Source organism: Allokutzneria oryzae (genome assembly GCF_042429765.1).
Taxonomy (GTDB): Bacteria; Actinomycetota; Actinomycetes; order Mycobacteriales; family Pseudonocardiaceae; genus Allokutzneria; species Allokutzneria oryzae.
This window is the reverse complement of record NZ_JBHLZU010000026.1, coordinates 170729-225868: the sequence shown is the minus strand read 5'-3', so window position 1 is coordinate 225868 and position 55140 is coordinate 170729. Positions and strand designations below refer to the sequence as shown.

Sequence of the window (55140 nt, the reverse complement as noted above, 5' to 3'; positions counted from 1 at the left end):
TGCGCCGTCTCGGGGGCCGGGTGCACTACGGACCGCTGGACATCCAGGATCACGGTTCGCTGCTGATGCTCGACGACCCGAGCGGCGCGCGGGTGGGCTTCTGGCAACCGACGCGGCCGTGGCGGTTCGTCACGCGCAGGCCGGGAACGTTCGGCTGGGCCGACCTCAACACCCACCTCGCGCACCGGGCGGACTCGTTCTTCGCGACGCTGTTCGCGTTCACGCCCCGCCAGGTCGGTGACGGCAAGCGGTTCGACTACACGACGTGGTGGCTGCGCGGAAAACCGTACCTCGGCAGGCTCGCGATGGGACGTGACTACCCGCCGGAGGTCCCACCACATTGGATGATCTACTTCAACGTCAGCCCGCGGGTCGGCACGGACGTGACCGCCGACCGCGCGCTGATGCTGGACGGCGCCATCGAGGTGGACCCGTTCGACTCGCCCTACGGCAGGACCGCGGTGCTCCGCGATCCCGGCGGCGCCACGTTCTCGGTGATCGACCCGTCGCGGCGGGCGATCGTCCGGTACTACGACGAACGCTTCGACGACGACTGAGCCCCTGCTAAGGGATCGGCAGGAACAGGCTCAGCAGCAGCCAGGAGACCACGGCGGACGGCAGGAGCGAGTCCATCCGGTCCATCAGTCCGCCGTGCCCGGGCAGCAGCGTGCCCATGTCCTTGATGCCGAGGTCCCGCTTGATCAACGACTCCGCGAGGTCGCCCGCGGTCGCCGTGACGACCAGCGCGATGCCGAAGAGCACGCCCTGCCACCACTGACCGTCGAGCAGGAGGGTGAGGGTCAGCACGCCCGCGACCATGCCGGCGAGCAGCGACCCGCAGAAGCCCTCCCAGGACTTCTTCGGGCTGATCCTCGGCGCCATCGGGTGCTTGCCGAAGAACACCCCTGCCGCGTAACCACCGGTGTCCGAGGCGACGACGCCGACGATGAACGCGATCACCCTGCCGACGCCGTCCTCCGGGAGCACGAGCATCGACGCGAAAGCGGCGAACAGCGGCACGTAGGCGGCGGTGAACACCGAGGCGGTGACGTCGCGGACATAGCCATCGATGCCGCCGCGGAAGCGCCAGACCAGACAGGCCAGGATCGTCACCACGAACGAGGCGAGCACGCCGTCCCTGCCGAAGGGCCAGGACAGCCACACCATCGCCTGGCCGCCGACGAGCACGGGCAGCAGCGCGACGGTGATGCCGCTGCCGCTGCGCCGCAGTGCGCCCGCGAGCTCCCAGGTGGAGACCGCGACGGCGGCGGCGATCACCGCGATGAAGGAGTGCCGGAAGGTCAGCAGGGTCAGCAGGATGACGGCGCCGAGGCCGACCCCGACCCCGATCGCGGCACTCAGGTTGCGGCCCGCTCGCGACGCGGGCTTGGCGGAGCTGCCGTCCGGCACGTCATCCGACGCGCCGGACGTGCTCTCACGATCGCCGGCCAACACGGTGGGAGGGAGAGTTGGTCATACCTCGAGCAGCTCGGCTTCCTTGTGCTTGACGAGCACCTCGACCTGGCTGACGTACTTGTCGGTGAGGTCCTGGAGCTCCTTCTCCGCGCGGGAGCCCTCGTCCTCGCCCGCCTCACCGTCCTTGACGATGCGGTCGAGCTCCTCCTTGGCCTTGCGGCGGATGTTGCGGATGGAGACCTTGGCGTCCTCGCCCTTGCCCTTGGCGACCTTCACCATCTCCTTGCGGCGCTCCTCCGACAGCTGGGGGATGACCACCCGGATCACGGTGCCGTCGTTGCTCGGGTTCACGCCGAGGTCGGAGTCCCGGATCGCCTTCTCGATGGCGCTGAGCTGGCTGGCGTCGTAGGGCTTGATGACCGCCATCCTGGCCTCGGGGACGTTGACGCTGGCCATCTGGTTCAGCGGCGTCGGCGCCCCGTAGTACTCGATGTTGATCCGCGAGAACATGGCGGGCGTTGCCCGGCCGGTGCGCACCGACTGGAGCTGCTCCTTGGCGACGGACACCGCCTTGTCCATCTTCTCCTCGGCGTCGAAGAGAGTCTCGTCGATCACGGCTTCTCCTTAGTGTGCGTGCCGATGGAGCGAGGCTGGCGTGGTTCCCGGCACGGTTACGCGCGAACCGGCTCTGCGGGGGTGCTCACCAGCGTGCCGATCTTCTCACCACGCACCGCGCGCGCGATGTTGCCCTCCACCAAGAGGTTGAAGACGAGGATCGGCATGGCGTTGTCCTTGCAGAGGCTGAACGCCGTGGCGTCGGCGACCTCCAGGCCTCTGACCAGGACCTCCTGGTGGGAGATCTGGTCGAAGCGCCGCGCGTCCGCGTCCTTCTTGGGGTCGGCGGTGTAGACGCCGTCGACGCCCTTGGCCATCAGCACGACCTCGCAGCCGATCTCCAGCGCGCGCTGGGCGGCGGCGGTGTCGGTGGAGAAGTACGGCATGCCCACCCCGGCGCCGAAGATCACCACGCGGCCCTTCTCCAGGTGCCGCTCGGCCTTGCGCGGGATGTAGGGCTCGGCGACCTGGCCCATCGTGATGGCGGTCTGCACGCGGGTGTCGATGCCGAGCTTCTCCAGGAAGTCCTGCAGCGCCAGGCAGTTCATCACCGTGCCGAGCATGGCCATGTAGTCGGCCCGGTCACGCTCCATGCCGCGCTGCTGGAGCTCCGCGCCGCGGAAGAAGTTGCCGCCGCCGATCACGACGGCCACCTGCACGCCGGTGCGGACCACGTCGGCGATCTGCGTGGCGACGGTTTCCACGACGTCGGGGTCGACACCGACGGAGCCACCGCCGAACATCTCGCCGCCGAGCTTGAGCAGCACCCTCTTGTAGGGCGGGTGCAGCATCACGTCGTCGGAGCTCACGTCAATCCTCCTCGGGGCCCGCGGCAAGGGCGGGATGCTGGTTTTCGGTGGCGCGTCGCGCACGTGCCAAGGGCGGGGCCGCCGCGGCGTGACGCGCGCAGCAACCCCGCCCCTGCTGACTCAGTTCTGGCCGACCTCGAAGCGCGCGAACCGGGTGACGGTCACGCCCGCGTCGGACAGCAGCGCCTTCACGGTCTTCTTGGAGTCCTGCACGGAGGCCTGCTCCAGCAGCACGACGTCCTTGAAGAAACCGTTGAGGCGACCCTCGACGATCTTGGGAAGGGCCTGCTCCGGCTTGCCCTCCTCGCGAGCGGTCTTCTCCGCGATCTCGCGCTCGTGGGCGACGAGGTCGGCGGGCACCTCCTCGCGGGTGACGTAGCGCGGCTTCATCGCGGCGATCTGCAGCGCGGCGTTGCGCGCGACCTCGTCGCCCTCGCCGGTGAACTCGACCAGCACGCCAACGGCGGGCGGCAGGTCGGAGGAGCGGCGGTGCAGGTAGGTGCTGACGGCGCCCTCGAAGACGACGACCCGGTGCAGCTCCAGCTTCTCGCCGATCTTGGCGGAGAGCTCCTGGACGGCGGCGTCGACCGTCTTGCCGTCGAGGTCGAGGACCTTCAGCGCCTCGACGTCGGCGGGCTTGTTGGCCTTGGCGACGGCGACGATCTTGTTCGCCAGCTCCTGGAAGGAGTCGTTCTTGGCGACGAAGTCGGTCTCGCAGCGCAGCTCGACCATGACCCCGCCGTCAGCGGCGACCAGACCGTTGGCGGTGGCGCGCTCGGCGCGCTTGCCCACGTCCTTGGCGCCCTTGATGCGCAGCAGCTCTACGGCCTTGTCGAAGTCGCCGGCCGACTCCTCAAGCGCCTTCTTGCAGTCCATCATTCCGGACCCGGTCAGCTCGCGGAGCCGCTTGACGTCGGCCGCGGTGTAGTTCCCCATGGTGCTGTGTTCCGTCCTTGATCAGTACGAGGAGGGGCGTGCTCTGGTGCTCGGAGAGGTCCGACCGCGCGCCCCGCCCGCCGGGGTGCGGCGGGCGGGGCGGCGCGAGGTCAGGACTGGGCGGACTCGGCGCCGGCCGAGGCGCCCGCGTCGGCGGTGGCCGGGGTGAGCAGCTCCTGCTCCCACTCGGCGAGCGGCTCCTCGCTGGCGACACCGGCCTCGGGCTTGTCAGCGCCCTCGGCGGCGTTGGTGTTGCGGCCGGAGCGGGACATCAGGCCCTCGGCGACACCGTCGGCGACCACGCGGGTCAGCAGCGCGGCGGAGCGGATCGCGTCGTCGTTGCCCGGGATCGGGAAGTCGACCTCGTCCGGGTCGCAGTTGGTGTCGAGGATCGCCACGACCGGGATGTTCAGCTTGCGCGCCTCGCCGACGGCGATGTGCTCCTTCTTGGTGTCCACGATCCAGACGGCGCTGGGCACCTTCTGCATGTCGCGGATACCGCCGAGGGTCTTCTCCAGCTTGTCCTTCTCACGCGTGAGCATGAGGATTTCCTTCTTGGTGCGACCCTGGAAGCCACCGGTCTGCTCCATGGACTCCAGCTCCTTGAGGCGCTGGAGGCGCTTGTGCACGGTGGTGAAGTTGGTGAGCATGCCGCCCAGCCAGCGCTGGTTGACGAACGGCATACCGACGCGCAGCGCCTGCTCGGAGATAGCCTCCTGAGCCTGCTTCTTGGTGCCGACGAACAGGATGGTGCCGCCGTGCGCGACCGTCTCCTTGATGAACTCGAAGGCGCGGTCGATGTAGGTCAGCGTCTGCTGCAGGTCGATGATGTAGATGCCGTTGCGCTCGGTGAGGATGTAGCGCTTCATCTTCGGGTTCCAGCGACGGGTCTGGTGTCCGAAGTGCACGCCGCTGTCGAGCAGCTGCTTCATGGTGACGACGGCCATGGCCGGTTCACACCTCATGTGATCAGCGCGTCGGGCCTTGCCCCACGCGCGGGTGGGTTGTCGCGGGGACCGGGCTGGTCACCGCCCTGGTGCACTGCCGTCACCCGGACCGAGTGGCCGGAGAACCGACCTCCTCAGACCCCCGGGCGCCGCGCCCCGGTGAATCGGGACCCGCAGTAGCACGCGAAGTCGATCTGCGCAGTACAGACCGCGATCCGAGTGTACTCGCCACCCACCGGGGAGCTACAACTCGGTCCCACCGGACGGCCCAGTTGTCCACAACCGTCGCTTCTGTCCACAGCCGGATCCATTGCGCACGCACAACCCAAGTCCCCGAGCGACAGTGGAGCCATGCCCGCGCTCCTCCTGCCGCTGCTGCTGGCGGCACTCCTGCTCCTGCCGGGGAGCACGAGTGCCGACCCGGCCGCGCCGGCGCACCGCTTCGGCTGGCCGCTGGCGGGAACGCCGCTGGTGGTCCGCCCTTTCGAACGCCCGGCGCACCGCTACGCGCCTGGACATCGCGGCGTGGACCTGGCAGGCGCACCCGACCAGCCGGTGCTCGCCGCCGGTGACGGGACGGTCGCCTTCGCCGGGCAGGTGGCCGGGCACGGGGTGGTCTCCGTGGACCATCCCAACGGGCTGCGCACGACCTATGAACCACTGACGCCGACGGTCACAGCGGACGCACCCGTCCGGCGCGGAGCGGTGATCGGCACCCTTCTGCCAGGTCATGCCAGCTGCCAGGGTCCGGCGGCGTGCCTGCATTGGGGAGTGCGACGCGGCGAGGAGTACCTGGACCCGCTACGGCTGCTGCGCCGACCGGTGATCCGCTTGCTGCCGTGGGACGGCAGTCGCGCCACCGGCGGCGTCAGACGTCGGACTGCTCGGAGAGCTTGGTGCGCAGGCGCAGGACGGCACGGGTGTGCAGCTGGCAGACCCGGGACTCGGTCACGCCCAGCACCTTGCCGATCTCCGCCAGCGTCAGGTTCTCGAAGTAGTACAGCGTGACGACGACGCGGTCGCGTTCGGAGAGCTGTGCGATGGCGTCGGCGAGCTGGCGCTTGCCGTCCTGATCGACCAGCGAGGCGACCGGGTCCTCGGCGCGGTCGTCGGGCAGCGTCTCGGCGAGCGAGGCACTGCCGCGGCCGGCCGCGATCAGCTCGTCCAGCGCGACGACGGAGGTGAGCTGGAGCTGCGCGTAGAGGTCGCGCAGGTCGCTGACGGTGATGCCGAGCTCGTCGGAGAGCTCGGCATCGGTCGCGGTGCGCTGGAGCCTGGCCTCAAGGCGTTCGATGGCGCGCTCGACGTCCCTGGCCCGGCTGCGCACCGACCTCGGCACCCAGTCTTGGGCGCGCAGGTCGTCCAGGATCGCGCCACGGATGCGCTGCATCGCGTAGGTCTCGAACTTGAGACCGCGCTCGGGCTCGAACTTCTCGATCGCGTCGACGAGGCCGAAAATGCCGGACTGCACCAGGTCCGCCACGTCGACGTAGGACGGCAGACCGGTGCCGACGCGACCGGCGACGTACTTGACCAGCGGCGCGTAGTGCAGCACGAGGCGATCACGCAGCGGCTGCGCGCGGCTTCCGCCGTACGCGCGCCAGAGCGCCACGATGCCCGCCTCGACCTCGTCCGCGCTCCGCAGCTCAGCGGGGGCCGGAGTCCTGGCGACGCCCGCTGGGACCTGCTCGACCTGTCCGGCCGGCTCGGCGCTCGCCTGGGGCTCGGGCTGCGCGGGCACACCGGAAGCCGTTACCACCGAAGGGGTCCGGCCGGCTTCGCCGTCCCTGTCGGGGCCGTGGTGATAGGTCCGCGCAGAGCGCCGCTGGCCCTGCTGCGACGTGGACGTCGTGGGCACAGTCGCCGTGCGGGACCCTCCCCCGGCAGCGTTAGGAACGGGGGTGGGTTCGGTCATGGATCGCCTTCAGCCGTTCGACGGTAACGTGGGTATAAAGCTGCGTTGTTGCGAGCGTAGCGTGACCGAGCAGTTCCTGGACGCTGCGGAGGTCAGCTCCGCCTTCCAGCAAATGCGTCGCCGCGGTGTGGCGCAGGCCGTGCGGCCCCAAGTCCGCCGCACCGGGAACGGCACCGACCACGTCGTGCACAACCCGCCGCGCGGTGCGCGGGTCCAGCCGCCCTCCGCGCGCTCCGAGAAACAAAGCCGCTGGTGAGTCCCCCTTCGCCAGAAGGTGCCTTCCCTTTGTGAGCCAGGCGTTCAGCGCCTTCTCCGCGGGGATCCCGTAGGGCACGGCGCGTTCCTTGCCGCCTTTTCCGAGCACGAGAACCACCCGCCGTGAGTGATCCACGTCGCTGGTGTCCAGGCCACACAGTTCGGAAACTCGGATGCCCGTCGCGTACAGCAGCTCGACCACCGCGTGGTCACGGAGAGCCAGCGGATCGTCCTGCGCGGCCCCCGAGGCGGACGCCCGCATCATCTGCTCGGCCTGCTCCGCCCGGAGCACGGTGGGCAATGCCTTGTGCGGGCGAGGCGAGGCCAACCGCGGTCCGGGATCACTGACCATGCGCCCGGTGCGCACGGCCCACGCCGTGAAGGCCCGCGCCGAGGCCGACCGCCTGGCCAGCGTGGTCCGTCCGGCCCCGGCGGTGCGCTGGTCGGCCAGCCACGACCGCAACCTCGCCAGGTCGAGCGCGGCGAGCCCGTCTCCGCCACCGGTGAGCAGGTGGCCGAGCAGTGAGACCACGTCGCCGACGTAGGCGCGCACCGTGTTCTCCGACAGTCCGCGTTCGAGGAGCAGGTGGCGTTCGAAATCGGTGACCGCCCCGCCCAACGCGTCGGGCAGGTCGGCGCGGAGCCGGATCAGGTCGACGCGGGCGGGTCGACGGTGGGCGAGGGCGTCCATGACGTCCTACCGCCGTGTGCCGGGATCGGACGAGCGACGCACCGATCCATGTGGATCAGTGCCCTCGCGGGTCAGCACAACACCAGCCACATGGTCACCGTAGGGGGCAGGCGCGACTACGCCAACCACTTGACCGACAGGTGGACGCAGGCAACCACTCGTACGGGGGTAGCCCGGCAGAGCCCTCGTCGGCACCCACGGCGACGACCTAGACGATCATGCCGCACGTTTGCTCAGGTAATCGACGTGGTGGGTCCACCTCCTGCCCGCTTGCGCGGTGCCGAGCCACCGGAGCACCGCCGCCACCCTGTGTCACCACACCGGGCCAAACCAACCAACTCGAGCATCGGCAGTACGGCACGCACCTGTCCGAGCGGGATACCGGACTCCAGCGACACCTGCTCGGGAGTGCTACCAGCGCGCTCGCGCAGCGCCTGGTGGACGCGCAGCGACCGTGGGTCCAACGCGTCGGTCGGTCGAACCGGCACCTCCGGATCGGCGGCCAGGTCGCCACCGATCCGCCCGACCGACTCCGCGATCTCGGCGACGCTGGTCACCAACTGGGCCTCGCCGTCACGCACCAGCGCGTGGCAGCCCACCGACATCGCCGAGGTGATCGGCCCGGGCACGGCGAGCACCATCCGCCCCAGGGTGCGCGCGGTGGCCGCCGTGTTGCTCGCGCCGCTGCGGAGCCCGGCCTCGACCACGACGGTGCCCTCGGCCAGCGCGGCGATCAACCTGTTGCGCACCAGGAACCGGTGCCTGGCCACCCTGGTGCCCGGTGGGTACTCGCTGACAACCGCGCCCGCACCGGCGATCCGGTCGAGCAGGCGCGTGTGCCCAGCCGGGTAGGGCACGTCGATGCCGCAGCCCAACACCGCGACCGTGCGCCCACCGGCCGCGATCGCACCGCCATGGGCGGCACCGTCGATGCCGTACGCGGCGCCGGAGACGATCGTGAACCCGCGCCGCGCCAAGCCGTGCGCGAACTCCGCCGACGTGTGTTCGCCGTAGCCGGTGGCCGCCCGCGCGCCAACGATCGCGACCGACTGGTCGGTCAGCTCGGCCAGGTCGGGATCACCGCGAACCCACAGTGCCACCGGCTCAGCCGCGTCGGCCCGGCCACGGATCGCCGCCGCGGTGAAGGACAACAGACGCCAGGCGGGCCACCCGTCGTCCTCGGGCGTGACCAGTCGCGCGTCCACCTCCGCCGCCGCGCGGAGGTCCTCTTCCGGCCGCCAGATCCGGGCGCGGGCGCTGGTCACCTTCGCCACGTCTGCGGGCACCTTGCCGGCTCTGACCAGCGCTGCCGCCCGCTGCGGACCGTGCTGGGCGATGAACGCGACCAGCGCGGGTGCCGGTGGTTCGGCCACCCGGGACAGGTATGCCCGCGCGAGCTCGACGGAGGGCAGTTCATCGGTCATGGCCGCCCTCCTCGGCGAGAGACATCGGGCAGGCTGGTCGTATGGCAGAGGACCTCGGCCGGTGGGCGGCAGCGAGTCCAGCCGAGGTCGCCGCGAGGTTCGCCGACTTCGACGGACCGTGGTGGATCGCCGGTGGCTGGGCGATCGAGATGGCGGTCGCAACACAGTCCACTGTGGACGTAACCGGTGGTCGCCTGGGCGCGCCGGGGCCGGCTCCGTCGATCCGAGCCCACGACGACATCGACGTGCTGGTGCTGCGGGAGCACCACGTCGCCGCACACGACGTGCTCGCGGGGTGGGAGCTGTGGGCCGCCGATCCGCCCGGCACGCTGCGACCGTGGTCGGCGGGCGAGCGGCTGCCGTCCGCCGTGCACGACGTGTGGTGCCGCCCTGGCCGGGATGAGCCGTGGCGGATCCAGATCATGATCGACGAGTCGGCCGGCGACGAGTGGATCTCGCGACGGGACGACCGGGTTCGCCGCGCGGTCACCGAGATCGGGTCTCTCACGGCGGACGGGGTGCCCTTCCTGGTGCCGGAGGTACAGCTCTACTACAAGGCGCGGGACCGGCGCCCCAAGGATGACCAGGACTTCGACGCCGTGGTCAGCCACCTGACGCCGGGCCAACGGTCGTGGCTGGACGACGTGATCAAGCTCGACGCGCCGGACCATCCCTGGCGGGCGCCCTTGCGCGACTGAACCGAGACTCATGCCGACCTCCGGTCGCGGAACTCCAGGGCTGCCGCGACCTCGTCCACCCCGGGCAGGTCGAGCCCGGCGAGATCCGCCAACGTCCACGCCACCCGAAGGCACCGGTCGGCGCCTCTACCGGTGACCACGCCGAGGTCGAGGCCGTGGTCCAGCAGCTCGATCGCCTCGCGCGGCAACGGGAAGTCCCGCCGCAGCACCGGGCCGGGTACCTCCGCGTTCGAATGCAGGCCGTACCCGGCCCACCGGTCGGCCGCCCGCTGCCGGGCGTTGTGCACCCGCTCCCGCACCACGGCCGTGGACTCCGGGACGGTGCCCTCGCGAGCGGACATCGCCGTGAGCGGGCGCATCCGCACGCGAATGTCCACCCGGTCCAGCAGCGGGCCGGACAGGCGCGCCAGATAGCGGCGGCGGGTGTTGGGCGGGCAGAGGCACTCGGTGTCACGCGGCGGAGCACACGGACACGGGTTGGTCGCCAGCACGAGCTGGAACCGCGCCGGGTAGCGCACCACCCCGTCCCGCCTCGCGAGCCGGACCTCTCCCTCCTCCAACGCCGTGCGCAGCGTCTCCAGGCGGCGCGGACCGAACTCGCACGCCTCGTCCAGGAAGAGCACACCGCGGTGGGCCCTGCTGACCGCGCCCGGTTTCGCGACGCCCGTGCCGCCGCCGATCATCGCCGCGATCGACAACGAGTGGTGCGGGGCGACGAAGGGTGGCGAGTCGATCAACGGGGAGTCCGTGGACAGCGCGCCCGCCACGGAGTGGATCGCGGTGACCTCCAACGCCTCCTCGGCGGAGAGAGGGGGCAGCAGTCCGCAGAGCCGCTGGGCGAGCATGGTCTTGCCGGTGCCCGGTGGCCCGACGAAGAGCAGGTGGTGGCCGCCCGCCGCCGCGACCTCCAACGCCCACCTGGCCTCCGGCTGCCCGAGCACGTCCGCGAGGTCCACGCCGCGTCCCCCTCGTTCGCCCGACGGCCGTTCGGGCGTGGTCTCCAGCCCCTGCTCACCACGCAGACACCTGACCACCTCGTCGAGCCGGTGAGCGCCGAACACCCGCATGCCGTCCACCAGCGCCGCTTCGGCCAGGGTCTCCGCCGGGACGATCGCCTCCGTCAGTCCGGCTCGCCTGGCAGCCAGCAGGCCGGGCAGCACCCCGCGCACCGGGCGCACCCGGCCGTCCAGCGCCAGCTCACCGATCAGCGCGACGTTGTCCAGCACCCCTGGCGGGATCGCCTGGGCCGCCGCGAGGATCGCGCAGGCGATCGCCAGGTCGTAGCCGGAGCCGCCCTTCGGCAGCGCCGCCGGGGACAGGCCGAGCGTGACCCGGTGCTGTGGCCACTGCTCACCGCTGTTGCGCACCGCCGCGCGCACCCGCTCCTTCGCCTGCTGCAGCGCCGCGTCCGGCAGGCCCACCAGCCGCACGGCCGGCAGGCCCGCTCCGATGTCGGCCTCCACCTCCACCGCGATGCCGTCCACACCGAACAACGCCACTGACCACGCCCGCGCCAGCCCCACTCAGACCACCCCGCGCCGGTGGTCGATGAACGTCCTGCCGTCCGGACGGCACAGCACGGCGATCACGTCGCACCGGACCGCGCACCAGCCCACGCGGTAGGTCGCCAGCCACTGGTTGGCCAGCGCACGCATCCGGCGCAGCTTCGCCGGGGTGACCGCCTCCTCCGGGCGGCCGAAACCTGTGCCGGAGCGCGTCTTGACCTCGCCAACCACCAGCACGTGTCCGTCGGTGGCCACCACGTCGAGCTCGCCGAGGCGGCACCGCCAGTTGCGGCTGAGCACCACCAGCCCCTGCCGTTCGAGGTAGCAGACCGCCAGGTCCTCACCCCGGCGCCCCAGCTCCTGGTTCGCCCCGCCACGTCCCGTCCCCACGCTTCCTCCCTCACCGCGAGTCCCACCTCGACGGTGCGCCACCCACACCCCCGCCGGTGCGGGCCGGGCGTGATCTGTGGACAGAGAGGTCCGATGTGCACAACTCGCGATCTTCGCGAGCGGGGAGACGAAAAAAGTCAGGGGCGCGTGCTATGCGCACGCGCCCCTGACGAAGCGAGACACCGAGTGGGCTACTGGCCGAACGGCCCCGGCTCCGGAAGCCGCAGGTCCGGCTTGTCCAGCTCCTCGACGTTGACGTCCTTGAAGGTGATCACCCGGACGTTCTTGACGAAACGGGCGGGCCGGTACATGTCCCACACCCAGGCGTCGGACATCCGCACCTCGAAGTACACCTCGCCGTCGGCGTTGCGCACCTGCACGTCAACGGCGTTGGCCAGGTAGAAACGGCGCTCCGTCTCCACGACATAGGAGAACTGACTGACTATGTCGCGGTACTCCTTGTAGAGCTGCAGCTCCATCTCGGTCTCGTACTTCTCGAGATCCTCCGCGCTCATTCGGTCCGCGCCCCTCCTGCTTGCGAGCCTGCCACCCCGGACCCGGGGGGCCTCCCATTCTGAACCACTCCGGCTCGATCGAGGTGAAGCAGGCCTGATCTCACACGGCGCGGCGGGCGCATGCCATGCTCGGCAGCGGCCGCCACCACGTTGGCATAGGACCAACGGTGCTGGTCACTCGGGCCGTGCCTGAGCAGCGCGGCCGTGTGATCGGCGGTGCAGTAACCCTTGTGCACGTCGAACCCGAACATCGGCAGGTCCTCGTGCATTCCGGCCATCACCCGGTCTCTGGTGACCTTCGCCAGCACCGAGGCGGCCGCGACACAGGCAACCGCCTGATCCCCCTTGAGCACCGACATGCTCGGCGCGGTCAGCCCCGGCACCCGGAACCCGTCGGTCAGCACATAACCCGGGTGGTCGGTGAGCCTGGCGACCGCGCGTCGCATGCCCTCGATGTTGGCCACGTGCACACCGATCACATCGACCTCCGCGGCATCGACGACCACGACCGCGTAGTCCAGCGCCCGCTCCAGGACCAGGTCGTACATCCGGTCCCGCGCCGCCGAGGTCATCAGCTTGGAGTCGTTGAGCCCTTCAAGGCGACGGACGTCACCGGGCCGCAGCACGCAGGATGCGACGACGAGCGGACCCGCGCACGCGCCCCGGCCGGCCTCGTCGACACCGGCCACCGGGCCGAGTCCCTTGCGGTCCAGGGCCGACTGCAACGCCCAGGTGCCGGAACTGGACCGCACGACCGCCCTTGGCGGGCGCGGTGAGGAGATCCGGCTACCGGGAGCAGTGCGAACCGTGGCCGTCATCAGCGCGGGTTCAGTCCTGGCGGGTCATCCGGGAGCGGATGCCACGACTGGTGCGGCGGAGCAGCCACAGCACCGGCCACGCGGCGGCGAGCCCGATCCCGGCCGGGATACCGGCCTGCCAAGCGGGCGCGGAAATCGCCACGGCCTGCGGGTTCGGGTTGTCGATGCCCTGCCAGCGGCTCGGCGGCAGCACGATGAACTGCGCCTTGCCGATCACGTTGGCCACCGGCACCGGACCGTGGTTGCCCGCCCGCGAGTCGGAAGAGTTGTTCCGGTTGTCACCCATCATCCAGAGCTGGCCCTCGGGCACCTTGACCGGAGAGAACTCGTCCTGGGTGGTGCCACGGCCCTCTTCGTAGTGGATGTAGGGCTCGTTGAGCGGCTTGCCGTCGACCTTGACCTTGTTGTCCGGGGTGCAGCACTCCACGGTCTGCCCGCCGACGGCGATCACGCGCTTGACGAAGTCGCGCTCGTCCGGGGGTGCGAGGCCGATCAGCGATCCGAGCTCCTGGAACCACCGGACCACGACGTTCTCGGAGCGGTTGTCCTCGAACTCGGTCTGGCTCCACGAGTCGGGCCCGCGGAAGACCACCACGTCACCGGGCTTGGGATCGGTGAAGTTGTAGGTGATCTTGTCGACGAGCACCCGGTCGTTCGTGCACCCGGTGCAGCCGTGGAGAGTCGTCTCCATCGACTGCGAGGGGATGACGTACACCCGGGCCAGGAACGTCTGGATCAAGAAGGTGAGCACCAGGGCGGTGAGGATCAGGATCGGAAGCTCACGCCAGAAGGAACTCTTCTTCTTCTTTTTCGTCGGCTTCTCGCCCACAGGGTGTTCGCCGTCCGAGGAACCGGAGTCGGGATCACCCTGTGGGGCGGCAGAAGGCTCTAGGTCGGCCACGACGCCAGGCTACGCAGTTCTCGACGGGGTGCGTCAGGAGCTGCGGACCGTGTCGCGCTTCTCCTTGATCTTGGCGGCCTTGCCGCGCAGCTCGCGGAGGTAGTAGAGCTTGGCGCGACGGACGTCACCGCGGGTCGCGACCTCGATCTGCGCGATGTTCGGGGAGTGCACCGGGAAGGTGCGCTCGACGCCGACACCGAAGGAGACCTTGCGCACCGTGAAGGTCTCGCGCAGGCCGCCGCCGTGCCGACGGATGACCACGCCCTGGAAGACCTGGACCCGCGAGCGCGAGCCCTCGATGACGCGGACGTGGACCTTGAGGGTGTCGCCCGGGCGGAAGTCCGGAATGTCGGAGCGCAGCGACTGGGCGTCCAAGGCGTCCAGGGTGTTCATCGGGGGTCCGTCCTCACGTGTGCTTCGTGCTCTCCGCGTCGGGTCCACTCGTCAACTGACGAGGACATTCCCAGCAGCGGGAGATGGCTTGGTTGAGCGCGCCGGGCGTCTCACCCGGCATCAGCAACCTGTCCAGTCTGCCAGACGGGTTGCCCGGTCATGAAATCGACCCGGACTGGTGCTGTTCGCGCAGCCGGTCGAGCAGTTTACGGTCGTGCTTGTCCAGCGCCGAATCCGGGAGGGCCTCCAGCAGGTCCGGCCTGCGGTGGAAGGTCCGCTCCAACGCCTGGTCGCGCCGCCAGCGGGCGATCGCGGCGTGGTTGCCGGAGCGCAGCACGTCGGGCACCGCGCGGTCCCTCCAGACGACGGGACGCGTGTAGCTGGGCCCTTCGAGCAGGCCGTCGGAGAAGGAGTCCTGCTGATGGGACGCGGGGTTGCCGAGCACCCCGGGCAGCAGCCGGACCACCGCCTCGACGATGGTGAGCACCGCCACCTCGCCGCCGACCAGCACGTAGTCACCGATGGAGACCTCGTCCACCGGCATCCTGGTCGCGGCGTCGTCGATGACGCGCTGGTCGATGCCCTCGTAGCGGCCGCAGGCGAAGACCAGCCGCCGTTCCTGGGCCAGCTCGGTGGCCATGGCCTGGGTGAACGGCCGACCGGCCGGGGTGGGCACGATCAGCCTCGGGGTGTCCCCGGCGCACACCTCGTCCAGTGCCTCGCCCCACACCTGGGGCTTCATCACCATGCCGGGACCACCGCCGAAGGGGCTGTCGTCCACGGCCTTGTGCACGTCGTAGGTCCACCGGCGCAGGTCGTGCACGCCGAGTTCGAGCAGGCCCTTGTCGATGGCCTTGCCGAGCAGCGCCTCGCGCAGCGGGGTGAGGTACTCCGGGAAGATCGTGATGACGTCGACGCGCACGGTTGGCGACCTCAGTCCATGCCGAGCAGGCCGTCCGGCGGGTCGATGACCACCCGTCCGGCTTCGAGGGCGACGGTCGGCACGATCTGTTCGACGAACGGGATCAGCACCTCCCGGCCGTCCTCGGCCTTGACAACCAGCAGCTCGCCACCGGGCCCGTGGGCGATCTCACGCACGGTGCCGACCGGGGTGCCGTCCTGGAGCACCACGGCCAGCCCTTCGAGCTGGTGGTCGTAGAACTCGTCGGGATCCTCGATCGGCGGCAGCTGGCCCACCTCGACGGTGAGCAGTCTGCCGCGCAGCTCCTCCGCCGCGTCGCGGCCCGAGACACCGTCGAAGAACACCAGCAGCCGCCCGGTATGAGGCCGGGCGGCCGCCACGGTGAGTGTCCTCGCCGAACCACGGACGCTGAGCACGACACCGGGGGTGAAGCGGTCCTCCGGCGAGTCCGTGCGGACATCGATCACGAGCTCGCCACGGATTCCGTGCGGTTTCACCACACGTCCGACTACCAGGTCCACTTCGTCCCGATCTTGCTCAGCGGTCGGTGTCGATGACGTCGACGCGCAGGCCACGACCGCCGATACCGGACATGACGGTGCGCAGCGCGGTGGCGGTACGACCGCCCCGACCGATCACCTTGCCCAGGTCGTCGGGGTGCACGTGCACCTCGAGGGTGCGGCCACGCCGAGTCGTGATCAACTGGACGCGCACGTCGTCCGGGTTCTCGACGATGCCGCGGACGAGGTGCTCAAGGGCGTCCGCGAGCTCGCTCACGCGTTGCCGTCCTCGGCCTTCTTGGCGTCCGCGTCAGCGTCGCCCTCGGTCTTGGCATCGGCCTTGTCCGCCTTCTTGGCGGACTTCTTCTTCGGCGTGGTGGCGTCCACGGTGGGCTCGGAACCCGCGGCCTCGAGGGCGGCCTCGAAGAGGGCCTTCTTGTCGGGGCGGGCTTCCTTGACCTTCAGGGTGCCCTCGGCGGGTGCCGGAAGGCCCTTGTGCTTCTGCCAGTCGCCGGTCAGCTCCAGCAGGCGCTGCACGGGCTCGGTCGGCTGCGCGCCGACACCCAGCCAGTACTGGGCACGCTCGGAGTCGACCTCGATCAGGCTCGGCTCTTCCTTGGGGTGGTACTTGCCGATCGTCTCGATCGCCTTGCCGTTGCGACGGGTGCGCGAGTCGGCGATGACGATGCGGTAGTGCGGCGAACGGATCTTGCCAAGCCGCATGAGCTTGATCTTGACGGCCACGGGTAGGAGTGCTCCTCAACTCTGCTCACGGTTGAGCGCTCGTGACCAGCGTGGGGTTGCGGGCCAGAACGTCCAGATGTCTAGGCGCCCGTGCACGGCGAGAGGGGCCGGACAGGGCGGACAGCCAGCCATTGTGCCAGACCGGCCCGGCGTCGCGAACACAGCCCGGGGACTCACCCTAGGCCGGCATCACGCCGAGCACCGTCAGCAGCAGGCCGAGCGCGGGCAGCAGGTTGTTCACCTGGTGGGCGACGATGCTGGCAAGCAGCCGCCCGGTGATCAACCGGGCCAGGCCGATCGGGATCGCGATGACCAGCAGCAACGGCGTGCGGGCCGGTTCGAGGTGGGCGACCGCGAAGATCGAGGTGCTGACCGCGAACGCGGCCCAGCGGCTCCACCCGAGGCGCTCGGCGGCGCCCCAGACCAGCCCGCGGTAGAGGATTTCCTCACAGACCGGCGCCACCAGCCACAGGTGCAGGAACACCAGCACCGCCACGGTCGGCGACAGGTGGACGCCGTCGAGCACGTTGCCGACGGCGGAGCTGGCCTCGTCCTTGCCCATCCACTTCGTCCACAGCGACGAGGCGACCAGCGTCGGCACCAGGCTGATCACCCCGATGGTCAGCCCGAGCACCACGTCCGACCAGCGCCACTCCACGCGCAGGTCGACCAGTGGCCCGTTGCCGCGCAGCCAGGTGCAGGCCACGGCGACCCCGGCGGCGATGACGATCGGCACCGAGAGCGTGATCAGCAGCCCCGCGTGCGAGAGCGGCTCACCGTTCTCCGGGCGGAACATCGCCGCGAGGAACACCGAGACCAGCAGGAACGCCAGCTGCGCGACCATGAAGGCGCCGAACCCCCACCGGTGCGCCTTGACCGGCGTGTCCGGGCCGTGGGTCGGCGCGGGGCTGCTGCCGAGCGCGCGGAGGTAGGCCGCCCAGGAGCGCACACCACCACCGCTGGACTCCTGCGGTGCGTTCACGGGTGCCTCCGAGCGTCGGTGCTACCTGCCTGCGGGCGAGCGCCGCCTGGTGCGGCGGGGAACGTCAACCAGCCGCGAAGAACAGCACTATCGCGGGCAACAGGTTGTAGACGGCGTGCGCCACGATGCTGGCGCCGATCCGTCCGGTGATCATGCGTGCGGTGCCCAGGAGCAGCCCGGCCGCGAACAGCAGCGGCATTCGGTCCGGCTCCTGGTGGATGAACGCGAACATCATCGTGGTGAGGATCAGAATGGCATACCTCGGCACCCGAAAATGTTCGAGCGCACCCCACAGCGCGCCCCTGACCAGCAGTTCCTCGGTGATCGGGGCACCGACGGCGATGAAGAACGCGAACAGCGCGAGCCAGACGGTCTGGCCCTCGGAGAACACCGGCAGCCCGCCGATCGGCCCCTGCGGTCCCCCGTCCCGGCTGGTGCGGATGAGGATGAATGCGATGAGCCACGCGGGCACCAGCGCCGCCAGGCCGCACAGCACACCGACCTTGAGGTCCCGCAATGTCGGCTTGATGCCGAAATCCGAGACCGGTCCCCTGCCCCGCGTCCACGACAGCACCAGGGGACCGAGACCGAGCAGGAGGTTCGGCACGAAGGCCAGCAGCAGCAACGGCCCGAGCTTCGGCGGGTCCGCCGGGTCGAACGCGCTGAGCCGCCCGGCCATCACCAGGCTGATCAGCAGCGACAGCAGGTAGAACCCGCCGAAGCCGATGAAGAACGCGAGGAAGCCCCAGTGCAGGCTGCCGCGCGCGGCAGCGAGCTGCTCGGCCTCCCAGAACCTCGTGTGCAGCTTGGCGTCCCTGCCGTCCTGGACGCCGCGCATCGGCGTTCCGTAGGCGGCCCACGACGGCTGCTCCGCCGGGGGCTGGGGAACGCCCATGGGAGGAGTGACGGAGTCATCGGCACCGCCGTTGTCCGGCCGCTGGTTCTCCACACGCCCTCCTTACCCCGCACGTCCATCCCCAAGACGCTAGTCGGTGCCCTGTCGCCTGCGGGTCACCGCATTGGACGACCGCGCAGCACGACCAGTGACGGTGTGCGCAACGCGGCCAGGTTCGCCCGCGGGTCCTGGTCGTAGACCACCAGGTCCGCGGGGGCGCCGTGGACGATCGACGCCATGCCGAGCCACGAGCGGGCGGCCCAGCTCGCCGCCCCGATGGCCTGTTCGGCGGTCATCCCGGCCGAGTGCAGCGCGGCGATCTCGTCGGCGATGCGGCCGTGCTTGATGCCGCCGCCCGCGTCGGTGCCCGCGTAGACCGGCACCCCGGCCTCGATCGCCTGCGCGACGGTCTGCCGCGACCCGGCGTAGAGCCGGCGCATGTGTCCCGCGTACTGGGGATACTTGCCCGCCTTGTCGGCGATGTCGGGGAAGTTCTCGATGTTGATCAGTGTGGGGACCAGCGCGGTGCCCCGCGCGGCCATCACGTCGATCACCTCACGGCTCAGCCCGGTGCCGTGCTCGATGCAGTCGATCCCCGCGTTGACCAGGCCGGGAACCGCGTCCTCCGAGAACACGTGCGCGGTCACGCGCGCGCCCGCCCCGTGCGCGACCTTGATCGCCTCGGTGAGCGCGTCCTCCGGCCACAGCGGGGCGAGGTCACCGACTCCCCTGTCGATCCAGTCGCCGACGAGCTTGACCCAGCCGTCGCCGTAGGCCGCCTGCTCCGCGACGGCCGCGGGCAGGTCGGCCGGGTCCTCGACGTCCACGCCGAGGTAGGGGATGTAGCGCTTGGGGCGGGCGATGTGGCGGCCCGCGCGGATGATCCGCGGCAGGTCCTCGCGCTCCTGGAGCGGCCGGGTGTCGATCGGCGAGCCGCAGTCCCTGATCAGCAAGGTGCCCGCGTCGCGGTCGATCTCGGCCTGGGCCGCGGCCTCGGGCAGGTCAACCGGTCCGCCGGGGCCGATGCCGACGTGGCAGTGCGCGTCGACCAGCCCCGGCACGATCCAGCAGCCGTCCGCGACCGTCACCGCGGCGCGGACCGGCTCGAACGACACCAGCCCGTCCGCGACCCACAGATCGCGGACCTCGTCACCGTGCTCCTCACGGGGCAGCACGACCCCGCGCAGGTGCAGACTTGGCACGACTGGTCCCTATTTCTTCTTCTTGCCGAAGTTCAGCTTCGACGGGTCGAAGCCGGCGGGCAGCTGGTCGAGGCCGGCCAGCCCCGGCGGCAGCTGGTTGAGCCCGGGGGGCATCCGCGAGAGGTCGGGCATGCCGGCGGGCAGACCGCCGGCGTCGTTGTTCTTCGGCCCGAACTTCTTGCCCTTCTTCCCCTTCTTGCCCTTGAGCTTCTTCGAGCCGCCGCCCGCGCCCGGCAGGCCGAACCGGCCGGCCATCTGCTTCATCATCTTGCGGGCGTCGAAGAAGCGGTTGACCAGGTCGTTGATCTCGCTGACCGCCACGCCGGAGCCGTTGGCGATGCGCAGCCGCCGAGAGGCGTTGATGATCTTCGGGTCGGCCCGCTCCGCCGGGGTCATGCCGCGGATGATCGCCTGCAACCGGTCCAGGTGCCTCTCGTCGACCTGGGCCATCGCGTCCTTCATCTGGCCCGCGCCCGGCAGCATGCCCAGCAGGTTGGCGATCGGGCCCATCTTGCGGATGGCCAGCATCTGTTCGAGGAAGTCCTCCAGCGTCAGCTCGCCGGAGCCGATCTTCTGCGCGGTCTGCTCGGCCTGCCGGGCGTCGAAGACCTGCTCGGCCTGCTCGATGAGGGTGAGCACGTCGCCCATGCCCAGGATCCGGCTGGCCATCCGGTCCGGGTGGAAGACGTCGAAGTCCTCCAGCTTCTCGCCGTTGGAGGCGAACAGGATCGGCTGCCCGGTGACGTGCCGGACCGACAGCGCGGCACCACCGCGGGCGTCGCCGTCGAGCTTGGTCAGCACCACGCCGGTGAAGCCGACGCCGTCGCGGAACGCCTCCGCGGTGGTGACGGCGTCCTGACCGATCATGGCGTCGACGACGAAGAGGATCTCGTCGGGCTGGACCGCGTCGCGGATGTCGGCGGCCTGCCGCATCAGCTCCTCGTCGACGCCGAGGCGGCCGGCGGTGTCGACCAGCACCAGGTCGTGCTGGGCCCTGCGGGCCTCCTCGATCGCGCGGCGGGCGACCTCGACCGGGTCGCCGACGCCGTTGCCCGGCTCGGGCGCGAACACCGCGACGCCCGCGCGCTGGCCGACGACCTGGAGCTGGTTGACCGCGTTGGGGCGCTGGAGGTCGCAGGCGACCAGCATCGGGGTGTGCCCCTGGCCCGCGAGGTGCTTGGCGAGCTTGCCCGCCAGCGTCGTCTTACCGGCACCCTGCAGACCAGCGAGCATGATCACGGTCGGCGGGGTCTTGGCGAGGTTGAGCCGCCGGGTCTCGCCGCCGAGGATGCCGATGAGCTCCTCGTTGACGATCTTGACGACCTGCTGGGCCGGGTTGAGGGCCTCGGAGACCTCCGCGCCCTTGGCCCGCTCCTTGACCTGGGCGATGAACTGCCGCACGACGGGCAGCGCGACGTCGGCCTCCAGCAACGCGATCCGGATCTCCCGGCAGGTCGCGTCGATGTCGGCGTCGGAGAGGCGCCCCTTGCCGCGCAGGTTCTTCAGGACCGTTGTGAGGCGGTCGGAAAGGGTGTCGAACACGGGTTTCGGGCTCCAGCCAGGTGTCGTCTGCTCAGGCTCAATCGGGTCTCAGGGTAGCCGGGTCGCCGCCACCGCTACGCGGAAGGACGCTGGAACTCCACCCTGACCCGGTCGCTGATGTCGTGGCGACGCAGCACGCAGACCTTCCGCCAGCCGGGAAAGGTGTACCCGGCACGCAGCCTTCTCCTGATCCCGGACGCCCTGCGCACGTGCTTCGCGAAGGACGTCGCGGGCAGCACGCGCCCTCGGCTGTGCTGTCCCGCGAGCGCTTCGACCGCGGTCACGTCCAGCCAGACGAAGACGCCAGGACGGCGGGTCAGGATGCGTAAGGCCGCGATCCACACGCGAGTGGACACGCGCGTCGCAGGCTCGTGCACGATCACCGCTCCCGGTGCCGTGATCGCGTGCCACACCAACCTCGCGTGATGGGCGATGTGGACTACTGGTCTGTAGAGCCGATAAGGCACCGGGCCGAGCGCGTCTCGCATGGGAGCGCGAACCTGGTCCGAGTCCAGCACGGTCACGTGCGCCGGGACCGTCGCCCTGCGCAACAGCTCGGACTTGCCGGCGCCAGGAAGTCCCGCGAGCAGCACAAGGTCTCGTCCGCCGACGGTGAAGACGGCGGGCGGTAAGTGTGTCCTAGGCCCGTCCACTACGTGGAAACGCGTGACGGCCACGGCGGCGTTCCGTACTTGCGCAAGATGTGATGAATGCCCGATTTCTAGCATCCTCACGCAACCCCCGCAGGCCCGGGATGTACCCGCACAGGGAAACGCCCGTGGCGGGAAGCGGTCCGGACCCCTCAATCCGAACCACGCCCGCCACGGGCGTCGCGACGCTCGCTGATCCCCACCTCCGCGCTGGATCCGCCACACCCCCGTGTCAGCGGTTCCCGTCGCGCGGCCCCCACCCGCGTCACAAGGAAGATCCTGCCTTTGGGCCCCGATGCTCCAAAAGCGTGATGATCCTTGCTGAGGTTTGCGTAGTGCTACGCAAACCGACACGAGCAGACCCAGCAGAGATACCTGGATCAACCAGTCTCTCCACCATGCACGACGACAGCCCCGCTCTGCCATGACGCGGCTGCGGGAAAAAGTTCAGCGGGCCGCGGCCAGCACCGCGCGCTCGACGGACGTCCGCACCGGACCACGCCTTCGCAGCCCGTCCAGGTCGCCGTCGAGACAGAACGCGTCGATGACAGTTCCGCCCAATGTGGACACTCGCGCCCAACGCACGTTGACCGCACAGGACTCCAGGGCGGCCGCGATGCGATGCAGCAGGCCAATGCGGTCGGTCGCGCGGAGTTCGAGCACTACGGCCCCGGACGCCTCGTCGTCGAACCACAGCACCTTGGGTGGCGCGACTTCCTCCGGCGGCCCGCCGTAGTCCCGCTCCTTCGCCGCCAACCGGTCCTTCAAAGGCAGTGAACCGTCGAGTGCGCGACGCAACTGCTCCTGCAGCAACGACGAGTCGGGAAGCGTGCCGAAACGCGGCGAGACGGTGAAGGTCTCCACGGCGGCGTTCTCATGACCGTGCAGCACTGCCGCGTGCACTTCGAGCGAGTTCAGCGCGAGCACTCCGGCGACCCTGGACAACAGTCCTGGACGATCGGGCGCGAACACCGTCACCGTCGCGGTGGCGCCTTCTTCGACAACGAGCACCTTCGGACGACCGGACTGCACAGCGGCCTCAGCGAGTTCGCGCTGGTCTTCTGGCAGCGGTTCGGGTTCCGGCAGCGGATCGCCCGCCATCGCCGCGCGGCACCGACCGACGAGGTCAGCGATGAGCGCCGCTTTCCAGTCGGTCCACACGCCGTTGCCAGTCGCGAGTGAATCGGCTTCGGCCAAGGCGTGCAGCAGCTCCAGCAACACCGCATTGCCGTCGAGGGTCTCGACCACGCGATGCACGGTCGCGGGGTCCTCCACGTCTCGGCGCGTCGCTGTGTGCGGCAGCAGCAAGTGGTGCCGCACGGCGTCGGAGACGAGCTTGACGTCGTTGGGCCACAGACCGACTCGTTCGGCGATCTGCGTGGCCAAAGCCGCTCCGACTACGGAGTGGTCGGAGTGCTCGGGGTCTCGGCGACCGATCGTGATGCCCTTGCCCAGGTCGTGCACCAAAGCAACGAGCAGCAACAAGTCCGGTCGTGACACACGTGTTGCGAGCCGGGCCGCGTGCACGACTGTCTGCACCAGGTGCCGGTCGACGGTCCACATGTGTGCCGCATCGCGCGGAGGCAGGTCGCGGACCGATCCCCACTCTGGGATCAGCCTTCCCCATAGACCCGTGCGGTCCAGTGCCTCGACTACGTCAACAAGACCGCGACCACAGCTCAGCAGCGACAGCAGTTCTTCACGGGCGTCACGGGGCCACGGTTTGCGTAGCTCCGGTGCGGAGTCCGCGAGCTTGGCGAGGGTACCCGCCGAGATCGGGCTGTTGGTGCGCGCCGCAGCTGCGGCTACTCGCAGCAGCAGCGCGGGATCGCGGTGGGGTGTGGCATCGCGAGCGAGAGCTACCTCTCCCCCGTGCAGCACAACGCCCTCGTCCAGCGGCCTACGCGTGGGACGGCGCTGCCACGGCGTAAGCACGCCTAGAGCTCGCTTCGGCAATGCGGCGCGGGCCGCGCGCAGCGCGACTTCCAGGGCGAAGCTGACGGTGCGGCCAGCACTGGACACCGCTCGCGCCAGCTCGAAGCGGTCCGCCATGCCCAGAGCCGAGGCGACATCGTCGCCGTCCTGGGCGCGTAGGACGTCCTGCGGGCGTGAGCTGATGCGGTGCAGCTCGGTGCGCACGTCGAGCAGTAGCGCGCGGGCGCCGGAGACATCGGCTGCGGGGCGGTCGACGACCTGGGCTGCCGCGAGCGCGTCAAGCAGGTGGAGGTCGCGTAGGCCGCCCTTGCCGTGCTTGAGGTCCGGCTCGACGCGGTGGGAGATCTCGCCGCATCGTCGCCAGCGCTCCTCGGCCGAGGAGACCAGCTCGTCGAGCCTGCCCCGGATGCCGGAGCGCCACGCCTGCCGGACCGTGGCGGACAGCCGCTGGGTGAGCTCCTGGTCACCTGCGATGTGCCGGATCTCCAGCAGCCCCAGTGCGACCCGCAGGTCCGTGCCCGCGGCGCGCTTGGCCTCGGCGATGGTGCGCACCGAATGGTCGAGGCCGATTCCGGAGTCCCACAGCGGGTACCAGATCCGGTCGGCGAGCTCGCCGATGTCGGACCGTCCACTGTGGATGATGATCAGGTCGAGGTCGGAGCGCGGGGTGAGCTCCCGCCTGCCGAGCGCCCCGACCGCGACCAGCGCGGTGCCGCCGCCCGCCCCGCCGAGCCCGGCCGATGCGGCGTGCGCCGCCAGCCAGAAGTCGTGCAGGTCGACCAGCGCGGTGCGCAGCTCCTCCGGCGCCAGCCTGCGCTGCCCCGGGGCCGGGGTGAACAACAGCGCCCGCGCCCGAACCAGGTCCTCAGCCGCGGCTCCACCGCTCACGGTCGTCATCTCCCCGAACCCCTCCACCGCGCCGCGCGGGCGCGCCCCGGCAGGAGCGCGCCCGCGATGACCTCTCACAGAGCGTCGTTGCCGCGTTCCCCGGTGCGAACGCGGACCAGGGTCTCGACGGGGGTCACCCAGACCTTGCCGTCGCCGATCTTCCCGGTGCGCGCGGCCTCGACCACGGCGTCGACGACCTTGCCCGCGACCTCGTCGTCGACCAGGACCTCGACCCGGACCTTGGGCACGAAGTCCACGGCGTACTCCGCGCCGCGGTAGACCTCGGTGTGGCCCTTCTGCCTGCCGTAGCCCTGGACCTCGCTGACGGTCATGCCGAGCACGCCCAGCTGCTCCAGCGCGGTCTTCACGTCGTCGAGGGTGAACGGCTTGACGATGGCGGTCACCAGCTTCATGACTTGCTCTCCTCAAGGGCCTGAGCGGACTGGGTGGTCACACTGGCGGCCCGGCCGGAGCCCCTGCCGCCGAAGGAGACCAGCTCGTAGGCGCTCTCCGCGTGCTCGGACTCGTCGATCCCGGCGACCTCCGCCTCGGCGGTGACGCGGAAACCGATGGTGTACTTGATCGCCAGACCGATCAGCAGGCTGAGCACGAAGGAGTAGGCCAGCACCGCTCCCGCGCCGACCGCCTGCTTGCCGAGCTGCTCGAAACCGCCACCGTAGAACAGCCCGTCGACCCCGGCGGGGGCGGACTTCGAGGCGAACAGGCCGATCAGCAGGGTGCCGGCGAGACCGCCGACCAGGTGCACACCGACCACGTCGAGCGAGTCGTCGTAGCCCAGCTTGTACTTCAGCGGGACGGCGAGGGCGCACAGGACCGCGGCGATGAAGCCGACGGCGATGGAGCCCAGCGGCGTCACGGAGTTGGCGGCCGGGGTGATCGCGACCAGGCCCGCGACGATGCCGGAGGCTGCGCCGAGGGTGGTGGCGTGGCCGTCGCGGATGCGCTCAACGACCAGCCAGCCCAGCGTGGCGGCGGCGGTGGCGACCAGGGTGTTGACGAAGGCGACACCGGCGGTCCCGTTGGCGGCGACGGCGGACCCGGCGTTGAACCCGAACCAGCCGAACCACAGCAGACCGGCGCCGAGGACCACCAGCGGCAGGTTGTGCGGCTTCATCGGCTCCTTCGGCCAGCCCTTGCGCTTGCCGAGGACCAGCGCGAGTGCGAGCGCGGCGGCTCCGGCGTTGATGTGCACGGCGGTGCCACCGGCGAAGTCGAGTGCGCCGAGGGTGTTGGCGATCCAGCCACCCGGGTCGATGACGTTGCCCGCCGCGTCCTTGCCGTCGAAGTCGAACACCCAGTGCGCCACCGGGAAGTACACGACGATCGCCCACACCGCGGCGAAGAGCAGCCACGGGCCGAACCGGGCGCGGTCGGCGATGGCTCCGGAGATCAGCGCGACGGTGATGATGGCGAACATCGCCTGGAAGGCCACGAACGCGGTGGTGGGGATCGTCCCGAACACCGAGTCGGCGCCGAGCAGCCCCTCCAGCCCGAAGAACTCGAACGGCTTGCCGAGGAGGCCGCCGCCGACGTCGGTGCCGAAAACGGTGGAGTAACCGATGAGCACCCACAGCACGCCGACCACGGCGATGCTGCCAAGGCTCATCATGAGCATGTTCAGCACGCTCTTCGCGCGCACCATGCCGCCGTAGAAGAACGCGAGCCCTGGTGTCATCAGCAGCACCAACGCGGCGCTGACCAACACCCAGGCGGTGTCGCCGGAGTTCATAGGTAGTCCTTCCATGCCTGCCCCATTCGCATGAGCAGCATCGGAAGGCGGTGTTTCACGCGGCGACGCGCGACGTTTCCCCGGAGTGAACTGTCAGCCCTCTCCTGTTACGACCACGTTGCACGCCACCTCCCACTCCTCCCCTCCCCGCGAAACCCGGCGGCAACCTCGCCATTCGCGGGCTTATGGACTCTTCCGGAGCTCCGAACACGTCCATAAGCCCGCGAATGGCGGGAAGGGGATCGGGGGGGTAGGGGGTAGGGAGTTAGGGGGGTTAGGGGGTTTGCCAGGTTTTTGCGGCGCCGAAGGTGTGGCCTGGTTCTCCCGCCATCACGTAGGCGCCCTCGCGCAGGCGCTCGACCAGCTCCCGCGTCCACTCCACGCCGCGGTCGGCCGCGTGCACCCAGAGGCCGGACAGCTCGCGGAAGTGCTCCGGCTCTTCTCCGCCGCCCGCACGGCTGGTGAAGCGGGCCTTCTCCTCGCGCTCCTTCTCCAACGCGTCGATGCGTTGGAGAAGGAGCGAGATCGCGTCCTCGCGGGTGAGCGCCGGTAGCAGCGCCACCCCGGCGACCAGCAGGTCCGGGCGGTGCTCCGGTGTCCGCAGCGCTTCGCGGAGCATCTCGTGGAACGCCGCCTCACCCTGCTCGGTGAGGTAGTAGTCGACCCTGCCCGGCCACTCCTCGATGTCGGTGTGGGCGAGCAGTCCGTCCTTGTCCAACTGGCGAAGCGCGTGGTAGAGCGAGCCCCACTTGATGTTGGCCCACTCCTCGGCGCCCCAGGAGACGAGCTCGTTGCGCACCAAGTACCCGTGTGCGCGCCCGTAGGCGCGAACCACACCGAGGACAAGCAGCCGCGTCGCCGACATCGTCTCCCTGCTCCCGCTCCAGCCCGTGGGTGTGCACGCACAGGCTAGAGGAGGCCCAGGTCAGACAGCCCAGTACCAGCTGGCCGCGCCGTAGGCGGGGTACTCCACCCTGCTGTCGACGTGGGTGAAGCTGGAGTAGCGGATGATCCCGGAGAAGCCCGAGGTCTGCGCGTAGCCGATGGTCTGGCTGACGCTGCGGCCACTGATCACGATGTCCGCGGCGATGCCGTAGGTGTGCTGGCTGTTGCGCGCGCCGCCGACCGAGGAGTTGTGGCTCTTGCTGCGGAAGCCGGAGTTGACCGTGATCGCGCGGTCACCGGCCTTCTTCCTGATCGCCTCCAGCTTGTACATCAGCCGCCGCACGTTCTCCTTGACCTCCGACGCGGAGACGTTGCCGCCGGAGAACCCCTTGCCGTCCTTGGAGTGGAACTCCGAGAACGTGAAGTGCTTCGTCGAGCCGTCGGACTTCTGCAACGAGTTCAGCTTGGACTGGGTCGCCGAGTCCACCGTGCCGTTGACGGTGAGGCCGTAGGCTTTCTGGAACCGCTTGACCGCCGCCTCGGTGCTGGCCCCGAAGGTGCCGTCGACCTTGACCACGGAGCGCGACGCGGAGTCCGCGGCCCACCCGGCCACGCGGACCTGCACCTCGCGCACGTCGGCCCCGCTGTCGCCGGACTTGAGCACCCGGTTCCACGTGTAGGCCTGCGCGACGGGCTGGACGAGCGAGGTCGCCAGCAAGGTCATCACCAGTGCGGACAGGACTCTGATCAGCATTCTGGACATGTGCCCTCCTCGGGGAGCCGCCGCAGGGTGGACGGCCCCGTCAGGGGCGAACATGGCAAGAAGATTTACGACAAACCAGGCATCTCGTCAAAAATTCACGGCACCGCAAGCGAGCCGCAAGCGCCGATCAGCGCAGCAGCGCGTCGACGAACGCCTCCGGCTCGAACGGCGCGAGGTCGTCGGCGCCCTCGCCGAGGCCGACCAGCTTCACCGGCACGCCGAGCTCGCGCTGCACCTGGAAGACGATGCCGCCCTTGGCCGTGCCGTCCAGCTTGGTCAGCACCACACCGGTCACGTCGACGACGTCGGAGAACACCCGCGCCTGGGTGAGCCCGTTCTGGCCGGTGGTGGCGTCGAGGACCAGCAGCACCTCGTCCACCTCGGCCTGCTTGGACACCACGCGCTTGACCTTGCCGAGCTCGTCCATCAGGCCGGCTTTGGTGTGCAGCCGGCCCGCGGTGTCGACCAGGACCGCGTCCACCTTGGCCTCGACACCGCGCTTGACCGCGTCGAAGGCGACCGAGGCCGGGTCGGCGCCCTCCGGGCCGCGAACGACCTCGGCGCCCGCGCGCTCACCCCAGGTCGCGAGCTGCTCCGCGGCGGCCGCGCGGAAGGTGTCCGCCGCGCCGAGCAGGACCTGGCGGCCGTCGGCGACCAGGACGCGGGTGAGCTTGCCGGTGGTGGTGGTCTTGCCGGTGCCGTTCACGCCGACGACGAGCACCACGGCGGGACGGCCGTCGTGCGGCAGCGCGCGCACCGAGCGGTCCATGCCCGGGTTCAGCGCGTCGACCAGCACGTCGCGCAGCAGGCTCCGCACCTCGTCGGAGGTGCGCACACCCCGCGCGGTGATCTCCTTGCGCAGCCGCTCGATGACGTCCGCCGCGGTCGCCGAACCGAGGTCGGCCATGAGCAGCGTGTCCTCGATGTCGGTCCAGGAGTCCTCGTCGAGGTCACCGGCACCGAGCAGGCCGAGCAGGCTCTGCCCCAGGGTCGAGCGGGACCGGGACAGCCGCCCGCGCAGCCGCTCCAGCCGACCGGAGGTCGGCTCGATCTCCTCGACCACCGGCGGCGCGGGCTCCGGCTCCGGGCTGGGAGCCGGGGCAGGGGGCTCCTCGACGACCTCGGGCGCTGCGGCCCGCTGCTCGGGGGCCTGCTGCTCGGGGATCTGCTGCTCGGGGAGCTCGACGTCGACGATGCCGCGGCGCGGGGTGTCCCTCGGCACGGACGCGTCGTCACCAACGCCGGGCTGGCCGTCGGTCTCGGTGCGGTCCGCGACCGGGTGCTTCGGCTTCTCGTCGGTGGCACCGGAGGAGAAGCCGATGCCACCGACCGTCTTGTACGTGTCCTTGCCGGTGCTCGGCAGCTTCTCCGCAGGGCGGTCCTGGGTCAGGCTCACCCGCCGTCGCCTGGCCAGCACCAACCCGGTGACGAGTGCGGCGACCAGCACGGCGACTACGGCGACGGAAATCCAGATCAGCTGCTCAGTGGACACGTGGCTATCCTCGCACTCCCCCGTCCGCCGAACGCTGGGGAGCCTCACAACCTGGCCTCAAAGCAAGCCAAGAGCTTGCGAAAAGATTCACCATGGTTTAGACCTCTGTCCGTGAAATCTTGGCGGGTGCTCGGGTTGATCTCCGGCACGTCGATGGACGGCATCGACGTGGCGGTCGCCGAGCTCTGCCTGCGCGAGGACTCCGGTTCCCGCTGCACCGTGGAGCTGCTGCCGCTGGGCAGCATCGAGGTCCCCTACCCGGAGCAGCTGCGCCGCGACCTGGTCGCCGCGCTGCCCCCTGCGGACTGCTCCGCCGAGCGGCTGTGCGTGCTGGACACCCTCGTCGGACAGTCCTTCGCCGACGCGGCACGACAGGGCATCGACGCCCTGGGCTGCGGCGATGTGGACCTGATCTCCTCGCTCGGCCAGACGATCTACCACTGGGTGGACGGCCGGACGTGCAAGGGGACGCTGCAGCTGGGGCAGCCCGCGTGGATCGCCGAGGCGACCGGGGTACCGGTGGTCGCCGACCTCCGCGCGCGCGATGTCGCCGCGGGCGGGCACGGCGCTCCGCTGGCGAGCCTGCTCGACGCGCTGTGGCTGGCGCCCGCCGATGCGCGGGCGGGCGCCGAGGACGTGGCGGTCGCGCTGAACATCGGCGGGATCGCCAACATCACCGTGGTCGGCGGGGGTCATGCCCCGCTGGCCTACGACACAGGTCCGGGTAACGCTCTGCTGGACGCCGCCTGCCGCCTCGCCGCGGACAGTCGCGTCCAGTACGACGAGGGGGGCCGGCTCGCCGCCAACGGCTCCCCTCACCCGGACCTGCTGTCCCGGCTGCTCGCCGACCCGTACTACGCGGCGGCGGCGCCGAAGTCCACCGGCAAGGAGCACTTCCACGCCGACTACCTGCGCGCGGCGCTGGACGGACTGCCGGAGATCGGCCTGCCGGACCTGCTGGCCACGCTGGTCGAGCTGACCGCGACCACCGTCGCCGACGCCTGCCGAGGGCACAACGCCACCCGAGTGGTGGCTTCCGGCGGCGGGGTGCGCAACGCGACGCTGATGGCCGCGCTCCAGCGGCACCTCGGCGACGCGGATCTGGAGACCAGCGAGGCGTTCGGCCTGGCAGCGGACGGCAAAGAGGCCTACCTCGCCGCGCTGCTGGGCTTCCTGACCTGGCACGGACTGCCCGCGAACCTGCCGACCGCGACCGGGGCCGCCGGACCGCGCGTGCTCGGCTCGATCACTCCGGGACGGCAACCCCTGCGGCTCCCGGAACCGGCGTCCACCCCACCGAGACGGCTGCGGGTCCTCCAGCTCGCCGACCGGACACCGATGCCGCGATCGTCCCGCCCCCACTAGAACCTGATTCTCCTCACCACGCACACGGATCGGGAGAGCCCCATGCGCACACTCGACATCGCGGTGATCGCGATCTTCCTGGTCGCCATGCCCGTGCTCGGCCTGCTGCTGAGCGGCAAGCAGCGGTCGTCCTCGGACTACTTCGTCGGCGACCGCGACCTGCCGTGGTGGGCGGTCTGCTTCTCGGTGGTGGCCACCGAGACCAGCTCGCTGACGGTGATCAGCGTGCCCGGGGTCGCCTACCTGGGCACCTTCGGTTTCCTCCAGCTGGCCATCGGCTACCTCATCGGGCGCATCGTGGTCTCCTTCGTGCTGCTGCCCAAGTACTTCTCGGGCGAGCTGGTCACCGCCTACGCCTTCCTCGGCAAGCGGTTCGGCCGCGGCCTGCAGGGAACGGCGTCGGTCACGTTCCTGGTCACCCGCCTGCTCGCCGACGGTCTCCGGCTGGCACTGACCGCGTTGCCGGTCAAGGTCGTGCTGAGCAGCCTCGGTATTGACGCCGCCTACTGGCAGATCCTGCTCTGCATCTCGGTGTTCACGGTGATCTACACCTACCTCGGCGGGATCAAGGCCGTGGTCTGGGTGGACGCGATCCAGATGCTGGTCTACGTCGGTGGCGCGGTGGTCGTGGTGGCCATCCTCGCGGGCAGGCTGCCCTCGGACTGGTTCGGCCAGCTCGTCGACGCGGGCAAGTTCGACATGTTCGACCTCTCCCTGGACCCGCTGACCAGTCCCTACGCCGCCATCACCGCGATCGTCGGCGGCGCGGTGCTCTCGATGGCCTCGCACGGCTCCGACCAGATCATCGTGCAGCGCCTGCTGACCTGCCGCACGCTCGGTGACAGCCGCAAGGCGCTGATCACCAGCGGTGTGATCGTGTTCTTCCAGTTCGCCCTGTTCCTGCTCATCGGCGCGATGCTCTGGGCGCTCTACAACGGCGCGAGCCTGGCCGATCGGGGACTGACCAAGTCCGACGAGATCTTCCCGACGTTCATCGTCAACGAGCTCCCCCCGGGACTGACCGGCCTGCTGATCGCCGGGATCCTCTCGGCGGCGATGAGCACCCTGGCCTCCTCGCTCAACTCGCTGTCGACCTCCACGGTCAGCGACCTGTACCAGCGCTTCACCAAACGCCGGCTGGACGACGAGACCGTGCTGCGCCACGGCAAGATCTGGACGATCGTCTGGGCCGTGATCTTCGTCGGGTTCGCCATCCCGTTCACCACGACCACGACGCCTCTGGTGGAGCAGGGCCTCGGCATCACCGGCTACACCTACGGCGCCCTTCTCGGCGCGTTCGTGCTCGGCCTCGCGGTGAAGCGCGCCAGGCAGGCCGATGCCATCGCGGCGTTCGTGGTGACGGTGGTGGTGATGGGCTTCGTCATCCTCGGAGTGGAGTTCACCGGGGCGAACGGCAAGGCTCTTCCCCTCGCTTACCCGTGGTACACGGTGATCGGGGTGGCGGTGACACTGATCGTCGGCGGCCTGCTGTCACTGCGGCACCGCACGGACGCGCCGGAGGCGGTCGAGACCGAGCTGCCCGCGAAGTAACCCGTCGTCCCCGCCGGGCCCGCGCTGGAATGGCGAGCGCGGGCCCGGCATTGCATGCTCCACTCGCAGCAGTCCCCGGCGAGAGGAGCACACGATGGACGTCGTGGTCACCGAGGTACCGGAGCGGCACCGCTTCGAGGCCCGTCTGAACGGCTCACTCGCGGGCCACGTGGAGTACGCCCGGCTCGGCGGCAAGATCCTGCTGACGCACACCGAGGTCGACGGCGCCTTCGAGGGCAAGGGCGTCGGCGGGGAGCTGGCCAGGACGGCGCTGGACTCCGCGCGCGCCAACGGTCTCGTTGTCCGTCCACTGTGTCCGTTCGTGGCCGGTTGGATCCGCCGCCACCCGGACTACGTGGCCCTGGTGGACCCGATCGACCGCATGCGCGTGATGGCAGCGGCCAAGGTCGCCGACTGAGTCCTGCTCAGAGCAGGACGGCCGCCAGGACCGCGCTGGTGACCGCCACGATGGCGACGATCACCAGCGGAGCGGTGAAGACCGGCAGGAGCGCTCGCAGACCACCCGTGCGTGGCCGGGTGGTTGCGAGCGCTCCCGGTCCCGACGAGGTCCACGGCGGCGCGTAGTACAGCTCGGCCCGGCCGCCTGCGGGAACCAGCACGATGGTGCGCGCCTCGCCGTAGACCTTCTCCTCGTGCTCGCCGTCACCCAGGAACTCCGCCTCGGTCCGGCTGACCGCGGCCGACACCTCGTAGGAGCCCTGCGGCAGCTCGAAGGTGGCCGTGTCACCCCAGTCGGCCAGCTGACCGCGGTCGGCGACAAGGACCCTCGCGCCCGACGTGTCGTTCGGCAGCTCGCGCTGAAGACGGCGGTGGTAGGTGGCGTGCACGATCAGCAGCCCGCTCTCCGCGCTCACGCCGCAGAGCCTACGACCCCGTGGCCCCCTCAGCTTGTCTAGCCTCCAGCACCGCGTTGGCCGCGTGCCAGCCGCCGAGCCCGCTCACCCCGCCGCCGCGCCGGGTTCCCGCACCGGCCAGCAGCACCCTGCTCGCGCCGGAAACCGCTACGCCCCAACGCTGAGCAGGGGTCTCCGCGGGCTCGTCGTCGTCGAGCCACGGCCAGTCCAGGTCGCCGTGGAAGATGTGGCCGCCCGGCATGCCCAGGTCGCGCTCCAGGTCCAGCGGCGACTCCGCGCCCAGGCAGGGCCTGCCGTCGGCGTCCACGGCCAGGCAGTCCTCCAGCGGCTCGGCGAGATGCCGTCGCAGCGCGGCGAGCGCCGCCTCGGTCGCCCGCTCCCGCGCACCGTCCACAGTGAACAGACGCGCGGGTGCGTGCAGCCCGAACAGCGTCAACGTGTGGTACCCGCGCCCGGCCAGGTCGCCGAGGATGCTCGAATCGGTCAGCGAGTGGCAGTACACCTCGCACGGCAGGGGATCGGCGAGCGTGCCCTCCTGCGCGAGGCGGTGAGCCCGCTCCAGGTCGGCGTAGCCCTCCTCCAGGTGCAGTGTGCCCGCGAACGCCACACTCGGGTCGATCCCGCTGCGCAGCCGGGGAAGCCGCTTCAGCAGCATGTTCACCTTGAGCTGACTGCCTTCGGGGCTCTCCGCAGCCCGCCCGAGCAGCCGGTCCACAGTGGACGGGGCGACCGCGCACAACGCCCACCGCGCCGAGGTGGACCCGGCCTCGGTCACCACTTCGACGTGGTCGCCGTGCTCGTGCAACGCCAGCACCGGAGTCGCCGTGGACACCTCGACGCCCGCCTCGGCCGCGGCCAGTTCGAGCGCGTCGGCCAACGCGCCCATCCCGCCCACCGGCACCCGCCACTCACCGGTGCCGTTGCCGATCACGTGGTAGGCGAAGCAGCGGTTGGCCGCCGAGTCGTGCAGCGAGGCGTTCGTGCCGATGAGCCCGTCGGTGGCGACCACACCACGCACCAGGTCATCGGCGAACTCGCGCTCAAGGACCTCACCGAGCGGCCGTTCGACCAGGTCGTCCCACGTGGACGAGTCGACCCGGTCGCGCAGCTCCGACCGCCGCCGCAGCGGGCCGAGCAACGCGGGACCGAGCGTGCCACCGAACGCGGCGACCCTGTCGTAGAAGGAGGTCCACGCCCGCCACGCCTCACCGGAACCGGTCAGCTCCGCGAAGGACGCCTCCGTCGCCGCCCCGGGCTCCCGTTCCACGAGCAGTCCGGTCGGCCGTCCATCGCGGACAGCGGGTGTGTAGGAGGACACCGCGCGGGAGCGCAGCGCCAGCGACAGGCCGAGCTCGGCGGCGAGCGCGTCCGGCAGCAGGCTGACGAGGTAGGAGTACTTGGACAGCCGGGCGGGCAGACCGGGAAAGACCCGCTTGCCGACGGAGGCGCCGCCGAGGTGCTCGGCGCGCTCCACCAGCCGCACCGACAACCCGGCCCTGGCCAGCAGGATCGAGGCGATCAGGCCGTTGTGCCCGCCACCGACAACCACGACGTCATCGTCAAAGCGCATCCGGCGATCGTGGCCGAGAACCCCGGACGTTGACCAGGTCCGCTCGGCTCGGGTTCACACCAGGAAGCTGATGAGCAGCACCAGCGTCACGACGCCCAGGATCGCGAGGCTGGAGGCCATCCCCGGCGTCGCGGGGCGGGTCGGTCCCATCGCGCCCGAGAGGAGCATGTTCGCCGGCGCGCGGTAGTGGACCGGCTGCTGCTGGCCGGGCTGCACCGGGATCGTCGCCCTGGCGACACCGCGCGGCTTGCCGAAGTACGGGAAGTGCACCTCGATGTTGTGCTGGCCGGCGGGCAGGTCGATCGGCAGCTGGCCCCACTCCACCTGCCTGCCCTGGCCGTTGACGACCACGACCGGCTTGATGAAGTACAGGAACCAGTTCATGGGGTTGAACGAGGCGTCCAGCAGCACGCGCCCGAAACCCGGCTGGGGCGGCATCTGCTGCGGGTGGGGCGGCTGCTGGTACATCGGGATTCCCCCAGGTCGCTGCGGCTGACAGCGGCCAACGTAATGGGCCCGGCCGACCGAGGTCGCACCGGGCCCACCACAACGCCGAGGGCGGTCAGCCCTTCAGCTCCTCAAGACAGAGGAAGGTGCCCTTGCCGCCCTGCCGACCTTCCCAGTAGAAGGCGCCCGTGGCCGCGAACGGCGCGCAGACGGCCCCGTTCTCACCGGCCTCCGACTGCAGCTTGTCCTCGACCTTGCCGACCACCTTGAAGTTCGCCCCAGGACCGCAGTCGACCTTCTTGATGTTGTCCGCGTCGCTCACGTCGCCGCTGAGGCAGTCCCCGACCTGCGAGGACTTGCCGACGGAGTTGAGGTAGCCGAAGACACCGATGCCGATGACCACCAGCGGGACGAGGATCGAGACGACCAGCTTGGCCGGCGAGCGCTTCGGCTTCGCGGCGGGCTGGTCGGCGGACTCAGGCATGCCCTGTGGAGTGCTCACGTGTTTTTTCCCAATGTGTTAACCCAGTGAAGCGGGCGCTCATCATGCGCATCCGGGACATCGGGGAGGAATCGGATTCAACCGGGGTTTAAGGCCGGTAGGGCTCCAGGCAGAGCACGTTGCCCGTGGAGCCGCTGCCGCCCTCCCAGTAGACGACCTCGGTCGCCGGGAAGGACTGGCACAGCTTGGACTCGTTCGCCTCGTCCCGCGTCTTGCCCTCGACCCGGCCGACCACGCGGTAGTCGGCCTGCGCACCGCAGTCGACCTTGCGCATCGGCGAGTTGGCGTCGGCGCCGTCGGCGAGGCAGTCGCCGATCTTCGCGTTGCCCGCGGAGTTGAGGTAGAAGTACACGCCCGCGCCGACCGCCACCAGCGGGACGACGATCGAGACGATCAGCCGCACCGGCGAGCGCTTCGGCTTGGGCTCGGGCGCCGGGTGGGCGGCCGGGTCCTGCGGAGTGTCCACTCCGTTGTCTCCCTGGGTTCTTCGAAGGTGGGTCAGCCCTTGGCGGGCGCCCCGGCGGGGGCGGAGGGCCGCTGGAGCCGCTGCGAGATCACCTGCGTGATGCCGTCGCCGCGCATGGTCACGCCGTAGAGCGCGTCGGCGATCTCCATGGTCGGCTTCTGGTGGGTGATCACGATCAGCTGCGACTTCTCCCGCAGCTGCTCGAACAGGCCGATCAGCCTGCGCAGGTTGGTGTCGTCCAGCGCGGCCTCGACCTCGTCCATCACGTAGAACGGCGAGGGACGGGCGCGGAAGATCGACACCAGCATGGCCACCGCGGTCAGCGACTTCTCGCCACCGGAGAGCAGCGACAGCCGCTTGACCTTCTTGCCCGGCGGGCGCGCCTCGACCTCGACGCCGGTGGTGAGCATGTCGTCCGGGTCGGTGAGCAGCAGCCGCCCCTCACCGCCGGGGAAGACGGTCTTGAAGACGGTCTCGAACTCGCGAGCCACGTCCTCGTAGGCCGATGTGAAGACCTCAAGGATCTTGTCGTCGACCTCCTTGACCACGGTCAGCAGGTCGCGGCGGGTCTCCTTGATGTCCTCCAACTGCGTGGAGAGGAACTTGTAGCGCTCCTCCAGCGCGGCGAACTCCTCCAGCGCCAGCGGGTTGACCTTGCCGAGCAGCGTCAGGTCCTTCTCCGCCCGCTTGGCCCTGCGTTCCTGGGTGGCCCGGTCGAAGGGCAACGGCGGCGGCGGGTTGACGTCCTCGCCGCGCTCCTTGGCCGCCTCGTACTCGGCCAGCTCGACGGCGCTCGGCGGGATCGGCACCATCGGCCCGTACTCCTCGACCAGGTCGTCGAGGCCGATGCCGAAGTCCTCGGTGATCTTGGACTCCAGCTGCTCGATGCGCAGCCGCTGCTCCGCCCGCAGCACCTCGTCCCGGTGCACGGCGTCGACCAGCTTCTCCAGCTCGCCGGAGAGCTCGCGGACCCGGCTGCGGACCTTGTTCAACGCGGCCTCGCGCTCGGTCCGCCGCGCCTGCGCCTCGTCCCGCTCGGTCGCGGCCCGCGCCAGCGACACCGCGATCCGCTCCAGCGCGGTCTCACCGCCGCGCACCACGGCCTCGGCGACCGTGGCGCTGCGCGCCCGCGCCGCCCGCGCCCGCTCGGCGCGTTCCCGCGCCTCCCGCTCGTTGCGCGCGGCCCTGCGCAGCTGGTCGGCCTTGCCCAGCAGGGCGCGGGCGCGCTCCTCGGAGGTGCGCAGCACCAGCCGCGCCTCGACCTCCTCCTGCCGGGAGGCCGCGAGCTGGGTGGCGATCTCGTCACGCAGGCCGGTGTCGGGCTCCTCCTCGAAGGTCTGCTCGGACTCGGCGGCGAGCAGCCGCTCCTCCAGCTCGGAGAGCTTGCTCAGCGCCTCCTCGCGCGCTTGCTCGACCTTCTGCCGTTGCGCGGCGAGGCGTTCGGCCTCGGCCTGCGCGGTGTTCGCGGCCTTGGCCATCCGGGACAGCCGCTCGGCGCTGCGGGCGCGCTGCACCCGCGAGTCGTTGACCAGCTCCTGGATCTCGGCGACCGCGGCGCGACGGACCTTCTCGTCCTCCCTCGCGCCCTGGAGCGCGGCGCCGAAGTGCTCCAGCGAGCGCTCCGCCTCGGTCAGCTTCTCGCGCGCCTCGTCGACCGCTGCCTGCACCTCGATGACGCTCTGGCTGCGCCCGGAACCGCCGACCGCCCAGTCCGCGCCGAGCACGTCGCCCTCGACCGTGGCGGCCCGCACGCCGGGGAACCGCTCGACCAGCGCGTTGGCCGCCGCCAGGTCGTCGACGACGGCGAGGCGGTCCAGCGCCCGGAACAGCGCGGGCTTGAGCGGCTGCGGGGCCTGCACCAGGTCGACCGCCCAGCGCGCGCCCTCGGGCAGCGTCGGCCAGCCGGAGCGCTCCGTCTGCACTCCGCCGCCGATCAGCAGACCCGCCCGGCCGGAGTCGGAGGCGCGCAGGAGTTCAAGCGCGGCAACGGCATCGGCGGGCGCGGCGACGGCGACAGCGTCGGCGATGGCGCCCAGGGCGGCGGCGAGCGCGACCTCGGCGCCCGGCTCCACGGTCATCAGCGCGGCGACCGAACCGAGCAGCCCTGGCAGCTTGCCCGCCGAGGCCAGCAGCGCACCCGCGCCGTCCTTGCGGTTGAGGCCAAGGGAAAGCGCCTCGACGCGGGCCTTCCAGGAGGCGATCTCGCGCTCGGCCTTGCGCTCGGCGGCGACCAGCTCCTCCACCCGGGCGCGGGCCTGCTTGTGCTCCTCGGTCGCGGCGTCCTTGCGGCCGGCGAGCCCGGTGTCGGTGTCCTCCTCGACCCCGGTCTCGGCCTGCGTCTCCTCGAACTCCAGCTGGGCCTGCTCTGCGCGCTCCCTCGCCTCGGCGAGCGCGACGGACATGCGCTCGATCTCCTCGGCGGTCGCCCCCGTCTTGCTGCGCAGCGCCTCCACCTGGCCGCCGAGGCGGGCGAGGCCCTCGCGGCGGTCGGCGACGGCGCGCACGGCCGCCATGTGCTCGCGCTCGGCCGCCTTGAGCGCCTGCTCCAGCTCGGAGCGGGTCTCCAGCGCCGTGGAGAGCATCATCCTGGCCTGCTCGACGCCCTCCTGGAGCTCCAGCTCCTGTTCGGCGACCTCCTCGGCCTCGCGCTCCATCTCCTCCGGGTCGCGCCCGCCGCGGTGCTGCTCCAGCGGGGCGGTGAGGTGGCGGGCGCGCTCCTGGGCCAGCCGGACGGTGCCGCGAAGGCGCTCCTCCAGCGCGGAGAGCCGGTACCAGGTCTCCTGCGCGGCGGCCAGCAGCGGCGCGTCCTGGGCGAGGTTCTCCTCCAGCTCCGACTGCTCGTTCTGGGCGAACTGGAGCATCCGCTCGACCTCGGTGCGGCGGGCGCGGGCGGCGGCCTCGTCGGCCTGGTCCTTGGCCAGCTCGGAGCGGGAGTTGACCAGGTCGTCGGCGTAGAGCCGGAGCCGGGCGTCCCGCAGGTCGGCCTGCACGGTCTGCGCCTTGCGGGCGATCTCGGCCTGCTTGCCCAGCGGCTTGAGCTGGCGGCGCAGCTCGGCGGTGAGGTCGGTGAGCCGGGTCAGGTTCGCCTGCATCGCGTCGAGCTTGCGCAGCGCCTTTTCCTTGCGCTTGCGGTGCTTGAGCACACCGGCGGCCTCCTCGATGAAGGCGCGGCGCTCCTCCGGCTTGGACTGCAGGATCTCGGCGAGGCGGCCCTGGCCGACGATCACGTGCATCTCGCGGCCGATTCCGGAGTCCGACAGCAGCTCCTGCACGTCGAGCAGGCGGCAGCTGTTGCCGTTGATCTCGTACTCGCTGGCGCCGTCGCGGAAGATGCGGCGGGTGATGGAGACCTCGGTGTAGTCGATCGGCAGGGCGCCGTCGGAGTTGTCGATGGTCAGCGTCACCTCGGCGCGGCCGAGCGGGGCTCGGCCCGCGGTGCCGGCGAAGATGACGTCCTCCATCTTGCCGCCGCGCAGCGCCTTGGCCGCCTGCTGGCCCATCACCCAGGCCAGCGCGTCGAGCACGTTGGACTTGCCGGAGCCGTTCGGGCCGACGACGCAGGTGATCCCGGGTTCGAAGCGCAGGGTCGTTGCCGAGGCGAAGGACTTGAACCCCTTCAGCGTCAGGCTCTTCAGGTGCACGTGCGCCTGCTTCCGTTCTCAGCCAACCGGCCCCGGTGCTCGCGTTATCCGAAGGAGGATAGCCGCAGGGCGGAGGTGATCCGGGCAGGTGGCACGCGCTCAGCGCGCGACGCGCGCCCGCGGGTAGGGCAGAAGCTCCGCGTCAGGGGCCGACCACCGCTCACCGAAGCGCTCCAGCAGCGTCACCACTTCGCGCAGTTGTTCACCCTTGGGGGTCACCTCGTAGGCCCACGCCATGGTCGAGCGCTTCATCCGGGGTCTGCGCTCCAGGAAGCCGTACTCGATCATCCGTTGCAGCAGCTCGCGCGCCTGCTCCCGCTGCTCCCCCGCGGTCTCCAGCAGCTCCTTCTCGGTCTCTTTCCCGTTGAAGATGTGCGCGAGGACGAGCAGGACCTCGAAGTCTCCGATCTCTTCCAACGCGCGGGTGACCAAGGCAGCTGCACCTGGGGAGTGCGACGACGACATGCCTCAACTTTACTTGATCTTGCGCGCTCGGCGCGTCAGCGCTCGACGAAGGAGACGAGGCCGCCACGGGCCGCCGACCAGCGCTCCACCACGGTCTCGACGGCCCCAGGGGTACCACCGGAGCGCAGCAGGACGAGCAGTCGCTCGCAGTCCGCGCGCGGCCCCTCCGCGGTGACCTCGACCCGGCCGTCCCGGAGGTTCGTCGCGGCTCCGACCAACCCCAGTTCGAGCGCACGAGCCCTGGTCCACCACCGGAAACCCACTCCCTGGACGCGGCCGTGCACCCACGCGGTCAGCCGCACCGCGTCCTCGGCCCCGCCCTCAGCTCCCTCAGCCACGCAACCCATCGTGCATGACCCCAAGGGACACCACGATCGAGGCACGCGTCACTCAATAGTGGTACGGTCACGCGCCGTGGCCGGACAGCGCACGCGTCGATCCTCACTCGTGCCCGGACTGGTCGCGGCGCTGGTTGGCGCCGTGACAGCCGGAGCGAGCTCGCTGATGGGGGACCAAGGCTCCACACTCCTCGCCGACAAGGCCCCCACCAGCGCGATCAGCGTCCCCGAAGATCCACCCAGCAGCACCGGGAGCACCCAGCAGCCGACCTCGGAGGCGGCGCCGACCACGACGGCGACCACGTCTCCAGAGAGTTCGACCACCGCTCCCCCGACGACTACTACGAGTAACAGAACGTCGGAGCCGGAGCAGCCGCCTGCGCCCGAACGGCCCACCACGACCCCGGCGCGGCGCAGCACTCCGCAACCGCCACCCGCGCCTTCGGGACCAGCGGCAAAGGTCACGGAGCTGGTAAACCAAGCGCGCTCGGAAGCGGGCTGTTCAGCCCTGCGAATCGACGAGCGGTTGGCAAATGCCGCCCAACGGCACAGCGTCGATATGGCGGAGCGTAACTATTTCTCGCACACCTCACCGGACGGCGCTTCGTTCGTCGACCGGGCGCGAGCGGCTGGGTATGCGTCGCCCGGCGGTGAAAACATCGCCAAGGGTCAACGTTCCGCCGAGCAGGTCATGGAGTCGTGGATGCAGTCCTCCGGCCATCGGGCCAACATCCTGAACTGTCAGTTCACGTCGCTGGGCATGGGTCTGGACACCCGAGGCTGGGTGTGGACGCAGGTGTTCGGCCGGTGAGCGCTCTGGTGAAGCCGGGCCAGCGCGTGCCCGGCAGCGCGGTGCTGGGCGCGGTCGCCCTGGCCACCGCGACGGCACTGGCCACCATCGCCACCCTGGTCACCAGCTCGGCCGCCGAACAGGGCAGGCCGGCGGGTCGCGGTGAGGTCGTCAAGGGCGACCGCATCGCCGACGCGCCGCCGATCGCCGGACAGACGCCGACGACCACCCCGGCCACCTCCACCACGAGCGGCGCGCCGACCACCACGTCGTCGAGCCCCTCCACGCCGCCGACCACCCTGAGCGACGGCAGCACGCCGGCCCCGCCCCCGCCGGACCCGGGCACCCCGCCGCCGCCCCCCACGGGCGACCCGACCCCGCCGCCGCACACCACGACGACGACCAAGCCGCCCACCACCACGACCACACCCCCACCGACCACCACGACGCCCCGCCCCACCACCACCTCGGCGTCCCCACCCCCGCCCAGCACCACCTGACCCCACCCCCTTACGGCCATTCGCGGGCTTATGGACCTCCGCGTCCCCACCGGCACGTCCATAAGCCCGCGAATGGCCGTTCGGGTGGCGGGGTGGGGGTGGCAGAGTGGGGGGTATGGGGTTGGTGGGGGAGTTTCAGCGCGAGGTCCTGGCGTTCGAGGCGGCCGTGCGGGTGGGGGCCAGGGCCGAGACCGCGCCCGTCGTGCCTTCGTGTCCGCAGTGGACTTTGACCGATCTCGTGCTGCACCTGGGGTTCGTGCACCGGTTGGTGTCGTGGATCTTCGAGGAGGGGTTGCAGCAGGCGCCGGACCTCTCCGACATCCGCTTCCTGCGGCGGCACGAGGGGAGCTGGGAGGGCTGGCCGCGGCTGGAGAACGCGCCGAACCACGGACCGGTGCCCGACGGGCTGGCCGACTGGTTCGGCGAGGGCGCCACCGCGTTGCTGCACGCCTTCGAGGAGTGCGAGCAGGACTCGCCGGTGTGGACGTGGACGGCGGACCGGACGACCGGGTTCTGGCTGCGGATGCAGGTCACCGAGGCCGCGGTGCACCGGTGGGACGCCGAGAACGCCGTCGGGACCGCGCGCCCGATGGCCCCGGAGCTCGCCGCGCGGGCCATCGTCCACCACTTCGAGGTGCTGGCTCCGGCCTGGCGGGCACAGTTCCCGTCAGTCGCCGGCGGGGGTGAGCGGTTCCGCTTCCGGCCGACCGACCACGACACCGGCTGGACCGTGGAGTTCGACGGCGACGAGATCCGGCTGACCGAGGGGCCCGGTGACATCGAGCTGGGCGGGTCGCTGTCGGAGCTGATGCTGTTCCTCTGGGGACGGGTCCCCGCCGACCGGCTCGACGTGCGTGGTGACCGGGACGTGCTCGACCGCTACGGCAGCTTCGTGCCCGAGGTCTGATCAGGGTTCGAAGCGGTAGCCCATGCCGGGTTCGGTGATCAGGTGGCGTGGGCGGGACGGCTCCGATTCCAGCTTGCGGCGGAGCTGGGCGAGGTAGACCCGCAGGTAGTGCGTCTCCTTCGCGTACGCCGGTCCCCACACCTCCTGGAGCAGTTGCTTCTGCGCCACCAGGCGGCCACGGTTGCGGACGAGCATCTCCAGCACGCCCCACTCCGTCGGCGTCAGGTGCACCTCGGCGCCGTCGCGGTGCACGCGCTTGGCTACCAGGTCGACGGTGAACGTCGCGGTCTCCACCACCGCGAGCTCGGTCTCGTCGGCGGGGTGCGCCGCCCTGCGGACCGCCGCGCGCAGCCGCGCCAGCAGCTCGTCCATGCCGAAGGGCTTGGTCACGTAGTCGTCGGCGCCCGCGTCCAGCGCCTCGACCTTGTCGGCGGAGTCGGTGCGCGCGGAGAGCACCAGGATCGGCACGCTCGTCCAACCGCGCAGACCCGCGATCACCTCCGTGCCGTCGCGGTCGGGCAACCCGAGGTCGAGCACGACCACGTCCGGGCGGTCGGCCGCGGCGACCTTCAGCGCGGAGGCCCCGTCGTGCGCGGTCAGCACCTCGTAGCCCCGTGCCGACAGGTTGATCCGCAACGCCCGCACGATCTGCGGCTCGTCATCGACCACCAGCACCTTGGTCACCGCACGCCCACCTCTCCCGCGCCATCCCCGTGCACCGGCAAGGAGATCACGATGGTCAAGCCGCCGCCGGGGGTGTCCTCGGCGCGGATGGTGCCGCCCATCGCCTCGGTGAACCCCTTGGCGACGCTGAGGCCGAGCCCCACACCGCTGGAGGAGTCACCGAGCCGTTGGAACGGCGCGAAAACCTCGTCGGCCGCGCCCTTCGGCAGCCCCCGGCCGTAGTCCACGACACGCAGCTCGACCCGCTCGGCGTGGGCGCTCGCGCGGACCTCCACCGAGCCGCCGCCGTGCCGCAGCGCGTTGTCCACCACGTTGGCGATCACCCGCTCCAACAGGCCGACGTCGGCCCGCACCAAGGGGAGCCGGTCGTCCACGTCCACGCCGACCCGGCGGTGACCGTCCATGAAGGACAGTGCGCGGGCGACCGCCTCGTCGAACCCGGTCGGCCGGAACCGCGGCTGGACCGCGCCCGTGGCCAGCCGCGAGGAGTCGAGCAGGTTGTCGACCAGCTTCGTCAGCCGGTCGGCGGACTCCTCAACGGCCTCCAGCAGCTCCGCGGTGTCGGAGTCGGACAACTTCAGCTCGGGATCGCGCAGGCTGCCGACGGACGCCTTGATCGACGTCAAGGGCGTGCGCAGGTCGTGCCCCACTGCGGAGAGCAACGCCGTCCGCAGCTCGGTGGTCTCCGCCTTGCGTTGCGCCTCAACGGTTTGCGCGGCCAGCCGCTGCTGTCGCAGTGCCAGGAGGGCTTGTCCCGCCGCGCCTTCGAGCACCTTGCGGTCGGCGGCGGGCAACGCGCGTCCGCGTAGAGCCAGGTGGACGCCGGGAGTCACCGCGACATCGACGTCGGCCTGGCCGGGGCGGTCGCACGCGTCGACTCCCACGACGGCGACCCGCTTCCACTCGCCGCTGCTCTTCTCCAGCAACGCCACCGAGGTCAGTCCGAAGTTCTCGCGCACCTTCTCCAGCAACCGTTGCACCGGTTCGGGATGCGTGAGCACGGTGTGCGCGTAGGAGGACAGCAGCGCCGCCTCGGTCCGCGCCCGAGCAGCCTGTCCGGCTCTGCGCGCCGCGCGGTCGACGACGAGGGCGACCATGATGCCGACGACGATCATCGCGATCAGCGTGATCACGTTCTCCTGCGCGGAGATCGTCAGCGTGTACAGCGGCTCGGTGAAGAAGTAGTTCAGCAGGAACGCCGAGCCCACCGAGGCGAGCAACGCCGGCCCCAGGCCACCGACCAGCGCCACGACCACGGTGGCAAGGAAGTAGTCGATCACGTTGGTGGACAGGATCAGCTCCGGCCGCAGCGCCACTCCGAGCGCGGTCGCCGCCGACGGCAGGACCACGGCGAGCACCCAGCCGAGGACCTTGCGCCACGGGGCGAGCGCACCGCGCCGCACCCCCTGCTGCCGCACGGTTCCACCCGCCTCGTCGTGGGTGACCATGTGCACGTCGATCGGCCCGGAGTTCTGCACGACGCGCGAGCTGACGCCCTCGTCGAACACCCGAGCCAGCCGCGACCGCCGCGAGGTGCCGAGCACGAGCTGTGTCGCGTTCACCCCGCGCGCGAACTCCAGCAACGCGGCCGGGACGTCGTCGCCCACCACATTGTGGAAGCTCGCGCCGACGTCTCGGGCGAGCTCGCGGCAGCGGGCGACAGCGGCCGGGGGGACACCGGTCAGGCCGTCGCTGCGCAGGATGTGCAGCACCAGCAGCTCCGCGCCCGCCCGGTTCGCGATGCGGCGGGCGCGACGGATCAGCGTCTCGCTCTCCTTGCCGCCGGTGATGGCGACGACCACGCGCTCCCTGGCCTCCCAGGTCTCGGTGATCTTGTGCTCGGCGCGGTAGCGCTGGAGTGCCACGTCGACCTGGTCGGCGACCCACAGCAGCGCCAGCTCGCGCAGCGCGGTGAGGTTGCCGGGCCGGAAGTAGTTGCCCAGCGCGGCGTCCACCTTGTGCGCCGGGTAGATGTTGCCGTGGGCCATCCGCCTGCGCAGCGCCTCCGGGGTGATGTCGACGAGCTCGACCTGCTCCGCGCCGCGCACGACCTCGTCCGGCACGGTTTCCTGTTGTGTCGCGCCGGTGATCCGCTGCACGACGTCGTTGAGGCTCTCCATGTGCTGGACGTTCACGGTGGACAGGACGTCGATGCCCGCTTCGAGCAGCTCCTCGACGTCCTGCCACCGCTTGGCGTTGCGCGAACCCGGCACGTTGGTGTGCGCGAGCTCGTCCACGACCGCCACCTCCGGAGCGAGCGCGAGCAGCGCGTCGACGTCCATCTCGGCGAAGTCGTGGCCGCGGTGGGTCATCCGCCGCCTCGGCACCTCGGGCAGACCTTCCAGGAGCCGCGCGGTCCTGTCCCGGCCGTGGGTCTCCACGAAGCCGACCACGACGTGGGTCCCCCGGTCGGCGCGGCGGTGGGCCTCGCCGAGCATCGCGAAGGTCTTGCCGACGCCGGGGGCCGCGCCCAGGTAGATGCGCAGCTCCCCGCGCCGACGTCTCTTGGCAGGCTCCACCAGGCCAGTGTCCGCCACCTTTGCCCTGCTCACCGCCTGGTGGCCTGCACGGCGATGTTGAGCTTGAGCACATTCACCACCGGCTCGCCGATCACGCCGCCGCTGGTGTTCTGCTTGACCAGAGCGGTCACCTGAACCGGGTTCAGCCCGTTCTCCCGCGCCACACTCGGCACCTGGAGCCGCGCGTAGCCGGGGCTGACGTGCGGGTCGAGTCCGGAGGCGGAGGCGGTGACCGCCTCGACGGGCACGCGGGCGGGGTCGACGCCCTCGCGCGCGGCGGCGAGTCCCCCGCGCTCCTCGACCGCCGCGACGAGGTCGATGCCGATCAGCTCCAAGCCGACCGGGACGCCGTCCACGGTCACGACCGGCCCCTCCGCGCGGGCGGAGAGCCAGTTGGTGTTCGTCACGAAGCTGACCGCGGTGGTGAACGCGGTGCCTGGCTCGACCGCCGGGCGGCCGAGGCTCAGCGGCAGCAGGTAGAGCAGCACAACGGAGACGAACGAGAAGCCGAGAACCCCGGCCGCGTACGTGGTCCACCGCTGCTCGGCGTCGGGGTTGACCCGGACCACCCGGTAGATCGCCCGCTCGGCACGCCAGTGCTTGTCGCTGGTGCACACGCGGGCCGTGTAGTCGCCGAAGCGCCGGTAGACCGCGGCCAGGACGAGCTGCGGCAGCCCGGTCCACACCGGCGTCATCAGAACTTCTCCGGTCGGATCAACGCGATGAAGAGGTAGATCAACAGGAGCAACGCGACCACACCGCCAACGACGTTGGGCACCAGCTGCGCGCTCACCGAGGAGGCGTTCGCGGCGGCGGCCGTCATCGGAGCTTCTCCAGCCCGCGAAGCGTCAGCGCGAGAACGACGAAGACGCCGATCAGCAGCGCGGCGTAGGCCATGTCGGCCATCTCGCTTACTCCCCTCTCGGACCGCCCCACCGACGGCCGTGACGGAGCAAGGGTGCGGTCGCCGCCGGGGACCTTGACGGTCCCTGACGCGTCCTTGACGGGGACTACCTCGGCGTTTACGGGGTCCTTACACTCTGTGTGACGGCAACAACCCCAACTCTTCACGCCACGGCGTGAGAACTTGGGCGAGCAAGATCACTCTGAGCGACCAGGTTTCGGCCCGGGCCGCACGGACGGACCAATCACCTTCAACCGCGTTGATTCATTTCACGCCATGAGGAATGTATTTTTCACTTCGCGTGGGAGACGCGGGTCCGGACGACGAGGAGGTCGACGTGTGCGGCATTACCGGCTGGGTGGGCTTTGCACGCGACCTGACCAGTGAGCGGGCCACACTGGAGGCGATGACCGCCACCCTGCGCGACCGGGGACCGGACAGCGGCGACACCTGGTTGGACCAGCACGCCGGGCTGGGCCACCGCAGGCTCGCGGTGATCGACATCGAGGGCGGCGCCCAGCCGATGACCGCGGACACCCCCGACGGCCAGGTCGTGCTGACCTACAGCGGCGAGGTCTACAACTACGTCGAGCTGCGCGCCGAGCTGCGCCGCAGGGGCCACGCCTTCCGCACCGCCAGCGACACCGAGGTGGTGCTGCGCGCCTACCTGGAGTGGGGCGACGCGCTGGTCGACCGGCTCAACGGGATGTACGCGTTCGCAATCTGGGACACCCGTGTCCAGCGCCTGCTGCTGGTCAGGGACCGCCTCGGCGTGAAGCCGCTGTACCTGTACCGCACCGCGGACGGCGTGCTCTTCGGCTCCGAGCCCAAGGCGATCCTCGCCAACCCGCTGGCCAAGCGCGCCATCGGCCTCACCGGTCTGCGGGAGCTCTTCGCGTACAGCAAGACCCCCGGCGAGGCCGTCTGGGCCGGGATGCGGGAGCTCAAGCCGGGCAGGCTCGCCATCATGGACCGCTCCGGCCTGCGGGAACGGGCCTACTGGCGGCTGGAGGCCGCCCCGCACGAGGACAGCACCGAGGAGACCGGCGAGCGGATCCGCGAGCTGCTCGACGACATCATGCGCCGCCAGCTCGTCTCCGACGTGCCGCAGTGCGTGCTGCTCTCCGGCGGCCTGGACTCCAGCGCGCTGACCGGCCTCGCCGCCAGGCACATCGACCCGCTGCGCACCTTCGCCGTGGACTTCGTCGGGCAGACGGACAACTTCACCGCCGACGTGCTCCAGGACAGCCCGGACGCGCCGTTCGTGAAGGACGTCGCCGAACACGTCGGCACCACGCACACCGACATCGTGCTCGACCACGCCACGCTCGCCGACCCGGAGGTGCGCAGGGCGGCGGTCGCGGCGAGGGACGTCCCGATCGGCCTCGGCGACATGGACAACTCGCTCTACCTGCTGTCCAAGGCGGTCCGCGAGCACTCCACGGTGGCCGTGTCCGGCGAGTCGGCCGACGAGGTCTTCGGCGGCTACTGGTGGTTCCACGACCCGGGCATCCAGCGCGGCGGGATGTACCCGTGGGTCTCCGGCCCTGGCGGGCAGCAGAGCACCGGGCGGCCGCTGCTGCGCGAGGAGCTGCGCGAACAGCTGGACATCGGCGCGTTCCTGGCCGACGGTTACGCGGAGGTGCTGGCCGAGTCGCCGGTGCTCGACAGCGAGGACGAGCACGAGCGGCGGATGCGCCGGATCTCCTACGCCCATCTGACCCGGTTCCTGCCGTACATGCTCGACCGCAAGGACCGGATGAGCATGGCCGTCGGCCTGGAGGTCCGGGTGCCGTTCTGCGACCACCGGCTGGTCGAGTACGTCTTCAACGCGCCCTGGTCGATGAAGACCCACGACGGGCGGGAGAAGAGCCTGCTGCGCTCGGCGGTCCTGGACGTGATCCCGCGGTCGGTGGCGGAACGGCGGAAGAGCCCGTACCCCTCGACCCAGGAACTGAAATACGTCCTGGCGCTCCAGGAACAGGTCGAGGAATTGTTGAACGATCTAAGTAATCCAACGTTCAACATTATTGACGCGAGCTGGGCTCGTGAAATCGTTTCCAGGGAACCTGGGTCGCTCAATCGAGTGGATCGCCTGTTCACAGAACGCCTGCTAGACATCGCTGCGTGGCTAGGCATTCACCGACTTGACCTACACCTAACTTGACTGAGGCTCACCCAGAAGAGAAAGTTGTGAGCGGCTACAAACGCGCACGGCCACGGGCCCGAGGCGTTCGATGTCCTCCTCTGAACGGATGACAGCTGAGTAGTAACCCGTTCAGGCGAGCAAACAGTCACCCTCGGGTGAACCGGAGCACTTTTTGTACTCCGGTCGGGCGCTTGAGACCCCGATTGATGGACTTAACCGTGACGCGTTGGTAATGTCCTGATTATCCGGTGTTGTTGGTGAAGTTCTGCCTGGATGAAGCCGGGGTAATCACAGCGCGGTGACCCCTGGGGGAGGATTCGGATGCACGAGCGGGAGTTTCGAGCGTTCGTCTCGATCGCGGACCTTGGTCGCATGGACCTGGCCGCTAAGTCCTTGGGTTATTCCCAGCCAGCGATCAGCTACCAGATCAAGTCCCTGGAGCAGTCTCTCGGCACCAAGCTCTTCACCCGCGATCCAGCGGGTGCGAGGTTGACCCGAGAGGGACAGATGATCTTGCCTTCGGTTCGAGCGGTGCTCATGCTGATCGACAGCATCAAGGAGCTGTCGGTTCGCAACAACGAGCCCGTGCCCACCACGAGCTTCGAGTGGGCGACGAGCCAGCTGCGCTCCAGCTGAGAACAACCTTCCCCGTGACCACGACATGGCAGCAGGTCACGGGCCGATGAGAACGACGTGAGGGGCGGTCCCGACGGGGACCGCCCCTCACGCATGTCCGGGGTCCGGCGACACCACCCGTTGGTGGAAAGTTTCCATCACCCCATCGTGAAGATCAACGGGGTCGGGGCTGGCACCTGGGGCAGGAGAAGGACGACCGGTTCATGAACGCCTCGCGGATGATCGCGGTGCCGCACCGCCCGCACGGCCGGTTCTCCTGGCCGTAGGCGGCCAGCGACCGGTCGAAGTAGCCGGACTGCCCGTTGACGTTGACGTAGAGCGCGTCGAAGGACGTGCCGCCCGCGACGAGGGCTTCGCGCATCACCTCGGTGGCCGCTTCCAGCAGCTCCCCCGCCTTCGCGCGGGTCAGGCCGGCCGTCTGGCGAGCCCAGTGCAGCCTCGTGCGCCACAGGGCCTCGTCGGCGTAGATGTTGCCGATACCGGAGACCAGGGTCTGGTCCAGCAGCGCGCGCTTCACCTCGGTGCGGCGGCCGCGCAGCGCGGCAACACCGGCGGCGAGGTCGAACTCCGGGTCGAGCGGGTCGCGGCCGATGTGCGCGATCGGGACGGGCAGCAGGCCGGAGCCCTGGGCGACGAGCTCGGTCAGTGCCAGCCCGCCGAACGTGCGCTGGTCGACGAAGCGCAGCTCCGGACCGTCGTCGGCGAAGCGGACGCGCACCCGCAGGTGGGTCTCGTCCTCGGCCCCGACGGGCTGGACCAGCATCTGGCCGCTCATGCCGAGGTGCGCGACCACCGCGTCGGCGGAGCCGTCGAGCTCGATCCACAGGTACTTGCCGCGACGGCGGGCGGCGTCGAAGCGCCTGCCGGTGAGCCGGGCGGCGAAGTCGGCAGCCCCCGGGACGTGCTTGCGCACCGCGCGCGGGTGCAGCACCTCGACCTGTGACACCGTCCGGCCCGCGACATGGCGCTGCAAACCGGCACGAACGACCTCGACCTCGGGAAGCTCGGGCACGCCCCGTCCTCTCACGCGTCAACGGCACCGGGTGCGGACGCGTGAGAAGAGGATCAGGTGGCGTCGGCCGCCTCGGCTTCTGCGGCGACCCTGACCTGCTCGGAGAGGATGCGCCAGGCGGCCTCGGCGGCCTTCTGCTCGGCTTCCTTCTTCGTGCGGCCCTCGCCGGTGCCCTGCGGGTTGCCACCGACGACGACGGTGGCGGTGAACTCCTTGCGGTGGTCCGGCCCCTCCTCGGCGACCCGGTACTCGGGCACGCCGAGCCCCGCCGCCGCGGTGAGCTCCTGGAGGCTGGTCTTCCAGTCCAGTCCGGCACCGCGCCGGGGCGCCTCTTCGAGCAGGCCGTCGAAGAGGCGGTGCACGAGCGTGTGCGAGACCTCGATGCCGTGCTCGAGGTAGACCGCACCGATCACGGCTTCGAGGCCGTCGGCCAGGATGCTCGGCTTGTCCCTGCCGCCGGTGAGCTCCTCACCCTTGCCCAGCAGCAGGTGCGCGCCGAGCCCACCCGGCCCGAGGGTGCGCGCCACGCCGGCCAGCGCGTGCATGTTGACCACGCTGGCGCGCAGCTTGGCGAGCTGCCCCTCGGGAAGGTCCGGGTGCGCCCGGTACAGGTGATCGGTGATCACCACGCTCAGCACCGAGTCACCCAGGAACTCCAGCCTCTCGTTCGGCGGCAGGCCGCCGTTCTCGTAGGCGTAGGAGCGGTGGGTCAGTGCGAGCGTGAGCAGCTCGGAGCCCAGTTCGACTCCGAGCGCGGTCAGCAGCGGGGCGCGATCGGGCGCGAGTCCCCGCGACGTCCTGCTCCCCACGATCTAGTCTCCCGCCCTGGTCAGGCGGGGGTGACGACCTGGCGGCCGTCGTACTGGCCACACTGCGGGCAGGCCACGTGCGGCAGCTTCGGTGCCCGGCAGGCGCGGTTCGAGCAGGCCGCCAGGGTCGGGGCGCTGGTCTTCCACTGGGCTCGGCGCGAGCGGGTGTTGGACCGCGACATCCTGCGCTTGGGGACGGCCACGACTAGTTCTCCTCTGAGTTGTTTCCAGCCTCGCCGAACCGCCCTTGCAACGCGGCCCAGCGAGGGTCAATCGTCTCATGCCCGTGGTCCGGGCCGAGATCGGCCAGCTTCTCACCGCACTCCACGCACAGCCCCGGGCAGTCCGGGGAGCACAGCGGAGCCGCGGGCAGGGTCAGCACGATGGTGTCGCGCGCGACCGGCTCCAGGTCGAGCAGGTCGTCGACGAGCCTGCTGACCTCGTCCTCGTCCGTACTGACCTCGGTGGCGCTGTCCGGGTAGGCGAACAGTTCGGTGACCCGAACCTCGACCTCCCCGCTCAGCGGGTCCAGGCAGCGGGAGCACTCCCCCACGGTCGGCCCGCTGACCGTACCGGTGACGAGCACGCCCTCGACCACGGACTCCAGCAGCACGTCGAACTCGACCTCGCCGCCCGAGGGGATGCCGATGACGTCGACCATGCCGAAGTCGCTGGTGGCCTCGAACTTGCGGTGGTAGCCACGGCTGCTGCCGGGTCGCCGTCCCAGGTCCCGGGTGTCGATGACCCACGGACCGGTCGGCGGCCGCTGCGTGGTGGCGCTGGTGCGTTCAGACATGAGTGTGATGTGCGCGGCCGTGGTCGGTTGGCGGCCAGCCCGCCCAGGGTACGGGACAGGGTGGCCGTGAACGAAATCCGTTCACCGCCTCCGCCCCCGGTTCACGCGCTGAATGAGTCCTTCAGCGAATCCAGCGCCCCGAACGCGGCTTTGGCGTCGTGACCGCTGACGTGAGCACCGCCACGTCGGCGCATCGGGAACGGGTTCTTGGCGGTCTCCTGCGCACACCACCACCACACCGCCGCGCCCTCCCTCCGAAGGCCACCACGCGTGCCCGCTCGTTCGCGTTTTGTCACCTTTACGCGAATTGGGAGCGCTTTCTCGCGCGTTAAGTTGCCAAAACGCGGAAATCTTGACGACGCCAGCCCGGACACGCGCACCGCATCGCGGTGTCGGAACGGCTCTCGGGAGGCGGGCTAGTAGCCGCCGCGGTGGCGGGGACGGCCGCCGACCGGCTCCTCGTCCTGGTAGTCGAAGACGGTGTCGCTCGAACCGGGACGACCGCGGAGCTGGGCCCGGCCCTTGCCGACCGTGCGCATCGTGCGGCCCAGCAGGTCCTCGAACTCGGCGAGCTTGCTGTCCACGTAGGCGTCGCACTCCGAGCGGAGGCGACTGGCCTCCTGGTTGGCGGCGTCGACCACGCGGGCGGACTCGCCGTGCGCTGCCCGGACCACCTCGGTCTGGTCGACCATGCGGGCCTGCTCGGCGCGGCCCTCGTCAACGGAGCGCTCGTAGGAGGCGCGGCCCGCCTGGATCATCCGCTCGGCCTCGGCCTCGGCGCGGCCGACGGCGTCCTCGTACTCGTGCCGGGCGGCCGCGGCGATCCGCTCGGCCTCCGCCTCGGCGTCGGCGACCATGCGCTCGGCGTGCGCCCTGGCCTCGGCGAGCAGCCGGTCCGCCTCTTCACGTGCCTCGGAGACCGTCTGCTCGGCCTCGGCGCGGGAGGTGCTGATGCTGTGCTCGGCCTGCTGCGCGGCCTTGTTGACCACCTCGTCGCGGTGGTCGAGCACGTCCTGAGCGTCGTCGAGCTCACCGGGAATGGCGTCCCGGATCTCGTCGAGCAGTTCGAGGACGTCGCCCCGGGGCACGACACACCCCGAGGTCATGGGCACGCCACGCGCCTCCTCGACGATCGTGACGAGCTCGTCAAGCGCCTCGAAGACCCGGTACACGTGCCACTCCTCGCCCCGCTGTCGGCTTCCCGCCGCCCAGTCTGCCGTGCCCGGCGGCCGGACGGCGGGATCTCGCCACGCGTGTCAGGCGTTGATGTTGACGAGAACGAAGCTCTTGTAGTGGTCGGCGGTGTAGAAGTACTCGCCGGCGGTGCCGGTCACGATCCGCTTGGCGCCGCGGTGACCGATGCCGGGGGTCTTGACGGTGAACTCCTTGTAGTAGGAGGCCGCGCACTTCGGCAGCAGGTTCTCCCGGTTGCCGAAGGTGGTGCCGTCCTGCGGGTACGGGTACGGGCCGTTCTTCTTGATCAGCTTGACGGTGTCGTCGGCCTGGTCGGGCAGCGCCGAGAGGTTCTTCTTGGTGTAGGAGGAGGTGTCGCCGCACGACGGCTGGGCGGCACTCGTGAAGGGCTGGGCAGGGACAGCGGAAGCTACCGCGGGGGACAGGGAACCCAGGGCCACCAGGACGGCCGCGAGCAGGGTCTGCGCAACGCGTGCTGTGATCGGCTTCATAGGGCGGACGGTAACTATCCAGCATGATCGCCCATAGACACCGATCTGAACTTTCGAAGGCGGGAAAACGACGTGCATACGGAAGTAGGTACCTTCAGAAAGGCATCTGCCAAGGACGTTCCAGTCATTGTCGCGATGCTCGCCAATGACCCGCTCGGCGCGAAACGGGAAAACCCCGGCGACCCCGCCTACCTGCGCGCTTTCGAAGAGATCGACGCCGATCCGAACCAGCTGCTCGTCGTCGCCGAGTCCGGGGCGGAGATCATCGCGACGATGCAGCTGAGCTTCGTCCCCGGGCTGTCGCGGCGGGGAATGACCCGCTGTCAGATCGAGGCCGTTCGGGTCCGAGACGATCAGCGGGGTTCGGGCACGGGCGAAGCGATGATCCGGTGGGCGATCGCGCGGGCGAAGGAGCGCGGCTGCGGCTTGGTGCAGCTGACCACCGACGCCTCGCGGGAGGGCGCGCGCCGCTTCTACGAGCGCATCGGCTTCGAGCCGAGCCACGTCGGCATGAAGCTGGCCCTGTAGCGATTACTGGCCCTGTAGCGGCTAGCGGGTCTCGGCCAGGCGGCTGGCGAGCCGCTCGTCGATCGCGGCCGGCAGCAGGTGGGAGACGTCGCCGCCGTAGGTGGCGACCTCCTTGACCAGGGAGCTGGACAGGAAGCTGTAGACCGGGTTCGTCGCGATGAAGACCGTGTCGATGCCGGACAGGCGCTGGTTCATCTGCGCCATCTGCAGCTCGTACTCGAAGTCGCTGACCGCGCGCAGGCCCTTGACGATCGCCTGGATCTCGTTGGCCTTGCAGTAGTCCACCAGCAGGCCGTACCAGGAGTCGATGCGCACGTTCGGAAGGTGCGCGGTGACCTCGCGCAGCATGTCGATGCGTTCCTCGACGGTGAACAGGCTGCGCTTGCTCTTGTTGATCATCACCGCGACGACGATCTCGTCGAACAGACCGGCCGCCCGCTCGATGATGTCCAAGTGGCCGTTGGTCACTGGGTCATAGGAGCCGGGGTAAACGGCACGCCTCATGGGCGGACCGTAACAGGACTCGGAGTTCGCGCCACCGGTTGAATCCGGCGAGTGGGAAGTGTCACCCGCCCTCACCGGCCGAACGGAGCACGGGCGCCGGTGGGAGTATTGCCGCGTGA

The 55140-nt window shown here is 70.3% G+C and carries 60 protein-coding genes and 1 pseudogene (2 of these 61 only partly in view); 13 read left to right on the top strand and 48 right to left on the bottom strand.

What is annotated here, in order from left to right; genetic code table 11:
- A protein-coding gene (locus ACFFQA_RS29575) for a VOC family protein (protein WP_377859401.1) crosses the window boundary here: on the top strand, window positions 1-557 show its 3' portion. 283 nt of this gene lie to the left of the window's left edge; the window shows 557 of its 840 coding nt (coding positions 284-840); the start codon falls outside the window, past its left edge; it ends in the stop codon at window positions 555-557.
- Between the two features lie 7 nt (window positions 558-564).
- Here the strand turns inward: ACFFQA_RS29575 and ACFFQA_RS29570 are convergent, their stop codons facing one another.
- The 5 genes from ACFFQA_RS29570 to rpsB all read right to left on the bottom strand — a co-directional run bounded on the left by ACFFQA_RS29570 (window position 565) and on the right by rpsB (window position 4723).
- The gene (locus ACFFQA_RS29570) at window positions 565-1452 is read right to left on the bottom strand and encodes a phosphatidate cytidylyltransferase (RefSeq protein ID WP_377859907.1); all 888 of its coding nucleotides are present in this window, start codon (window positions 1450-1452) and stop codon (window positions 565-567) included.
- Window positions 1453-1473: 21 nt separating this feature from the next.
- On the bottom strand, window positions 1474-2031 hold the full coding sequence (gene frr, locus ACFFQA_RS29565) for a ribosome recycling factor (protein ID WP_377859398.1): 558 nt from the start codon (window positions 2029-2031) through the stop codon (window positions 1474-1476).
- Window positions 2032-2087: 56 nt separating this feature from the next.
- On the bottom strand, window positions 2088-2822 hold the full coding sequence (gene pyrH / locus ACFFQA_RS29560; protein ID WP_377859905.1) for a UMP kinase: 735 nt from the start codon (window positions 2820-2822) through the stop codon (window positions 2088-2090).
- 138 nt (window positions 2823-2960) lie between these two features.
- Window positions 2961-3776 (bottom strand): translation elongation factor Ts, encoded by an 816-nt coding sequence (gene tsf / locus ACFFQA_RS29555; protein WP_377859395.1) that lies wholly within the window; start codon window positions 3774-3776, stop codon window positions 2961-2963.
- A gap of 110 nt (window positions 3777-3886) precedes the next feature.
- The gene (rpsB, locus tag ACFFQA_RS29550; protein WP_377859392.1) at window positions 3887-4723 is read right to left on the bottom strand and encodes a 30S ribosomal protein S2; all 837 of its coding nucleotides are present in this window, start codon (window positions 4721-4723) and stop codon (window positions 3887-3889) included.
- Between the two features lie 351 nt (window positions 4724-5074).
- Here rpsB and ACFFQA_RS29545 point away from each other — a divergent pair.
- Window positions 5075-5464: pseudogene (locus ACFFQA_RS29545) on the top strand (murein hydrolase activator EnvC family protein); the annotation flags it as partial.
- Between the two features lie 127 nt (window positions 5465-5591).
- Here ACFFQA_RS29545 and ACFFQA_RS29540 read toward each other — a convergent pair.
- From ACFFQA_RS29540 to dprA, 3 genes are all read right to left on the bottom strand, one after another.
- Complete coding sequence (locus ACFFQA_RS29540; RefSeq protein ID WP_377859389.1) at window positions 5592-6638, bottom strand: FliA/WhiG family RNA polymerase sigma factor; 1047 nt, start codon at window positions 6636-6638, stop codon at window positions 5592-5594.
- Window positions 6613-7584, bottom strand: a complete 972-nt coding sequence (locus ACFFQA_RS29535) for a tyrosine recombinase XerC (RefSeq protein ID WP_377859387.1) — start codon at window positions 7582-7584, stop codon at window positions 6613-6615. Before ACFFQA_RS29535 ends, ACFFQA_RS29540 begins: the two co-directional genes overlap by 26 nt.
- A 233-nt stretch (window positions 7585-7817) precedes the next feature.
- Window positions 7818-9008 carry a DNA-processing protein DprA gene (gene dprA, locus ACFFQA_RS29530; RefSeq protein ID WP_377859385.1) on the bottom strand — a complete coding sequence of 397 codons (1191 nt, stop codon included), beginning with the start codon at window positions 9006-9008 and terminating at the stop codon, window positions 7818-7820.
- A 41-nt stretch (window positions 9009-9049) separates the two neighbouring features.
- Between dprA and ACFFQA_RS29525 the strand changes: the two genes are divergently transcribed.
- Complete coding sequence (locus ACFFQA_RS29525) at window positions 9050-9706, top strand: amino acid transporter (RefSeq protein ID WP_377859383.1); 657 nt, start codon at window positions 9050-9052, stop codon at window positions 9704-9706.
- 8 nt (window positions 9707-9714) lie between these two features.
- On the opposite strand, the gene ACFFQA_RS29520 is transcribed toward ACFFQA_RS29525, so the two are convergent.
- From ACFFQA_RS29520 to ftsY, 21 genes are all read right to left on the bottom strand, one after another.
- Entirely contained in the window at window positions 9715-11229 is a 1515-nt protein-coding gene (locus ACFFQA_RS29520) for a YifB family Mg chelatase-like AAA ATPase (protein WP_377859380.1), read from the bottom strand.
- Entirely contained in the window at window positions 11230-11601 is a 372-nt protein-coding gene (locus ACFFQA_RS29515) for a YraN family protein (RefSeq protein ID WP_377859377.1), read from the bottom strand. It abuts the gene before it with no gap.
- Between the two features lie 191 nt (window positions 11602-11792).
- Window positions 11793-12116 carry a DUF2469 domain-containing protein gene (locus ACFFQA_RS29510; RefSeq protein WP_030430520.1) on the bottom strand — a complete coding sequence of 108 codons (324 nt, stop codon included), beginning with the start codon at window positions 12114-12116 and terminating at the stop codon, window positions 11793-11795.
- Entirely contained in the window at window positions 12113-12934 is an 822-nt protein-coding gene (locus ACFFQA_RS29505; protein WP_377859374.1) for a ribonuclease HII, read from the bottom strand. The genes ACFFQA_RS29510 and ACFFQA_RS29505 overlap by 4 nt, the downstream gene beginning before the upstream one ends.
- 10 nt (window positions 12935-12944) lie before the next feature.
- Entirely contained in the window at window positions 12945-13835 is an 891-nt protein-coding gene (lepB, locus tag ACFFQA_RS29500; RefSeq protein WP_377859372.1) for a signal peptidase I, read from the bottom strand.
- A 33-nt stretch (window positions 13836-13868) separates the two neighbouring features.
- On the bottom strand, window positions 13869-14228 hold the full coding sequence (gene rplS / locus ACFFQA_RS29495) for a 50S ribosomal protein L19 (protein ID WP_030430523.1): 360 nt from the start codon (window positions 14226-14228) through the stop codon (window positions 13869-13871).
- 157 nt (window positions 14229-14385) lie between these two features.
- Complete coding sequence (gene trmD, locus ACFFQA_RS29490) at window positions 14386-15150, bottom strand: tRNA (guanosine(37)-N1)-methyltransferase TrmD (protein WP_377859368.1); 765 nt, start codon at window positions 15148-15150, stop codon at window positions 14386-14388.
- 11 nt (window positions 15151-15161) lie between these two features.
- On the bottom strand, window positions 15162-15671 hold the full coding sequence (gene rimM / locus ACFFQA_RS29485) for a ribosome maturation factor RimM (RefSeq protein ID WP_377859365.1): 510 nt from the start codon (window positions 15669-15671) through the stop codon (window positions 15162-15164).
- Between the two features lie 16 nt (window positions 15672-15687).
- The gene (locus tag ACFFQA_RS29480; protein ID WP_030430526.1) at window positions 15688-15927 is read right to left on the bottom strand and encodes an RNA-binding protein; all 240 of its coding nucleotides are present in this window, start codon (window positions 15925-15927) and stop codon (window positions 15688-15690) included.
- Window positions 15924-16394, bottom strand: a complete 471-nt coding sequence (gene rpsP, locus ACFFQA_RS29475; protein ID WP_377859362.1) for a 30S ribosomal protein S16 — start codon at window positions 16392-16394, stop codon at window positions 15924-15926. The genes ACFFQA_RS29480 and rpsP overlap by 4 nt, the downstream gene beginning before the upstream one ends.
- Window positions 16395-16572: 178 nt before the next feature.
- Window positions 16573-17376 (bottom strand): CPBP family intramembrane glutamic endopeptidase, encoded by an 804-nt coding sequence (locus ACFFQA_RS29470; protein ID WP_377859361.1) that lies wholly within the window; start codon window positions 17374-17376, stop codon window positions 16573-16575.
- Window positions 17377-17440: 64 nt separating this feature from the next.
- Complete coding sequence (locus ACFFQA_RS29465; RefSeq protein WP_377859358.1) at window positions 17441-18325, bottom strand: CPBP family intramembrane glutamic endopeptidase; 885 nt, start codon at window positions 18323-18325, stop codon at window positions 17441-17443.
- Between the two features lie 62 nt (window positions 18326-18387).
- Window positions 18388-19473 carry an amidohydrolase family protein gene (locus ACFFQA_RS29460; protein WP_377859356.1) on the bottom strand — a complete coding sequence of 362 codons (1086 nt, stop codon included), beginning with the start codon at window positions 19471-19473 and terminating at the stop codon, window positions 18388-18390.
- Between the two features lie 9 nt (window positions 19474-19482).
- Entirely contained in the window at window positions 19483-21015 is a 1533-nt protein-coding gene (gene ffh, locus ACFFQA_RS29455) for a signal recognition particle protein (RefSeq protein WP_377859353.1), read from the bottom strand.
- A 74-nt stretch (window positions 21016-21089) separates the two neighbouring features.
- Complete coding sequence (locus tag ACFFQA_RS29450) at window positions 21090-21608, bottom strand: AAA family ATPase (protein WP_377859350.1); 519 nt, start codon at window positions 21606-21608, stop codon at window positions 21090-21092.
- 504 nt (window positions 21609-22112) lie between these two features.
- A complete protein-coding gene (locus ACFFQA_RS29445; protein ID WP_377859347.1) occupies window positions 22113-24497 on the bottom strand; it encodes a [protein-PII] uridylyltransferase in 2385 nt (794 codons plus the stop codon).
- Window positions 24498-24562: 65 nt separating this feature from the next.
- On the bottom strand, window positions 24563-24901 hold the full coding sequence (locus ACFFQA_RS29440) for a P-II family nitrogen regulator (protein ID WP_377859345.1): 339 nt from the start codon (window positions 24899-24901) through the stop codon (window positions 24563-24565).
- Window positions 24898-26238, bottom strand: coding sequence for an ammonium transporter (locus ACFFQA_RS29435; protein ID WP_377859342.1), 1341 nt, complete (start codon window positions 26236-26238; stop codon window positions 24898-24900). Before ACFFQA_RS29435 ends, ACFFQA_RS29440 begins: the two co-directional genes overlap by 4 nt.
- Before the next feature lie 274 nt (window positions 26239-26512).
- Window positions 26513-27103 carry a PadR family transcriptional regulator gene (locus ACFFQA_RS29430; RefSeq protein WP_377859339.1) on the bottom strand — a complete coding sequence of 197 codons (591 nt, stop codon included), beginning with the start codon at window positions 27101-27103 and terminating at the stop codon, window positions 26513-26515.
- A 60-nt stretch (window positions 27104-27163) separates the two neighbouring features.
- Window positions 27164-27886, bottom strand: a complete 723-nt coding sequence (locus ACFFQA_RS29425) for a D-Ala-D-Ala carboxypeptidase family metallohydrolase (RefSeq protein ID WP_377859336.1) — start codon at window positions 27884-27886, stop codon at window positions 27164-27166.
- Between the two features lie 127 nt (window positions 27887-28013).
- The gene (gene ftsY, locus ACFFQA_RS29420) at window positions 28014-29378 is read right to left on the bottom strand and encodes a signal recognition particle-docking protein FtsY (RefSeq protein WP_377859333.1); all 1365 of its coding nucleotides are present in this window, start codon (window positions 29376-29378) and stop codon (window positions 28014-28016) included.
- Window positions 29379-29531: 153 nt separating this feature from the next.
- Here ftsY and ACFFQA_RS29415 point away from each other — a divergent pair, with 153 nt between their 5' ends.
- From ACFFQA_RS29415 to ACFFQA_RS29405, 3 genes are all read left to right on the top strand, one after another.
- On the top strand, window positions 29532-30743 hold the full coding sequence (locus ACFFQA_RS29415) for an anhydro-N-acetylmuramic acid kinase (protein WP_377859904.1): 1212 nt from the start codon (window positions 29532-29534) through the stop codon (window positions 30741-30743).
- A gap of 42 nt (window positions 30744-30785) precedes the next feature.
- Entirely contained in the window at window positions 30786-32294 is a 1509-nt protein-coding gene (locus tag ACFFQA_RS29410) for a sodium:solute symporter (protein WP_377859330.1), read from the top strand.
- 94 nt (window positions 32295-32388) lie between these two features.
- Entirely contained in the window at window positions 32389-32712 is a 324-nt protein-coding gene (locus ACFFQA_RS29405; protein WP_377859327.1) for a GNAT family N-acetyltransferase, read from the top strand.
- Window positions 32713-32719: 7 nt separating this feature from the next.
- On the opposite strand, the gene ACFFQA_RS29400 is transcribed toward ACFFQA_RS29405, so the two are convergent.
- From ACFFQA_RS29400 to ACFFQA_RS29365, 8 genes are all read right to left on the bottom strand, one after another.
- The gene (locus ACFFQA_RS29400; protein ID WP_377859324.1) at window positions 32720-33169 is read right to left on the bottom strand and encodes a hypothetical protein; all 450 of its coding nucleotides are present in this window, start codon (window positions 33167-33169) and stop codon (window positions 32720-32722) included.
- Window positions 33170-33179: 10 nt separating this feature from the next.
- Window positions 33180-34739 carry a phytoene desaturase family protein gene (locus tag ACFFQA_RS29395; protein ID WP_377859321.1) on the bottom strand — a complete coding sequence of 520 codons (1560 nt, stop codon included), beginning with the start codon at window positions 34737-34739 and terminating at the stop codon, window positions 33180-33182.
- Window positions 34740-34793: 54 nt separating this feature from the next.
- Window positions 34794-35207: a hypothetical protein gene (locus ACFFQA_RS29390; RefSeq protein ID WP_377859318.1), complete on the bottom strand. Its 414-nt coding sequence runs from the start codon at window positions 35205-35207 to the stop codon at window positions 34794-34796.
- Window positions 35208-35301: 94 nt separating this feature from the next.
- Window positions 35302-35688 carry an LppU/SCO3897 family protein gene (locus ACFFQA_RS29385; protein ID WP_377859315.1) on the bottom strand — a complete coding sequence of 129 codons (387 nt, stop codon included), beginning with the start codon at window positions 35686-35688 and terminating at the stop codon, window positions 35302-35304.
- Window positions 35689-35776: 88 nt separating this feature from the next.
- On the bottom strand, window positions 35777-36154 hold the full coding sequence (locus ACFFQA_RS29380) for an LppU/SCO3897 family protein (protein ID WP_377859312.1): 378 nt from the start codon (window positions 36152-36154) through the stop codon (window positions 35777-35779).
- Between the two features lie 32 nt (window positions 36155-36186).
- Window positions 36187-39795, bottom strand: coding sequence for a chromosome segregation protein SMC (smc, locus tag ACFFQA_RS29375; protein WP_377859309.1), 3609 nt, complete (start codon window positions 39793-39795; stop codon window positions 36187-36189).
- 99 nt (window positions 39796-39894) lie between these two features.
- Entirely contained in the window at window positions 39895-40260 is a 366-nt protein-coding gene (locus tag ACFFQA_RS29370) for a winged helix-turn-helix transcriptional regulator (RefSeq protein ID WP_377859306.1), read from the bottom strand.
- A 35-nt stretch (window positions 40261-40295) separates the two neighbouring features.
- Window positions 40296-40607, bottom strand: a complete 312-nt coding sequence (locus tag ACFFQA_RS29365) for an acylphosphatase (RefSeq protein ID WP_377859303.1) — start codon at window positions 40605-40607, stop codon at window positions 40296-40298.
- 157 nt (window positions 40608-40764) lie between these two features.
- Here ACFFQA_RS29365 and ACFFQA_RS29360 point away from each other — a divergent pair, with 157 nt between their 5' ends.
- The 3 genes from ACFFQA_RS29360 (at window position 40765) to ACFFQA_RS29350 (ending at window position 42795) form a co-directional block, all read left to right on the top strand.
- Window positions 40765-41409: a CAP domain-containing protein gene (locus ACFFQA_RS29360; RefSeq protein ID WP_377859902.1), complete on the top strand. Its 645-nt coding sequence runs from the start codon at window positions 40765-40767 to the stop codon at window positions 41407-41409.
- Window positions 41406-41888 carry a hypothetical protein gene (locus ACFFQA_RS29355; protein ID WP_377859300.1) on the top strand — a complete coding sequence of 161 codons (483 nt, stop codon included), beginning with the start codon at window positions 41406-41408 and terminating at the stop codon, window positions 41886-41888. The genes ACFFQA_RS29360 and ACFFQA_RS29355 overlap by 4 nt, the downstream gene beginning before the upstream one ends.
- A gap of 115 nt (window positions 41889-42003) precedes the next feature.
- Window positions 42004-42795: a maleylpyruvate isomerase family mycothiol-dependent enzyme gene (locus ACFFQA_RS29350; RefSeq protein ID WP_377859297.1), complete on the top strand. Its 792-nt coding sequence runs from the start codon at window positions 42004-42006 to the stop codon at window positions 42793-42795.
- Here the strand turns inward: ACFFQA_RS29350 and ACFFQA_RS29345 are convergent, their stop codons facing one another.
- From ACFFQA_RS29345 to kdpF, 4 genes are read right to left on the bottom strand one after another with little or no spacing between them, the layout of a single operon-like run.
- Window positions 42796-43479 carry a response regulator gene (locus tag ACFFQA_RS29345; RefSeq protein ID WP_377859294.1) on the bottom strand — a complete coding sequence of 228 codons (684 nt, stop codon included), beginning with the start codon at window positions 43477-43479 and terminating at the stop codon, window positions 42796-42798.
- A complete protein-coding gene (locus ACFFQA_RS29340; protein ID WP_377859291.1) occupies window positions 43476-46016 on the bottom strand; it encodes a DUF4118 domain-containing protein in 2541 nt (846 codons plus the stop codon). Before ACFFQA_RS29340 ends, ACFFQA_RS29345 begins: the two co-directional genes overlap by 4 nt.
- Before the next feature lie 11 nt (window positions 46017-46027).
- Window positions 46028-46693: a potassium-transporting ATPase subunit C gene (locus tag ACFFQA_RS29335; RefSeq protein WP_377859288.1), complete on the bottom strand. Its 666-nt coding sequence runs from the start codon at window positions 46691-46693 to the stop codon at window positions 46028-46030.
- Window positions 46693-46791 carry a K(+)-transporting ATPase subunit F gene (kdpF, locus tag ACFFQA_RS29330; protein WP_377859900.1) on the bottom strand — a complete coding sequence of 33 codons (99 nt, stop codon included), beginning with the start codon at window positions 46789-46791 and terminating at the stop codon, window positions 46693-46695. Before kdpF ends, ACFFQA_RS29335 begins: the two co-directional genes overlap by 1 nt.
- Before the next feature lie 448 nt (window positions 46792-47239).
- On the opposite strand from kdpF, the gene asnB reads away from it, so the two are divergent.
- Window positions 47240-49069, top strand: a complete 1830-nt coding sequence (gene asnB / locus ACFFQA_RS29325) for an asparagine synthase (glutamine-hydrolyzing) (protein WP_377859898.1) — start codon at window positions 47240-47242, stop codon at window positions 49067-49069.
- A 303-nt stretch (window positions 49070-49372) separates the two neighbouring features.
- Window positions 49373-49687, top strand: coding sequence for a LysR family transcriptional regulator (locus ACFFQA_RS29320; protein WP_030430557.1), 315 nt, complete (start codon window positions 49373-49375; stop codon window positions 49685-49687).
- Between the two features lie 154 nt (window positions 49688-49841).
- Here the strand turns inward: ACFFQA_RS29320 and mutM are convergent, their stop codons facing one another.
- The 6 genes from mutM to ACFFQA_RS29290 all read right to left on the bottom strand — a co-directional run bounded on the left by mutM (window position 49842) and on the right by ACFFQA_RS29290 (window position 53989).
- The gene (mutM, locus tag ACFFQA_RS29315) at window positions 49842-50699 is read right to left on the bottom strand and encodes a bifunctional DNA-formamidopyrimidine glycosylase/DNA-(apurinic or apyrimidinic site) lyase (RefSeq protein WP_377859283.1); all 858 of its coding nucleotides are present in this window, start codon (window positions 50697-50699) and stop codon (window positions 49842-49844) included.
- A 53-nt stretch (window positions 50700-50752) separates the two neighbouring features.
- Window positions 50753-51508 (bottom strand): ribonuclease III, encoded by a 756-nt coding sequence (gene rnc / locus ACFFQA_RS29310; RefSeq protein ID WP_377859280.1) that lies wholly within the window; start codon window positions 51506-51508, stop codon window positions 50753-50755.
- A gap of 20 nt (window positions 51509-51528) precedes the next feature.
- Window positions 51529-51711 (bottom strand): 50S ribosomal protein L32, encoded by a 183-nt coding sequence (gene rpmF, locus ACFFQA_RS29305; RefSeq protein ID WP_377859277.1) that lies wholly within the window; start codon window positions 51709-51711, stop codon window positions 51529-51531.
- A gap of 2 nt (window positions 51712-51713) precedes the next feature.
- On the bottom strand, window positions 51714-52304 hold the full coding sequence (locus ACFFQA_RS29300) for a YceD family protein (RefSeq protein ID WP_377859274.1): 591 nt from the start codon (window positions 52302-52304) through the stop codon (window positions 51714-51716).
- 416 nt (window positions 52305-52720) lie between these two features.
- Window positions 52721-53476, bottom strand: coding sequence for a DivIVA domain-containing protein (locus ACFFQA_RS29295; protein ID WP_377859271.1), 756 nt, complete (start codon window positions 53474-53476; stop codon window positions 52721-52723).
- An 84-nt stretch (window positions 53477-53560) separates the two neighbouring features.
- Window positions 53561-53989, bottom strand: a complete 429-nt coding sequence (locus ACFFQA_RS29290) for a guanyl-specific ribonuclease (protein WP_377859268.1) — start codon at window positions 53987-53989, stop codon at window positions 53561-53563.
- Between the two features lie 135 nt (window positions 53990-54124).
- On the opposite strand from ACFFQA_RS29290, the gene ACFFQA_RS29285 reads away from it, so the two are divergent.
- Complete coding sequence (locus tag ACFFQA_RS29285; RefSeq protein ID WP_377859896.1) at window positions 54125-54517, top strand: GNAT family N-acetyltransferase; 393 nt, start codon at window positions 54125-54127, stop codon at window positions 54515-54517.
- 21 nt (window positions 54518-54538) lie between these two features.
- Here ACFFQA_RS29285 and coaD read toward each other — a convergent pair whose 3' ends face one another.
- Window positions 54539-55021, bottom strand: coding sequence for a pantetheine-phosphate adenylyltransferase (coaD, locus tag ACFFQA_RS29280; protein WP_377859265.1), 483 nt, complete (start codon window positions 55019-55021; stop codon window positions 54539-54541).
- Window positions 55022-55136: 115 nt separating this feature from the next.
- On the opposite strand from coaD, the gene rsmD reads away from it, so the two are divergent.
- On the top strand, window positions 55137-55140 hold the beginning of the coding sequence (gene rsmD, locus ACFFQA_RS29275) for a 16S rRNA (guanine(966)-N(2))-methyltransferase RsmD (protein WP_377859262.1). It continues 557 nt past the right edge of the window; only the first 4 of its 561 coding nucleotides appear in the window; its start codon is at window positions 55137-55139; its stop codon lies off the right edge, out of view.

Excerpts from the sequence above, each read along its gene's own strand:
- pyrH (WP_377859905.1), bottom strand. The coding sequence starts at position 2,822 with ATGCTGCACCCGCCCTACAAGAGGGTGCTGCTCAAGCTCGGCGGCGAG.
- tsf (WP_377859395.1), bottom strand. The coding sequence starts at position 3,776 with ATGGGGAACTACACCGCGGCCGACGTCAAGCGGCTCCGCGAGCTGACC.
- rpsB (WP_377859392.1), bottom strand. The coding sequence starts at position 4,723 with ATGGCCGTCGTCACCATGAAGCAGCTGCTCGACAGCGGCGTGCACTTC.
- ACFFQA_RS29540 (WP_377859389.1), bottom strand. The coding sequence starts at position 6,638 with ATGACCGAACCCACCCCCGTTCCTAACGCTGCCGGGGGAGGGTCCCGC.
- ACFFQA_RS29535 (WP_377859387.1), bottom strand. The coding sequence starts at position 7,584 with ATGGACGCCCTCGCCCACCGTCGACCCGCCCGCGTCGACCTGATCCGG.
- dprA (WP_377859385.1), bottom strand. The coding sequence starts at position 9,008 with ATGACCGATGAACTGCCCTCCGTCGAGCTCGCGCGGGCATACCTGTCC.
- ACFFQA_RS29525 (WP_377859383.1), top strand. The coding sequence starts at position 9,050 with ATGGCAGAGGACCTCGGCCGGTGGGCGGCAGCGAGTCCAGCCGAGGTC.
- ACFFQA_RS29510 (WP_030430520.1), bottom strand. The coding sequence starts at position 12,116 with ATGAGCGCGGAGGATCTCGAGAAGTACGAGACCGAGATGGAGCTGCAG.
- ACFFQA_RS29505 (WP_377859374.1), bottom strand. The coding sequence starts at position 12,934 with ATGACGGCCACGGTTCGCACTGCTCCCGGTAGCCGGATCTCCTCACCG.
- rplS (WP_030430523.1), bottom strand. The coding sequence starts at position 14,228 with ATGAACACCCTGGACGCCTTGGACGCCCAGTCGCTGCGCTCCGACATT.
- ACFFQA_RS29445 (WP_377859347.1), bottom strand. The coding sequence starts at position 24,497 with ATGACGACCGTGAGCGGTGGAGCCGCGGCTGAGGACCTGGTTCGGGCG.
- ACFFQA_RS29440 (WP_377859345.1), bottom strand. The coding sequence starts at position 24,901 with ATGAAGCTGGTGACCGCCATCGTCAAGCCGTTCACCCTCGACGACGTG.
- ACFFQA_RS29435 (WP_377859342.1), bottom strand. The coding sequence starts at position 26,238 with ATGAACTCCGGCGACACCGCCTGGGTGTTGGTCAGCGCCGCGTTGGTG.
- ACFFQA_RS29430 (WP_377859339.1), bottom strand. The coding sequence starts at position 27,103 with ATGTCGGCGACGCGGCTGCTTGTCCTCGGTGTGGTTCGCGCCTACGGG.
- ACFFQA_RS29425 (WP_377859336.1), bottom strand. The coding sequence starts at position 27,886 with ATGTCCAGAATGCTGATCAGAGTCCTGTCCGCACTGGTGATGACCTTG.
- ACFFQA_RS29415 (WP_377859904.1), top strand. The coding sequence starts at position 29,532 with ATGGACGGCATCGACGTGGCGGTCGCCGAGCTCTGCCTGCGCGAGGAC.
- ACFFQA_RS29410 (WP_377859330.1), top strand. The coding sequence starts at position 30,786 with ATGCGCACACTCGACATCGCGGTGATCGCGATCTTCCTGGTCGCCATG.
- ACFFQA_RS29405 (WP_377859327.1), top strand. The coding sequence starts at position 32,389 with ATGGACGTCGTGGTCACCGAGGTACCGGAGCGGCACCGCTTCGAGGCC.
- ACFFQA_RS29395 (WP_377859321.1), bottom strand. The coding sequence starts at position 34,739 with ATGCGCTTTGACGATGACGTCGTGGTTGTCGGTGGCGGGCACAACGGC.
- ACFFQA_RS29390 (WP_377859318.1), bottom strand. The coding sequence starts at position 35,207 with ATGTACCAGCAGCCGCCCCACCCGCAGCAGATGCCGCCCCAGCCGGGT.
- ACFFQA_RS29370 (WP_377859306.1), bottom strand. The coding sequence starts at position 40,260 with ATGTCGTCGTCGCACTCCCCAGGTGCAGCTGCCTTGGTCACCCGCGCG.
- ACFFQA_RS29365 (WP_377859303.1), bottom strand. The coding sequence starts at position 40,607 with ATGGGTTGCGTGGCTGAGGGAGCTGAGGGCGGGGCCGAGGACGCGGTG.
- ACFFQA_RS29360 (WP_377859902.1), top strand. The coding sequence starts at position 40,765 with ATGGGGGACCAAGGCTCCACACTCCTCGCCGACAAGGCCCCCACCAGC.
- ACFFQA_RS29350 (WP_377859297.1), top strand. The coding sequence starts at position 42,004 with ATGGGGTTGGTGGGGGAGTTTCAGCGCGAGGTCCTGGCGTTCGAGGCG.
- ACFFQA_RS29335 (WP_377859288.1), bottom strand. The coding sequence starts at position 46,693 with ATGACGCCGGTGTGGACCGGGCTGCCGCAGCTCGTCCTGGCCGCGGTC.
- ACFFQA_RS29320 (WP_030430557.1), top strand. The coding sequence starts at position 49,373 with ATGCACGAGCGGGAGTTTCGAGCGTTCGTCTCGATCGCGGACCTTGGT.
- ACFFQA_RS29300 (WP_377859274.1), bottom strand. The coding sequence starts at position 52,304 with ATGTCTGAACGCACCAGCGCCACCACGCAGCGGCCGCCGACCGGTCCG.
- ACFFQA_RS29290 (WP_377859268.1), bottom strand. The coding sequence starts at position 53,989 with ATGAAGCCGATCACAGCACGCGTTGCGCAGACCCTGCTCGCGGCCGTC.
- ACFFQA_RS29285 (WP_377859896.1), top strand. The coding sequence starts at position 54,125 with ATGCTCGCCAATGACCCGCTCGGCGCGAAACGGGAAAACCCCGGCGAC.
- coaD (WP_377859265.1), bottom strand. The coding sequence starts at position 55,021 with ATGAGGCGTGCCGTTTACCCCGGCTCCTATGACCCAGTGACCAACGGC.